We start from the raw sequence: 55,833 nt of genomic DNA, 5'->3' as shown, positions 1-55,833 counted from the left end.
CCTGCGAACAGCGGGAACAGCCAGGTCTGCGTCGGGTCAAGCGCCAGCGTCACGCCGATCGCCACCGTCGCCAGCGCCACCGCGCCATTGACGATGCGCTGGCCGGGGAAGGACACCGGACGGCTGCCCATCAGTTCCTGCAGCTTGGCAAAGGCGACGATCGAGGCGGTGCAGGTCAGGAAACCCAGCAGCATCTCGAACATCAGCGCCCACAGGATGAAGCCGCCCGCATATTCGGCATGGGCGTGCTTGTAATATTCAGCCGCGCCGATCAGGCCGACGGCGAGCGCGCCAAAGGCGTGGGAGATGGCGGTTCGCTGCGGGATCGCCGTCATCGGCATCAAGAGCGCCATCGGAATGCCCGCCGCCGCGCCCGCGATCATCGCGATGATGATCAGGTTGTAATCCACCACCTCATGCTGGACGAGCGCGCCGATGATGGCGATCACCATGCCGATCTCGCCCGCGCGCACGCCGCGACGGGCTGTCGAGGGATGGCTCATCCACATCAGCGACAGGATGAACAAAGCAGACGCGACAATCGCCGCGAAGGGTACGAAAGCGTCCATCTGTTACTTCCCCCGCGGCTTGAACATCTTGAGCATGCGATCGGTGATCATGAACCCGCTGACCAGGTTCACGGTCGCGCAGAACACCGCGATGAAACCCAACGTCTTCGCCAGAGGCGTCGCCCCTGCCTCACCCGTGATCGTGATCGCCCCCACAATCACAACCGCCGCAATCGCATTGGTCAGCGACATCAAAGGCGAGTGCAAAAGCGGCGACACCTTCTTGATCAGCTGAAAACCCAAAAAGGCCGCCAATATGAAGACGAACAGATAATCTGCATTGAAAGCGTTCACTGACTTATCCCCTGTCCAGAAACCGCGATCCTATCAAGAAAACCTGGCGATCTTCCAATTTCGCCCAGGTTCGGAGCTTATTGCCCCTGCCATGATCGCTGGCTCCTATAAAATCCCTCCACGCACTATTAAGCGTGCCATATTGATCCAATACATCGCAGGCAAGCCGGTCAGAGCAATTTATCACATAGTCGATTCGCGCAACGAATTTATTCAACCTCTACGACAAGTAGGGCTGCGGGCATCAGCGATTTTCAAAATCGCTTGCAGCCGCGCTCTTCTTCATCCGCCTTGCTTGAGCGTCAGGGGCAGGCCAGCGGCGACAAATACCACACTGTCGCAAGCGGCCGCCACATGCTGACTAAGCAGGCCCGCTTCGTCTCTGAAACGGCGGGCAAGTGCATTTTCCGGGACGATGGAGAGGCCGACCTCATTGGCGACCAGCACGATGGGAAGGGTGCAGCCGGTAATGGCAGCGATCAGTTCTTCGCTCCACCGGGCGATGTCTTCGCCAGCCAGCAGCAGGTTGGACAGCCACAGGGTAAGGCAATCGACAAGGATCGGGCCAGATGGCGTACGCGCGTGGGCATTCCGGATCGCGGCGGGCAGATCGATTGGGGCTTCGACCGTTCGCCAGCGCGCGTTGCGACGGGCGCGATGCATGCCGATCCGTTCGTGCATTTCAGCGTCATACGCCTCGGCCGTGGCGATGTAGGTCATGATGCCCGGCAGGGCTTCGCACTGCGCTTCGGCATGGCGGCTCTTGCCCGAACGGGCGCCGCCTAGCACGAGCAGCTTCTGGAAAGCGGTCATCGCCCGATCCCTCCGATCAGCGCCGTCGCGAGCCAGAGCAGGGCACAGGCCCGGACGTAGAGCGCCAACGCGGCGCGGGCGAAAGCGGGCGTGGCTTCGCCCCCTTCCCCGCCGATCCATGGCTTGGCATGATATTGGCCTTCATAGGCGACCGGCCCGGCAAGGCGGATGGCCAGTGCGCCTGCCATCGCCGCCTCCGGCCAGCCTGCATTGGGCGATGCGTGACGGCCATGGTCGCGCCAGAGGATGCGCCAGCCGCCCAAGCCCGCGACGCAGATCAAGAAGCCGGACAAGCGCGCGGGGATCAGGTTCAGCAAGTCATCGAAGCGAGCGGCGGCCCAGCCGAAAGCCGCGAACGGCTCCTCCCGGTGGCCGATCAGGCTGTCGGCGGTGTTGACCGCCTTATAGGCCCAGATTCCGGGCAGGCCGCCGACGAGCAGCCAGAAGAGCGGCGCGACGACGCCATCGCAAAAGCTTTCAGCAAGGCTTTCTATGGCGGCTCGTGCAACGCCTGCTTCATCAAGAGTGGCGGTATCGCGTCCGACGATCTGGCTGACCGCGCGGCGGGCAGCGAAGAGATTGCCTGCTTCGAGAGCCTGAACGACGGGCAGGACATGGTCGTACAGACTGCGCTGCGCAAGTGCTGGCCAAGCGGCAAGCGCAAGCCCTGCCCAAGCCCAGGAGCCGAGGAAGTGGCGGATGATGAATTCTGCGGCCCAACCTGCTGCGATGGTGGTCGCGAGGAGGAGAAGGAGTGTAATGATACCGCCGAAACGGCGGCGCGCTGTGCCGAAGTGGCGCTGGTTCAAACGGCGCGCGCAAGCGGTGATGATCCCGGCGAAGGCTCCGACCGGGTGGCCGATACGGGTGTGCAACCGGGCTGGCCAGCCTAGTGCCGCATCGATGATCAGCGCGGCCAGCTCAACCAAGCGCTTCGTCCAGCCGGGACATGGCGGCATCATCGGCGGGCAGACCGAAGCGGAGCCAATGAGGGTAATCTTCGAAAGGGCGGGTGAGAATGGCGTGGCGCGCGAGGCGGTCGAACAGGGCGGCGGCGTTCGGCGTGTCGATCAGGCGGAATAGCGGGCAATCGCCGCGCGGGATGAAGCCGTGGCGGATAAGTAGCGCATCGAGGCTGGCGGCGCGGGCGGGGAGGGTCGCGATCGTCTCGTCAATCCAGCGCTGGTCTCGACAGGCGGCGCGGCCAAAGTCGATCGCGGCTGCGGAAAGGGGCCAGTCTCCCAGCAGCCTGCGGCAGGCGGCAATGATGGAGGCCGGGCCGAGGAGGAAGCCGAGGCGGACACCAGCGAGCCCGAAGAATTTGCCGAAGGAACGGAAGATGAGCAGGCGGCGGGAATCCGCGACTTCGACCGCCATGCTGGCGCCGGGCAGGCAGTCAGCAAAGGCCTCATCGACGACCAGCCAGCCACCTTCCCTTTCCTGTTGGGCGAGAAGCTGCTGCATCTGCGCCCGCGTGTAGAGGCGGCCATCGGGATTGTTAGGATTGGCGAGCAGGAGGGCGGTGCCCGGTGGCGCGTCTTCGGGTCGCTGCAACGGGCGCGAGTTCGGGAAAACCTGCGCATGGGTGCGGTAAGACGGCAGGATATGGCAGGCGGGTGCATCAATCAAATGATGAAGCAGGCGCAGGCCGGTTTCGCTACCCGGCAGTGCGCAGATGTGATCGGGGGAGACGCCGAAATATGTGGCGGCAGCCTGTTCGAGATCGGCAAGTGCCGCGGGATCGGGGAGGGATTGCCAGTCCGGGTTGATCGTGGCGGTGCCGGGCCAGACGAGCGGATTTATGCCGGTGGAAAGATCAATCCAGGGAAGGCGCGTCTCATAATGCTGACGCGCCGCAGCCAGACGACCACCATGCCAATGGAAGATACCACTCATCGTGCCAGCACCAGTGCGGCTAGCAGGCCGCTTTCGATGAGTTCGATCCCGGCACCATGACCATCGCCAGAAATGCCGCCGATCCGGCTGCGCAGCCACCATCCCCAAAGCGGGACGAGGATAGCGGCGGACAGGAGGGCGGGAATGATCAGGCAGAAAGCTAGGGCCAGCATCGTCCAGCCGAGCAGATGCGCCGGGCTGATGCTTTCGCGGAAGCGGCTGGCCAGGCCCTCATGGAGCGGCGGGAGCCAGAGGGTCCATGCCAGGGGGCCGATCCGCGCGACGAAGGGCACGGCGATGAGGGCGATCGGCGCGACATGCTCCGCGCAGAGGCGCAGCAGGACGAGCTTCGCCAGCAGTTGCAGGACGATGGTGACGACGCCGAAGCTCCCGATATGCGGGTCGGCAAGAACGGCGGACAGCTTTGCCGGGTCGCCATGGGCTGCCCCTACCCCGTCAGCGATGTCGCCAAGACCGTCGAGATGAAGCGCCCCGGTGATGGCGACCCAGGCGATCAGGCCGAGCAAGGCGGCCATCCAGGGTTCGACGATCAGGCCGATCGTCATGGCGGCGGCGACGGCGAGGCCGACGATGATGCCGGTCGCGGGAAACCAGCGGATCGCAGCGGCAAAGTCCTCCTCCTCCGCGCGCACTTGCGGGAGCGGCAGGCGGGTCATGAGTTGCAGCGCGAGGACGAGGCGGATCATGTCACGAGGCCGGTGATCTGCGCGTTTGGATTGTCTCCCGTCCAGATACGCAGGCTGAGCAAGGCACCATAGGGAAGGTCGATTGCCCAGGCCTGCTGGTAAGTGAAGCCGCACAGGGTAGTCAGCGCGCCACGTATCGCACCGGCATGGGTGAGAACCAGCGATGGCCGGTCGATTTCGCCAAGTGCCGCCTTTACGCGCAGGCAAAGGCTGGACCAGCTTTCCCCTCCCGGCGGAGGATGGTCATCGGGGGACGACCAGAAGGGACCAATTTCCTCGGCGGGCAGAGTGGCGGGGTCGGTGCCCTCCCATTCGCCGAAGTGCAGTTCGCGCCAGCGCGCGTCGATGTCGTGCGGCACCTGCCGGGCGGCGGCGATCAGGGCGGCGGGAGCGCGGGCGCGTGTCAGGTCGGAGCTGATCAGGCGGTCGAACGCAAGCGCGCGGGATCGTTCGACACATAGCTGCATGGCGGCCGGGTCGGGCGGCATATCCATGTGACCGAGCAGGAGGCCGGGCGTTTGTGGCGCGGCGTGGCGCATCAGGTGGAGCGTGAGGGGGCTCATAGCGCGTTAGCCACGGCGGCTTCGGCGAAGGTTGCCATCTGGTCGTGCGCGGCGACGGCCGAGCGGATGAGTTGCGCCGCGACCGCTGCGCCGCTGCCTTCGCCGAGGCGCATGTTGAGGTGAAGCAAGGGGTGCAGGCCGAGCTTTTCGAGCAGCCGGACATGGCCTGCTTCGGCGGAGCAGTGGGCGGCGAGGCAGTGGGCCGTGATGGCGGGATTGTCTCGCGCCAGAGGGGCGATGGCCGCGCCGCAGATAAAGCCGTCGAGCAGCACCGGCACACGCATCATGCGCGCGGCAAGGACGGCGCCTGCCATCGCCGCGATCTCTCGCCCGCCGAGACGGCGGAGGGTTTCGAAGGCGTCGGTGCAATGGGGACCGTGCAGCGTATGCGCGATCTGGACGGCCTGCGTCTTGCGAGTGAGGGCTGCTGCGTCGATGCCGGTGCCCCTCCCCGTCCAGTCCTGCGCCTCGCCGCCGAAGGATTGAAGGCACAGCCCGGCGGCGGGGGTGGTGTTGGCGATGCCCATTTCACCTGCGAAGAACAGGTCGCAATCTTGCACGACGGCGGCGGCGCCCGCGTTCAGGGCGTCGAGGCATTCGGCCTCCGTCATGGCGGGGGCTTCGCATATGTCGGCGGTGGGTTTGTCGAGGGCGAGCGGGACAATGACCAGCTCGGCTCCGCAGGCGGTGGCGAGTACGTTGATCGCCGCGCCTCCTGCCTGGAAATTCGCGACCATCTGCGCGGTGACGGAAGCCGGGAAGGCGCTGACCCCGCGCGCGGCGACGCCATGATTCCCCGCGAAGATGGCGGCGCGAATGCGGTCGGCGCGTGGACGTTCGCGGCCCTGCCAGCCTGCCATGAAGAGGGCGATGTCCTCCAAACGACCGAGCGATCCGGCGGGCTTCGTCAAGGAGGCCTGACGGGCGGCTGCGGCTTCGACTGTTGCCGCATCAGGTTCCGGGAGCGTGGCAAGCGCGGATTGGAAGGCGGCGCGATCCTGAAAGTGGATCATGTGCAGACGAAACCTTCGGGCGGCGTGCGGACGATGAAATGGCCCTTCACCCCCTGCGGCCACTCGGCGTAGCGAACGACGCCTTCTTCGCTGGCGGCGTGGCGCAGGGCATAGTCAAGGATGGCGCGCGCGGCGTCCGCGTCCGGGGTGAAGTCGCCCAGCACATAGCCGACTTTGCCGGGACCACGCACATGAACGGTGCAATGACGCTGGCAGGCGAAGAGGCAGGGCATGTCCTGCACGGCAACCGCTTCATAGGCAGGCTCGGCCGCCTGAAGGTCGCGCATGGCCGCAACCAACAGCGCGCCGCCGCGTCGCCCTGCCCCATCTTCCCGCTGATCGGCGGACAGGCGGCAGGTCGAGCAGACCACCACCGACGCCCCGTTTTCGACCGCGCACAGCATCAGCGGCGCGCTTCCATAACCATGTGAACATGAAAGACCGTCATCATGGCCCTCCTCGCAAAATCGAACCGCAAACAGCCCAGCCCGGCCGAATGGCGAGCAAGGCGGTGGCTGTCGTCCGCGAGGGGAACCCCGTTCGTCCGGCACACCCTGTCCGGTCGAAGAACGACTGCGGCAGGCAGGTCTCCTGGCTCACGGGTCGCTGCGCACCGGCCGCCTTCTCGGGGGAAAAGCTCCCCCAATGGCTGCGTGGCCGGTCCACTCACCGCTTACAGTTGCAGGGGCAGCGCGGGCATTACACCCGACTTCCCTTTTGATCCCCGAGGGGAACCTGTCGCGGGGCTGCTGATAAAGAGGCGGTGGCGCGTCCGCAAGCGGTAGATGGAGCGGCGCTTCGTCAGTCGGGCAGTTCGCCCACCGCGAGCACGGCATCGGGCCGGGCAAGCACGACGATCGGCAATCCGGCGCTGGCCGCGCGCTCGGCGGCCAGACGGGTCGGGGCGGAGATGGTGACGAGCAGGGGGCAATTGGCGAGCGCTGCCTTTTCCACCAGCTCAAAGGAACATCGGGAGGACAACAGCGCGAAACCGCCATCCCAGGACATTTGCCCCCGCCGCATGGCCCCGATCAGCTTGTCGAAAGCATTGTGACGTCCCACATCCTCATAGGCGAGGCGAATAGCGCCATCCGGCCCCGCCAAGGCAGCGGCATGGACCGCGCCGGTTTGCCGGTTGAGCGGCTGATGTGCGGCAAGATCGCGCAGGGCGCCGAAGATAGCTTCCCGGCTCGCTTCCGATCGGGCGGTCACGGCAGGCAAGGGCCGCATCGCCTGTTCCAGATTTTCCACGCCGCACAGACCACAAGAGGAATCGGAGACGCGATGACGGACCCGGCCGAGCAGCCCCTCGACGCGGTCTTCCGGCAGCGTAGCCCGTGCGACCAAGCCCTGCTCAGTAGCATGGACCTCGACGTCGAGCGGCGCGTCGGATGGGATGACCAGCCGCTCGGCCAGCGCGAACCCCTGCACCAGTTCCGCAACGTCGGCGGGCGTCGCCATCAACACGGCATAGCCAACGCCGTTGAACTCGATCGCGACGGGCACTTCCTCCGCCAACTCGCGCGTCACGGGCGATGCTTCGCCATCGGGGGTGATGCGGGTGAAGGAGAAGGGCGAAGACATAGGGCCGGTCTAGGCGGGCAATGTGCCTCCGGCAAGCAAATGGACGCGGCCATGCAACTGCCGCTTCCCTTTGGTGGCTAAGCCATCTATGCACGGCCACGATCGCGCCGGTGCCCGGAAGGGCTTTAAAGGGAATGCGGTGCGGGTTGCTGAAAAGGCACCCAAATCCGCGGCTGTCCCTGCAACTGTAAGCGGTGAGCGAGACGCATATCGACCTTCCGTCACTTGTCGGGGGTCAGCCACTGGGCCGGACGCTAAATCATGCGAGGCCTGGGAAGGCCATGTGTCGAGCGATGACCCGCAAGCCAGGAGACCTGTCGGCGTCTGGTCGCTCTTGCTTTGGCCCAGGGGATGGCCGGGGCACGGTATTCCGTCTGAGCGACGCGTGCGGCGGGGCCGCACCGGCTTCATGTGCCGGACGCTTCATCGCGTCCGTCCGGCGCGTGATGTCGGCCGCGTAGCGGAGGCCCCGTCCAGTCTCGCTGACGCTGACGGGAGCCATGCTTTTATGGCCATGCAATTTCCGGCGCTTCGTCGCCGTGCCACTTTCATCTTCGCGGGGCTGATCGCCGCCAACATCGCGTTATGGCTATGCGCCTCGCTGATCTTTGCGGGCGACACGATGATGCTGGGCACCGCCCTGCTCGCCTGGAGCCTGGGGCTGCGCCATGCAGTCGATGCCGACCATATCGCCGCGATCGACAATGTGACGCGCAAGCTGATGCAGGAAGGTCAGCGGCCGCTGACCGTCGGCCTTTGGTTCGCCATCGGGCATAGCGCAATCGTGCTGATCGCGGCGGTCCTCATCGCCTTCGCCGCCAGCGCGCTTAGCCGCGTTGAGGCGGCGGGCGAGATTGGCGGGACGATCGCGACGGTCATCTCCGCCACTTTCCTCTTCACCATTGCCGCGATGAACCTGATGATCCTGCGATCGGTGTTGAAGACGTTTAACCATGTCCGCAGCGGCGGCGCCTATGTCGATGAAGACATGGACATATTGCTGGGCAATCGGGGCATGCTGGCCCGCCTGTTCCGGCCGCTGTTCCGTCTGGTCACGCGCAGTTGGCACATGGCGCCGCTGGGCTTTCTGTTCGGCCTGGGATTCGACACGGCGACCGAAGTCGCGATCCTCGGCCTGTCGGCAGGGCAAGCGGCGAGCGGGCTTTCGATCGCGACCGTGCTCATATTCCCCTTGCTGTTCGCGGCGGGCATGGCGCTGATCGACACGGCGGACGGCGCGCTGATGATGGGCGCCTATCAATGGGCGTTCGTGAAGCCGATCCGCAAGCTCTACTACAACATCACCATCACATCGGTGTCCGCGCTGGTCGCAATCGTCATCGGCGGGATCGAGGCGGCGGCGCTGCTGGGCGACAAGTTGGGCCTGACCGGCGGCGTCTGGTCGGTGGCCGCCGATCTGGGTGAGCATTTCAACAGCCTCGGCTTCTTCATCATCGGCCTGTTCGCCGCCTGCTGGCTGGTGAGCTGGATCATCTACCGCTGGAAGCGCTTCGACGAGATCGAGGTGCTCCTCCCCAATCAAGGACAGACAATATGAGCAAGGTTCCTGCCACCGTCATCACCGGATTTCTGGGTGCTGGAAAGACGACGCTGATCCGCCATTTGATCGAGAATGCGGGTGGGCGGCGGCTAGCGCTGATCATCAACGAATTTGGCGATGTCGGCGTCGATGGATCGCTGGTGAAGGGCTGCGGCGATGAGGCCTGCCCGGATGAGGATATTATCGAACTGGCCAATGGCTGCATCTGCTGCACCGTGGCGGACGATTTCCTGCCCACGATGCAGCGGCTGCTCGACCGGGATGTGCCGCCCGATCATATCATCATCGAGACATCGGGCCTTGCCCTGCCAAAGCCGCTGGTGAAGGCGTTTCAGTGGCCCGATATCCGGACACGGGCGACGGTGGACGGGGTGATTGCACTCATCGATGCCGATGCACTGGCGGCGGGCCGCTTCGCCCATGACGAGGAAGCGCTGGCTGCCGCTCGGGCGGCTGATCCGACGCTGGACCATGACAGCCCGATCGAGGAGCTCTTCGAGGATCAGCTGGCCTGTGCCGACCTTGTGCTGCTGAACAAGACCGACTTGGTCGAGGGCGGCAGGCTTGCGGAACTGGAGCGGGATCTGGCGGCAGAAATCCGGCCGGGCGTGCGTATCGTGCGCACCGCGCGGGGGGAGATCGACCCGGCGGTCCTGCTCGGCCTTGATGCCGGGGTCGAGGACCAGATCGACGCCCGCCCCTCCCACCATGACGAGGAGGAGGATCATGATCATGAGGATTTCGACAGCTTCGTCATGGAGTTGGGGGAATTGGGCAATCCTGCGCCGCTGCTGGATGCTCTGAAGCAGGTCATAGGCGATCACGACATATTGCGGGTGAAGGGCTTCGTCGCCATTGCAGGCCGTCCGGCAAGGCTGGTCATTCAGGCGGTCGGGCCACGCATCCAGCATCATTATGACCGGCATTGGCAGGCGCAGGAGATGCGCGCTTCGCGGCTGGTGGTGATCGGCCAAGCGGGGCTGGACCGGGCGGCGATCGAAGCCGCGCTTTCAAAACAGCTGGCCGCCGCCTGATGCATTTGCTGACCGCCACGCCCGGCACCGTCTCCAACGGGGACGAAGCGATCGACCTTGGCCAATCGCCGGGCGACATCGTGCTGCTGACCGTGGCGGACAGCGATCTTGCCTGTTTTGCCAGCGCCGCCGCCATGCTGGGGGACGGCGCGCCGTCGATCCGGCTAGCCAATCTCCTTCAGCTCAAGCACCCCTATTCGGTCGACCTTTATGTCGAGAATGTGATTTCCCACGCAAAATTCGTGTGCGTGGTGCTGTTGGGGGGCAAGAGCTATTGGCCCTATGGCATTGAGGAAATTGCCAATGTCGCGCGCGACAGGGGCATTGCCTTCGCCGCCATCGCGGATGGGCGGGAGGATGATCCCGAACTGCGGATGGCGTCCACCCTGCCCCCGGAAATATGCGACCGGCTGCGCGATTATCTGCGGCAGGGTGGTGTCGCCAATGCCACGGCTTTTCTAAGGACCGCCGCGCGGATTGCAGGGTTGGACGCGGGCGCGCCTGACGCGCCGGTTCCGGTCGCCGACGCGGGCCTGTATCTTCCCGGTGTCGAACGCCCAACGATGGAACAGGTGAAGGCCGGTTGGACATCCGGCCAGCCGACGGCGCTGTTCCTTTTCTACCGCGCCTTGTTGATCGCCGGAACGCTGGAGGCGGTGGACGCGATGATTGCGGGATTGCGGGCTGCGGGGCTTAATGTCCTGCCGGTCCATGTCCGGGCGTTGCGGGAACCCTTTGCGCGCGACTTTCTGGAAGGGGTGATCGGCGCGGCTCGGCCGGACGTGATTTTGAACGCCACCGCCTTTGCTGCATCGGCGCCGGGCGAACCGCGCACGCCATCCATATTGGAGCGGGCCGATTGCCCGATTCTTCAGACCTTGTTCGCCAGCGCCGAACAGGCGGCGTGGCAGGATAGCGCGCGGGGGCTGGGTCCGCGCGACTTGGCGATGCATATTGCCTTGCCCGAAGTGGATGGGCGCATCTTCACCCGCGCGGTCGCTTTCAAGGCCGCCGCCCGCTTCGACGCGCGGACGGAATGCAGCATCGTGGTGCCGCAGCTTCTGGCTGATCGTGTGCACTTTGTTTCCCAACTGGCTGCAAACTGGGCCAGATTGGGACTGACGCCGGTTGAAGACCGCCATGTGGCGCTGGTCCTTGCCAATTATCCGAACCGGGATGGGCGGATCGGCAATGGCGTGGGTCTGGACACGCCGGAAAGCGCGGCGGCGATCCTGCGCGCGCTGACGGAGGCTGGCTATCGGACGGGCGACGCACCCACTGATGGCGCGGCGCTGATGGCGCATATGACCGGAGGTGACGCGCCCTGCTCGCTCGCGCTGGCCGACTATGGAGCGGCATTTGATGACTTTCCCGAGAGCGTTCGCACAGCCGTTATCGAGCGATGGGGCGAGCCGGAGGACGATCCCTTCTGTCAGGGTGATGCCTTCTTCCTTCGGGTCCATCGCTTCGGTCAGGTCGCGGTCGCGGTGCAGCCGTCACGCGGCTATGATGTCGATCCGAAGAGCAGCTACCATGACCCGGCGCTGCCGCCGCCGCATGCCTATCTCGCCTTCCACATCTGGCTGGCGCGCACATTTGCCGCCCACGCGGTCGTGCATGTCGGCAAGCATGGCAATCTGGAGTGGCTGCCGGGCAAGGCGATCGCGCTGTCGGAAAGTTGCTTTCCCGAAATCTGCGCGGGGCCGATCCCGCAAATCTATCCGTTCATTGTCAACGATCCGGGCGAAGGGACGCAGGCGAAACGCCGGATCGGGGCATGCATCATCGACCATCTGACGCCCCCCCTCACCCGAGCCGAGACCTATGGGCCGCTCAAGGAACTGGAGGCGCTGGTCGACGAATATTATCTGGCGGCGGGGATGGACCCGCGCAGGCTGGAAACGTTGCGCCGGGATATATTGGCGCTCGCGGCATCTCAGGGACTGGACAAGGATGCGGGCGCGGAGGGAAGCGGAGACGATGCCTTAGCCGCGATCGACAACTATCTCTGTGAACTGAAAGAAATGCAGATTCGTGACGGACTGCATATCTTTACCCGGTCGCCAGAAGGGACGTTGCGGCGAGACCTGCTGATCTCCCTTGCCCGGTGCCCGAGAGGTTTGGAGGAGGATCAGCAATCGCTGCTGCGGGCTCTGGCGAACGATCTGGATTTGGGTTTCGATCCGCTCGACTGCGGCATGGGCAAGCCTTGGGATGGGCCGCGCCCGGACGTGCTGGCAGGCGTGGCGCAGGATGCATGGCGCAGCACCGGCGATACGGTGGAGCGGCTGGAGCTCTATGCCATGCAGCTGCTCGACACGGGCGAGGCCGCGCCGGGGCCGTCGAGCGGGCGCGTTCTGGAGGTGATACGCAGCGACCTTGGTCCTCGCGTGGATGCTTGCGGAGAGGCAGAGAAGGCTGCGCTGCTCCACGCGCTTGATGGGAAGTTCGTGCTGCCCGGCCCCTCCGGCGCGCCGACGCGGGGACGGCCCGATGTGCTGCCGACCGGGCGTAATTTCTATTCGGTCGATACGCGCGCGGTGCCGACCGTGGCCGCCTGGAATTTGGGCCAGCGATCCGCCGACCTCATCGTGCAGGATTATCTTCAGCGGGAGGGCGATTATCCGCGCGCCATCGCTCTGTCAGCCTGGGGCACGGCGAACATGCGGACGGGCGGCGACGACATCGCGCAGGCGCTGGCGTTGATGGGCGTGCGGCCGCGATGGGAGTGGGCTTCGGGGCGGGTCGTGGGCTTTGAGGTGATGACGATCGCCGAACTGAACCGGCCGCGCGTGGATGTGACGCTACGCGTGTCGGGCTTCTTCCGCGACGCCTTCCCGGAACAGATCGACCTGATCGATAGCGCCGCGCGCGCCGTGATGGCGCTGGATGAGCCCGATGAGGACAATCCGGCTGCGGCTCGTCACCGGGCGCTGATTGCCGAGGGGACGCCTGAGAAGGCGGCGCTGCGGCGCGCGGGGGCGCGCGTTTTTGGATCGAAGCCCGGCGCTTATGGCGCGGGGTTGCAGGCGATGATCGACGAGCGGTTGTGGCATGATCGATCGGACCTTGCGAACATCTATCTGGATTGGGGCGGCTATGCCTATGGCGGCGGGGTAGAGGGCGATGCGGAACGAGGATTGTTCGCACAGCGGCTGACCGAAGCCGACGCGCTGATCCAGAATCAGGATAATCGCGAGCATGACCTGCTCGACAGCGACGATTATTATCAGTTCGAGGGCGGGATCGCGGCGGCGGTCGAGCATTTGTCGGGACGCAAGCCGCTCAGCTATCATAATGATCACAGCCGGCCCGAACGCCCTGTCGTCCGGACGCTGGAGGATGAGATCGGCCGCGTCGTGCGGGCGCGCGTCACCAATCCCAAATGGATCGCGGGCATGATGCGCCACGGCTATAAGGGCGCGTTCGAGATTGCCGCTTCGGTCGATTATCTCTTTGCCTTTGCCGCCACGACCCATGGCGTGAAGGACCATCATTTCGACGCCGTCCACGCCGCCTTTATCGAGGATGAGGCGGTGCGGGCCTTCATGGCCGACGTCAATCCCGCCGCGCTGCGCGAAACCGCCGCGCGCCTCCACGAAGCGCTGGAACGGGGGCTGTGGCGGCCACGGTCCAACAGCGCCGCAATGCTCCTCGCCCAACTGAAGGACCCATCATGATCGAACGCACGCCCGAACAACATGCCGAAAAGATGAAGAAGAAGCAGGCCGCCCATGACAAGATCATGGCGACCAAGACGCAGGAAAAGGGCCTGCTGATCGTTCATACCGGCAAGGGCAAGGGCAAGACCACCGCTGCACTAGGTATGGTCGTGCGCGCCATCGGTCATGGCAAGAAGGTTGGCGTCGTCCAGTTCGTGAAGGGCGCGATGACCACCGGAGAAAAAGTGGTGTTCGATGCGTTCCCGGATAATGTCATATTCAAGCCGATGGGCGAAGGCTTTACCTGGAACACGCAGGACAAGACCCGCGACATTGCGCTCGCCCGTGAAGCGTGGGACGAGGTAAAGCGGATGATCGCTGATCCCGCCTATGATATGGTGCTGGCAGATGAGCTTAATATCGTCCTGCGCTACGACTATCTGCCCGTTGATGAGGTGCTTGAGGCCGTGGCGAGCAGGGACGAGATGAAGCATGTCATCATCACTGGCCGCAACGCGCCCGAGGCTCTGGTCGAGGCGGCCGATCTCGTGACGGAAATGACGCTGGTCAAACACCCCTTCCGCAGCGGCGTGAAGGCGCAGGCAGGGATCGAATTTTGATGAGCGGACCCGCTATCACCCCGATCGACAGCGCGCAGTTCGAGGCGCTGGTGCGAGCGCGGCGGGACATTCGCCATTTCAGGACCGACCCGATCGACGAAGCGGATGTCGAATGGCTGTTGAGCATGGCGCATCGCGCGCCGTCCGTCGGCCTGTCTCAGCCTTGGCGCTTTGTGCGGATCGAGACGGCGGAGTTGCGCGAGGGGCTGGCGTGCCATGTCGACCGCCAAGTCAGGGAAGCGGGCAAGGAATATGATGGGGATCAGGACCGGCTCTATCGCAGCCTGAAACTTCATGGGCTGCGTGAGGCGCCGGTGCTGTTCGCCGTCTATTGCGACGATGGGACGGAAACCGGCCATCATCTGGGCGCTGTCACCATGCCCGAGGCGCGGCGCTATAGCTGTGTGATGGCGGTCCATACGCTCTGGCTGGCGGCGCAGACACGGCGGATCGGGATGGGGTGGGTGTCGATCATGCAGCCCGAAGGCGTGGACGCGATGCTGGACATTCCGACGGGCTGGGAATGCCTAGGGTTGCTGTGTCTTGGACGGCCGGTGAGCGAGGAAGATGTGCCGGAACTGGAGCGCCGGGGCTGGGAAGAGCGCACGGATTGGCATTCGGTGGTGGTGCGGCGGTAACGAGTCCGGCACTCCTCCGTTCGCCCTGAGCTTGTCGAAGGGCTCCACTTCTTCGAGATAAAGTGAAGGGCTTCGACAGGCTCAGCCCGAACGGGGAAAAGGTAACTCTCTCACCCCCGCAAGAAATCCAGAGCCAGCGCTTCAAATCGGTCCTTATGCTCGATCATCGTCCAGTGGCCGCAGCGCGGAAATACATGCAACTCCGCATTGGGGATGATGCGCATGGGCAACAGCGCGCCGTCGAGCGGGCTGACCTTGTCATCGCGGCCCCACATGATCAGCGTGGGCGCCTGAATCCTGCCCAGATAATCGATACGCTGAGATACGCCCGGCCCGCTCATCGACTGGGCGATGAAACCGAGCGCGGCGCGCGTGTACATTTTGCGGCTGCTTTCCATCGTCACCGGCTCCAGTGCCGCCTTGTAACGCATGTCGATCAGTTCGTCGGTGATGATCGATTTGTCGTAGACCATGGATTCGAGCCACGCGATGATGTTTTCCCGCTTCGGGTCCTCGATGAAATCGACGAGGCGGGTCAGCCCTTCATTGGGGAAGGTCGAGGTGATGTTGAAGCCGATCCCGCCAATCGTGATGTAGCGCAGCACGCGATCGGGATGCGAAGCGGCGAGGTGACCGCCCACGATGCCGCCATAGCTGTTGCCGACCACATGGGCGCGGTCGATGCCAAGGCCGTCCATCAGGGCGACAACAGCGTCGCGAGCCACGCCGACGGGATCGCCATCCACAGGATCGCTCTTCCCATAGCCGGGCGCGTCCAGGATGATGGCGCGGAAATGCTGGGAGAAGAAGGGCAGGTTACCCTGAAAATTCGCCCAGCCGGTCACGCCGGGGCCGGACCCGTGGAGCAGCAGCAGCGCGGGACCTGATCCGGCTTCATGATAATGGAGCCGTCCCTTGTCCGTTTCCAGGAAGCGGCTGGTCGCTTCGAAGTTGAAATCGCTCATTTTTTCCTCTCCATTCTACAATCGTTGATGAAGGCGTAGCGGTGACATTGGGTTGACGCAAGGAAGCGGTCCTTGGCTACTTCCCTTTCGCCTGCATCCCCCTTATGAAGCGGATCGAGCCGGGTTCGTCCCGGTTCATCGATCGCGCCGGTGCCCCGCAAGGGGCTTAAATGGGAACGCGGTGCGGGAGGGTTCCTCCCTAATCCGTGGCTGTCCCTGCAACTGTGAGCGGCGAGCGAGGCATGGACCGGCCGACCCTGGTAATGGGGCGGCCAGCCACTGGAGCGATCCGGGAAGGCCCCATGCCAAGCTGTGACCCGCAAGCCAGGAGACCTGCCGGAGCAAAGGTCGCTCTTGCCATGATCCAGGGGATGGTCACGGCTCGGTTCTCCGTTTGAGCGACGAATTTCGTGCGGCTACGGCCGTGCAGGCGTGCGGCCTGTCCGCCTGCCTGTGCGTGCCGTCCGTGTGTTGTGGCGCTGGTGCGGGGAGTGCAGGAGCAATGCAGGAGCTGATGCGGTGTGACGCAGCGCGAGCTGGCGTGCGCGGCTGGTGCCCGACAGCATGGCGGCCGATGATGGCGGGCGACGGGCTGTTGGTCCGGGTGCGCCCGGCGCTGGGCCGGATGACCCGCGCACAGACTGTGGGGTTGTGCGAAGCCGCCCTCGCGCTGGGCAATGGGCATATCGACCTCACTAATCGCGCCGCCTTGCAAATCAGGGGCGTGCCGCAAGCGAGCCATGGCGCGCTGATGGAGAGGCTCGTCGCGCTGGGGTTGGCAGATGCCGATGGGCAGCGGGACGGGCAGGTGCCGGTGCTGATCAATCCGGACTGGCGACCGGGTGATGACAGCTCTGTCATAGCCGGCGCCTTGATCGCGCGCATGGACGAGCTGCCCGAGCTGCCCGCGAAGGTCGGCTTTGCGATCGATGCGGGACCAGCACCGGTGTTGAGCGATGTTCCGGCTGATTTTCGGATCGAAAGAGGGACGAGCGGCACGCTGATCCTGCGCGCTGACGGCCGCGCGCATGGCATGAGCGTGAGTGCAGAGGACGCGGCCGAGGGGTTGATCCGCCTTGCCCGTTGGTTCGTGGCCAGCGGTGGCGCACAGGCAGGACGAATGGCGCGGCATTCAGCACCGCTGCCTGATGTAACAACTAAAGCTCCTGCCCCCACCCGGCCTTGCGCCGCCGCCCTGACCGCTGCGCCCGGCCCTTTCCATGCGGCGCCCTTTGGCAGGATCGAGGCGCCTGCGCTGCTTGCCGTGATGGCGGACGGCGTGGAGGCGGTGCGGCTCACCCCTTGGCGGGGGCTGGTGCTGGAAGGCAGCGACGCGCCGTCCGATGACCCAGCCGATCCGCGCCTTTCGACCGATTGCTGCCCCGGTGCGCCAGCCTGCCCGCAGGCGAGCGTCGCCACGCGTGATCTGGCCGCCCGGCTCGCGCCGCATATTCGGGGGCTTCATGTCTCGGGCTGCGCAAAGGGCTGCGCCCGACCGGCGCAGGCGGCGGTGGTCCTCACCGGGCGTGACGGGCGCTTCGACCTTGGCCGCAATGCGCGCGCGGGTGCGCCGCCGCTGCAAACGGGCCTGTCACCCGATCAGATACTTGTCCTTTTCGGAGCCCATTGATGCCGCATCTCTATGAAACCGACGGCGCGGAAATCTATCGCCAATCCTTCCGCATGATCCGGGCGGAGGCGACGCTCGACCGCTTTGCGGCAGAGGAAGAGCGGGTTGCCGTGCGCATGATCCATGCCGCTGGAATGGTCGGACTCGCGCCGCATATCCGCTTTTCGCCGGGCTTTGCGACAGGCACGATCGCGGCGCTGGAGGCGGGCGCGCCGATCCTGTGTGATGCGCGGATGGTGTCGGAAGGGATTACGCGCGCGCGATTGCCTGCTGGCAATTCGATCCTCTGCACCCTGAACAAGCCGCAAGTGCCCGATCTTGCCCGGTCGATGGCGAACACGCGGTCGGCAGCGGCGCTGGAGCTGTGGCGGCCTCATCTGGCGGGAGCGGTGGTGGCGATCGGCAATGCCCCGACGGCGCTTTTCCACCTGCTCAACATGCTGGAAGACCCGGCATGCCCGCGCCCGGCGGCAATTATCGGCTGCCCGGTCGGTTTCGTCGGCGCGGCGGAGTCCAAGGCGGCGCTGTGGGAGGCGCAGCCGGTGCCCTGCTGCATCGTCGAAGGGCGGCTGGGCGGCAGCGCGATCACGGTCGCGGCGGTCAACGCACTGGCGAGTGCGGCGGAATGAGCGGGACCATTCATGGCGTGGGGCTAGGCCCCGGCGCGCAAGACCTGATGAGCGTGCGCGCCCATCGGCTGATCCGCGAGGCGCGCCATATCGCCTATTTCCGCAAGCCCGGCCGCGCGGGTCATGCGCGGAAGATCGTCGATGGGCTGCTGCGTCCCGATGCTGTCGAATATGCGATGGAATATCCGGTGACGACCGAAATCCCGGTTAGCGACCCGCGCTATAATCAGCACCTTTCCGCCTTCTACGCCGAATGCACCGCGCATCTGCACGGGCTGGCGGCGGCGGGCGAGGATGTGGTCGTGCTGTGCGAAGGCGATCCCTTTTTCTACGGCAGCTTCATGCATCTGCACAGCCGCCTGTCGCCACTCGCGCCCGTGCGGATCGTGCCCGGCATCACCGGCATGTCGGGCGCGTGGACCGCGAGCGGCACCCCGATCAGCTGGGGCGACGATGTGCTGACCGTGTTGATGGCGACCCTGCCCGAAGAGGAACTGGCCCGGCGCATCCATGACAGCAATGCGCTGGTCGTCATGAAGATCGGCCGCAATCTGGCCAAGCTGCGCCGCGCGGTCGAAGCGGCGGGCAAGCAGGACTGCGCCTGGCTGGTCGAATATGCGACGATGGCAGATCAGAAGATCACTCCGCTAAACAAGGCAGAGGCGATCACCAGCTATTTTTCCATCCTGCTGATCCACGGTCAGGGACGGCGGCCATGAGCGGATGGGTGGCGGTTGCAGGGCTAGGCCCCGGCGCTGACGCGCTCGTGACGCCGGAGGTCACGCAGGCGCTTGGCGAGGCGACCGATCTGGTGGGCTATGCGCCCTATGTCGCGCGCGTGGCGGATCAGCCCGGCCTTGTGCGCCATGCGTCGGACAATCGGGTGGAGCTGGAGCGGGCCGCCCATGCGCTGGAAATGGCGGCGGCGGGGAGGCGCGTGGTGGTGGCATCCTCCGGCGATCCGGGCGTGTTCGCGATGGCGTCGGCGCTGTTCGAGGCGTTGGAGGCAGGGCCGGATGGCTGGCGCGCGATCGACATTCGCGTTCTGCCGGGTATCACCGCCATGCTGGCCGCCGCCGCGCGGGCGGGTGCGCCGCTGGGCCATGATTTTTGCGCGATAAACCTGTCAGACAATCTTAAGCCATGGGCGCTGATCGAACGGCGGCTGCGCCTTGCCGCGCAGGCCGATTTCGCGATGGCCTTCTACAATCCCCGGTCGCAGGCGCGGCCGGAGGGCTTTGCGCGGGCGCTCGACATATTGTGCGAGGAATGTGGGGATGACCGGCTGATCCTCTTCGCGCGCGCTGTATCCACGCCGGACGAGCAATTGCGGGTCGTCACGCTGGGTGAGGCTAGCGCCGATATGGCCGACATGCGCACGATGGTGATCGTGGGGTCAAGCCGGACACGCCTTATAGAACGCTGGGCCAGCCCGATCCTCTACACGCCGCGATGGGCCGAATGATCGATCCACGCCAGCACATCGGCGATGTCATGAACCGCCTGCGCCTGTGGCAGGGCTGGCCGGTCGATCATGAGGACGGGCAGGCCGAGCGTTCGCGCCGCGTCGATCTTAGCGCGGGCGCCCTGCCCTCCGGCATTTTTGGCGATGATGAGGTCGATGCCGTGCGCGCGCATCAGGGCGAGATCGCCGTCCAGCGTGAAGGGGCCGCGATCGACCAGCAGATGATGGTTGGGCAGCGAGGGCGGCGCTTCGGGGGCATCGACAAAGCGCAGCAGGTAATGATGCTGCGGCTGCGCGGCGAAGGATTCGACATGCATGCGGCCGAGCGCCAGCATGATGCGGCGGGGCGGCCCGTCGAGCGCGCGGACAGCGCCCGCAATGTCCGGGACATGGGTCCAGTGGTCGCCCTCCCCCGCTTGCCATTCCGGGCGGGTGAGCATCAGATGCGCGACGTCCGCTTCGCGCGCGGCGGCGGCGGCATTGGCGCTGATCGTCGCGGCGAAGCGGTGGGTCGCGTCGATGAGGTGGGTGAACTTTTCCGCTTTCAGGAACGCTGCCAGTCCGGCCGCGCCGCCAAAGCCGCCGACGCGTATCGGCACTGGCTGGGCACGGGGGTTTCCGGTGCGTCCAGCATAGCTCAGCATGGCGCTTCCGCCGCGCTGGGCAAGGGCGTTTGCGAGCGCGCTCGCTTCGGTCGTGCCGCCAAGGATCAGGATATGGCGCATGGCGGCTGAATCTCCCTGGCTGACGATCATCGGCATTGGCGAGGACGGGGCGGCGGGCCTGTCCGATGCCGCGCGCGTGGCGCTGGAACAAGCGCGGGTCGTGACCGGAGCGCCGCGCCAGCTCGCGCTGCTGCCACCCCTTAGGGCGGAACGGCGGGGCTGGCCAGTGCCCTTTGAGGATGGCGTGGAGGCGCTGCTTGCCCGGCGGGGGGAGCCGATAGTGATGCTGGCATCGGGCGATCCCTTCTGGTTCGGCGCGGGGACGAGTGTCACGCGGCATTTGCGGCCCGAGGAATGGGTGTCGCATCCTGCGCCGTCGAGCTTTGCGCTGGCGGCTTCGCGGCTCGGCTGGGCTTTGCAGGATGTGGCCTGTCATGGCCTGCACGCCGCGCCGTTGACGCGGTTGAGGCCCATGCTGGCGCGGGGGTGCCGCGCCATTGTGCTGCTGCGCGATGGGGCAGCGGTGCATGCGCTTGGTTCCTACCTGGCGGAGGCGGGCTTTGGGGCGTCCAGCCTGCACGTCATGGAAGCGCTGGGCGGGCCGCGCGAGCGGGTGCGGCAGGCGCGCGCCGATCAGATTAGCCTTGACGATATTGCGCACCCTGTGGCGGTGGGGATACAAGTAGCGGGCGACGGCGAGGTGATGCCCTGCGTCAGCGGACTGGTGGATGACTGGTTCGATCATGACGGGCAGATCAGCAAGCGGCCGGTGCGGGCGCTGACACTGTCGGCGCTGGCCCCGCGTCCCGGCGAGACTTTGTGGGACATCGGCGCGGGATCGGGATCGGTCGCGATCGAATGGCTGCTCAGCCATGCTTCCACGCAGGCGCTGGCTTTTGAGGCTGACCCGGTACGCGCCGCGCGGGCGAAAGCGAATGCGGAGAGGCTGGGCGTCGACCGGCTGACGCTGATCGAAGGGCGCGCGCCGGCGGTGCTGGCGGGACGGGTCCGCCCTGACGCCATCTTCATCGGCGGCGGGCTGAGCGATGCGTCAATGGAAGCGATCATCGCCCTGCCGGGGAAGCGGACACGGCTGGTTGCCAATGCGGTGACGCTGGAATCCGAAGCGCTGCTGGCGCGGTGGCATGAGCGGCTGGGCGGCGAATTGCTGCGGATCGAGATGGCGAGCGCCGCGCCGATCGGCACGCGGCGGGGGTGGAAAGCCGCCTATCCGTTGGTCCAGTGGAGCGTGACGCTATGATCGTGGCGGGTTTTGGCTGCCGTGGCGGGGCGGAGGAGAAGTCCTTGCGGGCGGCGTTGGGCGGGCATGGGGCTGGCGTCACTGCACTGGCGACCTTGGCGCATAAGGAAGCGCTGCTTGCCCCCCTCGCCCGCGCCTTGGACTTGCCGCTGATCCTGATCGAACCTTGCGCCATCGAGGGAGCGGACACGCCCACGCGCTCCGCCGCCAGTCTGGCGGCTTACGGCACGGGCAGCGTCGCCGAAGCGGTCGCGATGACGGCGGCGGGACCGGGCGCGCAACTGATCGTCGCCCGCATCATCTCACCGGATGGGCAAGCCACCTGCGCGCTGGCCCAAGGAGTATCGCCATGACCGTTCATTTCATCGGCGCCGGGCCGGGGGCGCCCGACCTGCTGACGCTGCGCGGCCGCGACCTGATCGCCGCCTCCCCCGTCTGCCTCTATGCCGGGTCGCTGGTACCGCGCGCGCTGCTCGATCATTGCCCGGCCGGTGCGCGGATCGTGAACAGCGCGCCGCTGACGCTCAACGAGATCATGGCCATCATCGCGGAGGCGGACGCGGCGGGGCAGGATGTCGCGCGGCTGCATTCGGGCGACCTGTCGATCTGGTCGGCGATGGGCGAGCAAATCCGCCGCCTGAAGGCGCTCGGCATCGGCTATACGGTGACGCCCGGCGTTCCGTCCTTCGCGGCAGCGGCAGCGGCGCTGGAAGCGGAGCTGACGTTGCCCGGACTTGGCCAGTCGCTTGTCCTCACCCGCACGCCGGGGCGAGCGAGCGCCATGCCCTCTGGCGAGACGCTGGCGGCCTTTGGCGCGACCGGCGCGACGCTGGCGATCCACCTGTCCGTCCACAATCTGGCGAAGGTGGTCGCGGACCTGGTGCCGCTCTATGGCGGGGACTGCCCGGCGGCGATCGTGTGGCGCGCAAGCTGGCCGGACCAGCGGATCGCACGTGGGACGCTCACCACCATAGAGGAGCAGGCGGCAGGCGGGCCGGAACGCACCGCCCTCATTCTCGTAGGACCAGTGCTGGGGGAGGGAGATTTCGCCGAGAGCCAGCTTTATGCGCCCGGCTATGACCGGCGATTTCGTCCGGCCACGGCGGAATCGCGTTTCGCCGGATCGGAAGAATGACGCCCGGCATCCTTATCGCCGCGCCGCGATCCGGATCGGGCAAGACGGTCATTACGCTCGGCCTGCTCAGGGCGTTGAAGCGGCAGGGCGTGTGCGTTCAGTCCTATAAATGCGGGCCGGACTATATCGACACGGGCTATCACCGGCTGGCGAGCGGACGCCCGGCTTTCAACCTCGACAGCTGGGCGATGGATGCGGCGCTGCTCCACAGTCTGGCGGGGGAGGCAGCCGACGTCGACCTGATCATCGCGGAGGGCGTGATGGGCCTGTTCGACGGTGCTCCGGCGCGCGGCGCGAGCGGAAATGGGAGCAGCGGCGACATAGCGGCTGCGCTTGGCTGGCCGGGGGTGCTGATCATCGATGTGTCGGGACAGAGCCAGTCAGCCGCCGCCATCGCGCATGGTTTCCGCATGCTCCGGCCGGACGTGCGGGTGGCAGGCGTCATCCTCAACCGCCTCGCCAGCCCGCGCCATGAAGCCATGATCCGGCAAGCGATGGAGGATGTCGCCATGTCCGTGCTGGGCGCGATCCCGCGATCCGATACTCTTTCCATCCCGGAACGGCACCTTGGCCTTGTGCAATCGGGCGAGCAGGCAGAGGTTGAGCAGACGATCGACGCGATCGCGGACCTGATCGAAGCGCATGTCGATCTTGCGGCTCTTCAAAAGGCGGCCGACGCGTTGCCGGGCACATCAGCGCCCCCCCATCGCTGCCCGCCGCCGGGGCAGCGGATTGCACTGGCGCAGGATGCCGCCTTTTCCTTCACCTACGCCCATTTGCTGAACGGCTGGCGCGCGGCTGGGGCGGAGATACTGCCCTTTTCCCCCTTGGCCGACGACGCGCCGGACCGGCAAGCCGACGCCATCTGGCTACCCGGTGGCTATCCTGAACTGCATGCGGCTCAGATCGCCAATGCCGCGCGGTTTCTGGAGGGCCTGCGCCGCCATGCGCAGGATCGCCCAATCCACGGCGAATGCGGCGGCTATATGGTGTTGGGGCAGGCGATCATCGATGCGCAGGGGCAAGCCCATGCGATGGCGGGACTGTTGGGGCTGGTTTCCAGCTTCGCGGAGCGGCGCTTGCAACTGGGCTATCGGCAGGCCCGGCTGCTGGCCCCGATGGGCGGTCATGAGGCGGGAGCGGTGCTACGCGGGCATGAGTTTCACTATTCGACGATCGTCGAGCAGCCCGACGAACCGCTTGCCCATGTCGTGGATGCGATGGGCGCTGCGGTCGCCGCGACTGGATCGCGCCGGGGGCGCGTGACGGGCAGCTTCTTCCATCTGATCGCGGGTGCCCCATGATCCGCTTGTCACTGATCGGTATCGGCACGGGCAATCCCGACCATCTGACGCTCGCCGCCATTCGGGCGATGAACGAGGCTGACCTGATCCTGCTGCCGCGCAAGGGAGAGGCCAAGTCCGACCTGATCGACCTGCGCCGGTCCATCTGTGCACAGCTACTGACCGGCCCCGCACGAGTGGTCGAGTTCGACATGCCCAAACGCGCGGATCAGGCCGCCTATGTCGAGGCGGTCATCGACTGGCATGATGCAATCGCCGCCATCTGGATGGAGCAAATCGCCCGTCACCTGCCCGATGGCGGCACGGTTGCGCTGCTCGTCTGGGGCGACCCTTCGCTCTACGACAGCAGCCTGCGGATCGCAGAACGGCTCGGGCCCTCGGTCGAGATCAGCGTCGTGCCCGGCATCACCAGCGTTCAGGCGCTGACGGCCGCGCATGGCATCTGCCTCAACCGCCTGGCCGACCCGGTGTTGATCACCACGGGCAGGCAGTTGCGCGAACGCGGCTGGCCCGCTGGCATGCGCGATGTGATCGTGATGCTGGACGGGCATTGCGCATTCCAGACGCTGGAGCCGGAGGGGCTGACAATCTGGTGGGGCGCCTATCTGGGCATGGAGCATCAGTCGCTGGCCCACGGGCCTTTGGCGGTGACGGGGCCAGCGATCATCGACCGCCGGGCACAGCTACGCCAGCGGCATGGATGGATCATGGACGTGTATCTGCTGCGCCGGGACGCCTGACGAAAGAAGCGGCTCAGGCGGCGTTGACGGTCAGCTCGATTACCGGTTTGCTGATCACCGGGCTAACTCCGTCGATCGTCCCCATCGCGGCACGACGACGAAATTCGGCGGCCATTGCCTGATGCATGGTCCGCGCGGACGCATCGGCGGTTGTCGCCGCAAGCTGTTCATGCATCCGGGCTCGTTCAAGACATTCTTGTGCATTGAGGGCATGAGTCATGAAAATGCTCTCCTGCTTCTTTTTGAGCGCTCCATGCATCGCAGGATGCGACCGATCGCTGGAGCCACTCGCGAAACGCGGCAGAATTTACGCTTTTCAGCCCTGCTTTGGAAATGGAATCTTAGCATCGCCGGGGGCTTGCCGCCACGGCGCACCGTTTCAGCCGATCCAGCCCTGCTGCGGCTGGCAACGATGGCTTTTCAACTCCTTACGACTTTCGGCATGAACTTCGCTCAACGCCACTTCATAACCCCATAGATTGGCGAGGCTTTGCAACACCATCGTCGCGTCGGACGCGTCCAGCACCACGCCATCGATGACCGCATGTTCCAGCATCAGCGTCCGGTCGCCCGCCAGATCGACATCCACCACCTGGATATCGGGCTCCTGCCGGGCAATGTCATGCTCGCGGGCGAGGGCGCGGCGGATACGGCGATAACCGCGCTCGTCATGAATGGCATCCACGCGCAGTTCCGACTCGCTTTCCTTGTCGATCAGCTTGAACAGGCGCCACTGGCGGATAAGGTGCGGGCTGAGGAACTGCGATATGAAGCTTTCGTCGCGATAATTGGCCCAGATATCCTTCAGCACCTCGACCGGGTCGCGCGAACCGGCAATGTCGCTGAACCATTCGCGATCCTCCGCCGTCGGGTCCATGCAGATCCGCTCGATGTCGGACATGATGCCAAAGCCCAGCGCATAGGGGTTGAAGCCACCGAAATGGCCGGAATCGAACGTCGGCTGATAGACGACACTGGTGTGCGACTGGATGAACTCCATGAAAGCGCCATCGGTGATCCAGCCGCGATCGTGCAGGATCGTCATGATGCGATAGTGGGTGTAGGTGGCGCAGCCCTCGTTCATCGCCTTGGTCTGGCGCTGGGGGTAGAAATATTGCGCGATCAGGCGGACGATGCGCAGAATCTCGCGCTGCCAGCTTTGGAGGAGCGGGCCGGTTTTCTCCAGGAAATAGAGGATATTTTCCTGCGGCAGGCCAAGCGCAGCGCGACGCTCGTCCGACGGGACGGCGGCCGCCTTCGCGCCCACCGGCACCGTGCGCCAGAGGTCGTCATAAATGCGATCACGATAGGCCTGGCGCTCCGCCTCCCGTTCGGCCTCCGCCTTCAAATCGCGGGGACGAATGCGCGGATAGCGATGCACGCCCTGATTCATCAGCGCATGAGCAGCGTCCAGCACCCGCTCGACGGCGAGCTGGCCAAAACGCTCCTCGCAACTGGCGATGTAGCCTTTGGCGAACTCCAGATAGTCGAGGATGCCTTCCGCATCGGTCCATTGGCGAAAGACATAATTATTCTTGAAGAAGTGGTTATGCCCGAACGCGGCATGGGCGATGACCAGCGTCTGCATGGTCGCGCTGTTTTCCTGCATTAGATAGTTGATGCAGGGATCGCTGTTGATCACCAGCTCATAGGCAAGGCCACGAAGTCCCTTGCGATAGAGCATCTCATTGGTCACGAACTGCTTGCCGAACGACCAATGTTTGTAAAATAGCGGCATGCCGATGGACGAATAGGCATCCAGCATCTGTTCGGCGCTGATAATCTCTATCTGGTTGGGATAGATGTTGAGCTTCATCTCCTGAAGCGCGATCGGCTCGATTACTTCATAAATGCGGTTGATCAGCGAAAAGTCCCAGTCGCTGCCGGTGAACAGCGGGGCGGATGCGCGCTCCCCCGTCAAGCGGGCGTCCCTTCGCCCACACCGCGCCGCTGGAACAGTTCACGGAACACCGGATATATTTCCCGCCGGTGCGACACCTTGCGCATCGTGAATTGCCGATTTGCCTGGCTGACGGGTGCATAGGCTTCCCAAAGCCCCGTTGCGGAGGTTGCCGCTTCGATGGAGGCGAACTCCTCCCGACCCACTTCCAAATAGGCGAAATATTGGCAGAAAGGCAGGATTTCATTCTGCATCAGGTTCGCTACGCGCGCATTGTCCGACGCCAGCGTGTCGCCGTCCGAAGCCTGCGCGACATAGATGTTCCAGTCGCTCGGGCTGTACCGATCCTTGACCACCTCGATCAGCTTGTCGAGCGCGCTCGATACCAGCGTGCCGCCCGTCACCGTGCTGTAGAAGAAGGTTTCCTCGTCCACTTCGGCCGCGCGGTCGGTATGGTGGATGAACACCACATCGACATGCTCATAACAGCGCGACAGGAACAGGTGCAGCAGCGCAAAGAAGCGTTTGGCGAGATCCTTCATATGCGCCGTCATGGAGCCTGATACGTCCATCAGGCAGAACATCACAGCCTGGGCCACGGGCCGGGGGACAGGCTCGAAACGGCGGAAGCGCAGATCGACGGGGTCGATATAGGCGATGAGGTTGCGACGGCGAATGATGTGCGCCCGTTCCTCCTTCAGCTTTTCCAGCGCTACGGCATCGTCGGGCAGGGGCACCGCACGCGCCTCGATCTCGGCGATGGCCTCGTCAATCCGGCTGAGATCACGGCCACTCGGGCGACGTAGTGCGATGCGGCGGGACATCGCCTTTTGCATCGTGCGGGGGACGGACAGGTTGGACGGGTTGCCGATCGTCGAATAACCCGCGCGGCGAATGCCCTCTATCTTGCCCGCGACCAGCTTCTTCTTGGCCATGTCGGGCAGTTCAAGATCGTCCAGGAACAGGTCGAGAAACTCCTCTCGGCTAAGCGCGAAGCGGAAATCATCCTCATCCTCGCCCTCCCCCGCCTGCGACCCGCCACCACCGCCGCCGTCAGGGCGCTTGATCCGGTCGCCTTCCAGAAACTCCTTATTGCCTGGAAGCACTCGCTCCCGGTCGCCACCCTTTGCCGCGCGGTGCAGCGTGGGTTCGTGAATGACGTCGCGGCGGATGGTGATTTCGCCTTCTCCGGCAAGGTCCTTGATGCTGCGGTCCTTCAGGCTGTCGCGCACCGCCTGGCTGACATAGGCTTTCGCCCTCCTCAGGAACCGTTGCCGGTTGACAAGGCTCTTGCCCCCTGGGTTCAGCCTTCTGTCGACTATGTGCATGGTGGCCTAAGCACCTCCATCCGTTTACCCGGCCTGCTTGACCCTTATATACCATTCCACCAGCCGACGGACCTGCCGTTCGGTGTAGCCTCGTTCGATCATCCGCGCGACGAACTCGTCATGCTTGCCCGCCGTGTCGCCGTCCTTCTTGGACCCGAAGCTGATGACCGGCAGAAGGTCCTCGACCTGGCTGAACATCCGCTTTTCGATGACTTCGCGGATTTTCTCATAGCTCGTCCAGCTGGGATTGCGTCCGTCGTTGCTGGCCCGCATGCGCAGCGCGAACTTCACCACCTCGTTCCGGAAGTCCTTGGGATTGGCGATCCCGGCGGGCTTTTCGGTCTTGGACAATTCCTGGTTGATGATTTCGCGATCGAGAAGCTGCCCCGTGTCCGGGTCCTTGAAGTCCAGATCCTCGATCCACGCGTCGGCATAGGCGACATAGCGGTCGAACAGGTTCTGGCCATAGTCATTGTAGGATTCGAGATAAGCCTTCTGGATTTCATTGCCGATAAATTCGGCATAGCGCGGCGCAAGCTCGCCCTTGATGAATTCCAGATATTTGGCTTCCACATCGGCGGGGAATTGTTCCTGCCGGACCATCCCTTCCAGCACATACATGAGGTGGACGGGATCGGCGGCTATTTCGCTGCTGTCATGGTTGAAGGTCGCCGACAGCGCCTTGAAGGCGAAGCGGGTCGATGTGCCCGACATGCCCTCGTCCACCCCGGCGGCATCGCGATATTCCTGCATGCTCTTGGCCCGCGGATCAATCTCCCGCAGCATTTCCCCGTCATAGACGCGCATCTTGGAATAGAGATTACTGTTCTCATGCTCCCGCAGCCGCGTGAGGACAGAAAAGCGCGCCAGCATGTCCAGTGTCCCCGGAGCGCAAGGCGCCTTGCTGAGGTCCGACTCCCTCAGCAGCTTTTCATAGACATGCCGTTCTTCGGTGGCCTGCAAGCTATAAGGCACCTTGATGACATAGATGCGGTCGATGAAAGCTTCATTATTCTTGTTGTTCTTGAAATTCGACCATTCCGATTCATTGGAATGCGCCATGATGATGCCGTTAAAGGGGATGGCCCCGATATTCTCGGTGCCGATATAATTGCCCTCCTGCGTCGCGGTCAGCAGCGGGTGGAGCATCTTGATCGGCGCCTTGAACATCTCGACGAACTCGAGCATCCCCTGGTTCGCGCGATTAAGGCCGCCCGAATAGCTGTAGGCATCGGGGTCGTTCTGGGACAGCATCTCCAGCTTGCGTATGTCGACCTTGCCGACCAGCGAGCTGATGTCCTGATTATTCTCATCGCCCGGCTCGGTCTTGGCGATGGCGATCTGCCGCATGCGCGAAGGCATCAGGCGGATGACCTTGAATTGCGAGATGTCGCCGGAAAACTCGTCCAGCCTCTTGCGCGCCCATGGGCTGATCATGCCGGTCAGGCGGCGGCGGGGAATGCTGTAATTTTCCTCGATGAACGCGCCGTGCGTTTCCGCATCGAACAGGGCCAGCGGGCTTTCGAAGATCGGGCTGATCTCATCCCCGGCCTTCAGCGCATAGATGGGGTGCGTTTCCATCAACGCCTTGAGCCGTTCAGCCAGCGAGGATTTGCCGCCGCCGACCGGGCCGAGCAGATAGAGGATCTGCTTGCGCTCCTCCAGACCCTGGCTGGCATGGCGCAGGAAGCTGACGATATGTTCGATCGTCGCTTCCATGCCGTAGAAATTGGCGAAGCTTTTGTATCGGCGGATGGTGCGGTTCATAAAAATCCGCCCGAGCCGCTGGTCGCGGGATGTGTCTATGATTTCCGGTTCGCCGATCGCCGCGAGCAGGCGCTCCGGTGCTGATGCATGCATCAAGGGATCATTGCGGCATCCCAGCAAATAATCCTCGATCGACATCTCGGCTTGACGCCGTTCGTCAAAATTCCGCGTGAAGCTCGAAAACAGTTCGCTTTTCGTCACTGACGACTCCCGCCGCAGTAGTCATGTTACGAATATAATACGCGCGAGCCCGCAAAAATAGTCCTACAAAATTGAATGACTGTAAAAATTATTCCTGACCATCCGGATATTTCAGGATAAACTGCCTGCGGGACGCGGGCACCTTGGCGATGCGCGCCTCACGCCGCGAACTCTGTCGAAGCGAGCGGAGCGAGCCTCCTCGCTCCGCTCCCGACGCCTTACTTTTTGCCGTTGCCCGAGCTTCCATTCCCGGAACTGCCGTTCCCCGAACTCCCGTTGCCGGAGCTGCCATTTCCGGAGCTTCCATTGCCCGAGCTGGTGCCGCCCGTCGTAGTCCCGCCAGTGCTCGTCGTCGTGGTGCCACCTCCGCCGGTGCTGCTACTTCCGCCGGTCGATGAACCGCCACCAGCACTCGATCCGCCGCTGGATGAGCTTGACGAACTGGTCGAGCTGCTCCCTGCGGATGATGCGAACAGGGCTACCTGCTGGTTCATCTGACTGCCGACCGCCTGCCCCAACAGCCAGGTCGCCCCGACCATCCCGCCGCCGATGATGGCCAGCAAAAGCGCATATTCGGCAGCCGTAGCGCCTCCACGATCGCGCCACAGTCTTGAAGCTGAAAAGATTCCAGGCATGATGCTTCCCCCATTCGCCGATGCGCATTCCCGGCGCACGGCGTCCACACCCGCCTTTGGATATATAGCATAAATGCTATTAACCGCGATGGGCAAAGAAGGGTATAAGAAGGCGACCATTTTCGCGGTCTTAAGAGCATGGAGAGGTGCGATGACATCCATTCTGCTCCACATTCACGACGATAGCGCCATGGAGAGCCGACTCCAGGCCGCCAGTGACATTGCCCGCGCGCTCGACGCGCATATCCACTGCGTACAGGTCACCTCCATGCCTAACCTTGTCGCCGGGGATCTTTATGGCGGGGCGTCCATCGCCCCCGCGATCATGGCCGAACTGCACCAGATCGATGCGCGCATGCGTGCGAAGGTAGAGCAACGGCTGCAACGCGAAGACGTGAATTGGGATTGGCGGCAGGCCGATGGTGACATTGTTCACGGCCTGCTTTCAGCGTCCGCTTTATGTGACTTCATGATCGTGACGCTGCCCGCTGGCCCTCGGCGGGAAATGAGCGATCCGTTGCATCTCGCCGCCGATCTGGCGATGGGCGGTCGCACGCCGGTCCTCGCCGTGCCGGAGGACGCGCGGGGCATGATGATCAAGGGCCGGGCGCTCGTCGCCTGGGAAGGATCGCGCGAGGCATCGGCGGCGCTCCGGTTGGCCGTACCGCTGCTGAAGCATGCCGCAGAAGTGGATGTGGTGACCGTTGAGGAGGCGGGCAAATACCCCTTCCCCGCGACCGATGCGCCCGAATATCTCTCCCGTCATGGCGTCAGGACGCAATTCCATACATGGCCGCAGGATGGCCGCACTGTGGAGGCTACCCTGAAAGCCGCGATCAATGTGCTGAAGCCCGACTGGATGGTGATGGGCGCGTTCGGGCACAGCCGCTGGCGCGAACTCGTCTTCGGCGGCGTAACCCGCACGATGCTGCGCGAGGCGCATGTTCCGCTGTTGCTGGCGCACTGACGAGGCCGCAGCGAAGCTCCGATCCGGAGAGATTGCGCCAAATTGAACCTTTCGCGCGGTCGATCACGCGCAAAAAAAGCCCTTGCGCGCGCGGCGCCACGCAAATGCCGGGCGAAGAAGTTAACGCCGGGCAATCTTTACCCCTCTGGTCCCATCATATCGGCGGCATCTCCGGTCCCCTCGGCCGCCGATAACGCATAGATTCCTCGAAGCTACAGGGTCTTGCCTCGATGTGGGGCGATTTGCGTGGACGCAAGATCAAGGGGGGAATTGATGCAATTGGGGTGGAAAGCCAGGATCATGATGGTTGCAGGCATGGTTGCCGCCATGCTGTTCCTGCTGCTGGGCGTTCGCGAAATGCAACGATCGTCAGCCGCGACGGTCCCGCCGACCCGGTCGGCAGCGGACAGTAGACCCCCCCAGCCCGTCGTCCTTGCATCCGCCGCCCGCCCGATCCGGACAGGCGAGACGATCACCGCCGCCATGATCCGCAATGCGATAGCTGACCCCACTCGCCACCCGACCGCCGCCACGCCAGCCGAACTGATCGGCAAGGTCGCCACTCGCGCCATCGCCGCAGGCGCGCTCATCCCCCGGGACGCGGTCGGCGGCGAGGAAAAGCTCGCCATCCGCGTGCCGGTCGGCATGCGAGCGATCAGCATCGACACCACGGCCGAAATCGCGGTGGCGGGCCTCGTCCGCCCCGGCGACCGCGTGGACGTACAGGTCGTCTATCCCGGCGCCGACGCCATCAGCGGCGCGCGTGGCGCAGGCCGCAGCCGAGCCCAGACATTGCTTCAAATGGTTCAGGTGCTTGCCGTGGGCGACGCCGTCCTCGGCACCGCGCCAGCATCAGGGACGAAAGACCAGCTATCCTCCCCGCCACCGCCCGCCCGAACCGTGACGCTCGCGCTCGATCCGCGGCAGGTCTCCATCCTGTCGCTGGCAAAGAGCACGGGCGCGCTCACTCTTTCCCTTCGCAACCCTGTGGACAGCGAACAGGTCGCGGTCGCACCAACCAATTCCAACGGTCCCGATCCCGCCCCGCTCACCCAAGCCCTACCCGCACGCCCTGCGCCCATGGCCGCGCAGGCTCGTCCCGCCCCTGCTCCCCGCCAGCCGATCGAGCTAGTCATCGGCGACCGCCGCGAAACCATCTATTCGGGGAGCGCCCGGCGTTGAAACTCATCCTCGCCCTCGCCGTAGCGCTCGCCGCAGCACCTCCCGCCCAGGCGCAGGACCAAAGGTCGCTGTCGATCCAGCAGAAGCGGACGCTCACCTACCCCCGCCCCATCGGCCGGATAGAGGTGGATCGGGACGACGTTATTTCAGTCGCCGCACCCACCGCCCGGTCCTTGAGCGTCACCGGAATAGGCGCGGGCAGCACAACGATCAGCATATTCGGCCGCGACGGATCGCTGATGGCGGAAACGCGCTTTGCCGTGTCGTCCTCCGGCGCAACCGCACGGGAGCCGGGCGCGCTCATGAGCCCCCGCATCGTCACTGGCGAACAGGTCGTCGCCGTCGATGTGCAATTCGCCGCCGTATCCTCCTCCACGCTCAAGGCGTTGGGCTTCAACTTCTCCAAACTCAGCGGCGACATTCAGGGCGCGGTCGTCTCTCCCAGCAGTTTCAAGAGCGCCAGCTTCTCGCCCGGCGGCTCCTCGCTCGACGCCAGCGTGCCCATCCAGAATGCGTTCAACCTGTTCCTGTCCGCCCCCAATCGCGGCATCAACGCGGTGCTGAGCGCCCTTTCCTCCAACGGCCTGTCCGAATTGCTGGCCCAACCCACCCTGCTGGTCCGATCGGGCGAGCAGGCGAGCTTCCTCGCGGGCGGCGAGATCCCTGTGCCCGTGCCGCAGGCATCGGGCAACGGCAACGCTATCTCCATCCAATATAAGGAGTTCGGCGTCCGCCTGTCCGTCACGCCCTTCGTCCTGTCGCCCGACCAGATCGTGCTGAAAATCGCGCCGGAGGTCAGCGAACTCGACTATAATAGCGGCGTCCAGTTGCAGGGGTATGTCGTGCCCGGCCTGCGCCGCCGTTCGGCAGAGACCACGGTCGAACTGGGCAGCGGCCAGAGCTTCGTGATCGCGGGCCTCAGCTATTCCAGCCAATCGACCACACGAGAAAAGACACCCCTGCTCGGCGACATCCCCGTGATCGGCGCCTTCTTCCGCCGCCAGCAGACCCAGAAGGAACGGCAGGAACTGGTCATCGTCGCCACGCCTCGGCTGGTGGGGCCGGTGCAGGCAAAGGACGTGCCCGCACTGCCCGGATCGCTGCTCGACACCAAAGACCCAGTCGTGCCCTTCGGCGTGGTGAGGCCATGACAATGGCGCGCATCATCCTCCTGTCGGTCGATCACAGCCTCGCCGCGCGGATCGGCGAAGCCATGCAAGGCCGCGCGGCCGTCGAGCTGGCACAAGCAGTCACGCCGGATATGGTCGAGGGGCCTTGCGTAATCCTGGTGGATCGGGACGCAATCCCTCCAGAACGCTCGATAGCAACAGCCCTGTCGGCAGTGGCCGAAGGCGCGACCGGACGCCCGGTCGTGCTTGTCACCGGCGAAACAGGTGCCGACGAAATATTACACGCCATCCGTTCCGGCGCGGACGATGTCATCCCCCGCGCGGCGGAAGGTGACGAAATCGCCACCATTCTCGGACGCCTCCTCAACCGCTCAACCGCCGATCATGGCAAGGGCGGACGCCTGACTCTGGTCCTTGGCGCAGACGCCGAAGCCGCCGCGATGGTCGCGACCGACATGGCAGTCAGCTGCGCCCGCGCCGGTTCCTCGACACTATTGATCGACTTCACCATGCCGACCAGCGCGGCAGAGGCCTATCTCGACCTCCCGGTAAACTACGGCATCGCATCAGCCATCGCCGACATAGAGCGGCTGGACGCAAGCCTGCTATCCAGCGCCCTCGCCCGGCATGATCCAAGCGGCCTCATGCTCCTCACGCTGGACGGCGGTTCAGGCACGGAACCGGCCGGGATAGCCCCTGCCGACATAGCCGCGCTTGTCCGCCTGCTGCGCGCCTGCTGCGGCGACCTGATCCTCTGCGCGGGCAGCCTGCGCCATCCGGGCCTCCTGCGCACGCTCGCCTCGCTCGCCGATCGCATCGAACTGGTCTGCGCACAATCAATCCGCGAAATGGACGCCTGCCGCCGCTTGCTCGACCGCATCGGTGACGATGAGGCAAGCCTGTCACGCACACGCCTGCTCGTCTGGGATCATCAGCCCGCCATATTGCTTGACAGCCGCCGCATGAGCGACATCCTGCGTACCAGCAGCACCCTGCCGCTCCCCATCGACCAAGTCCGCATGCGCAACGCCCTGAACGCGGGCCGCCCGCTCGCGATGGAGGCCGCGCCAGACCCCTATATGCGCGCCATCCGCACCGCCTGCGGCATCGAACCACAGCGATCGTCCAAGAGCCTCGAACGCCTCCGCCGCCTGCTCCAGCGCCCGGTGGAACCAGCAGCATGAGCCTGCTCTTCGACACCAGCCTGCCGCGCAGCGCCGCCCGCCCCGCTCCAGTGGCGCAGCCAGCCGCCCAGCGGATGAGCGACAGCTATCAGGCGGTCATGGCCCAGACCTGCGCGCAAGTCATCGAACAGCTGGAAGCACGCGGCAGCACCGCCGAAACGCTCGGCGCACGGGCACTCCGCGCCGAAATAGAACAGGTCATCACCAGCCTCAGCAGGCGCGGGCAACTCGCGCTCAACACGGCAGAACGGCTGCTGCTGATCGAGGATGTGGAGGATGAGGTCGCCGGGCTCGGCCCGCTAGCCCCACTGCTCCGCGACGGCAGCATCGATGACATCATCGTCAACGGCCCCGGCACCATCTATGTCGAACGCAGCGGCCTGCTGGAGAAGGTCGACCGGCGCTTCCGCGACGACGCGCACCTCATGAACATCATTCAGCGCATAGTCGGCCCCATCGGCCGCCGCGTGGATGAGGCCAGCCCCTATGTCGATGCGCGCCTCGCCGATGGCTCCCGCGTCAATATCGTCATCCCGCCGGTCGCGCTCGACGGCCCGATGCTGTCGATCCGCAAATTCCGCATGCAGGCGCTCGGCATAGAAGATTTCATCAACCGTCAGGTGATGAGCGCTGAAATGGCGGCCTATCTCGCCGCCGCCGTGCGGTCGCGGCTCAACATCCTCATCTGCGGCGGCACCGGCGCGGGCAAATCCACCCTGCTCAACATGCTGTCCCACTTCATCAGCGACCGCGAGCGGCTGATCACCATAGAGGACGCCGCCGAGTTGCAGTTGCGGCAGGACCATGTCGTCCGGCTGGAAACCCGCCCGCCCAATGTCGATGGCAATCGCGAGATCAGTGCCCGCGAACTCGTCCGCAACGCGCTGCGCATGCGCCCCGACCGCATCATCCTGGGCGAGGTCCGCGGGGTCGAGGTGGTGGAGATGCTGCAAGCCATGTCCACAGGCCATGACGGATCGATGGCGACGCTGCACGGCAATAGCCCGCGTGATGCCTTCGCCCGTCTCGAAATGCTGATGGGCTTTGCCGGGGTCCAGAATGACATCCGCGCGATCCGGCGGTTCATCGCCAGCAGCGTCCATGTCGTGGTGCATATCCAGCGCCTGTCGAACGGCAGCCGCCGCGTGACCGGCGTGACCGAAGTCACCGGCATCGAGGGCGAAGCCTATTCCTTCAACGAGCTGTTCAGCTTTCACGAACAGCCCGCCATGTCCGGCATGGGCGAATTTCGCAGCCACTCGCCCCGCCCCTATTTCGCCCCACGCCTGCGCGACTATGCGCCGGGCGCCGTCCGGCAGGGCATAGTGTGAAGGCGGCGGCGTTCCTCCTGCTCGCGCTGTTGACGCTAGCGGCGACGGCCTCCCCGCTGCTCGCCCTGCGCGCGCGGGAACAGGCGCGGCTGTCGCGGCGGCTGGCGGCAATCGCGCCCGGCGATGCTCCCACCTCGCGCCAAAGCGTCCGCCTGACCGTCCCCAGCCTCGCCGCGCCACTGCTCGCCCGCGCGCAACTGGAAATAACCACGCGCGCTATCGGCATTTTCGGCGGTTGCATGGCATTGTTCACCCTCGCCACATTGCTGGCAACCGGCCCGGTAGTGACAGTCATCCTATTACCGCTCCCGCCCGCCGTCCTTTTCCTGTGGATCAGGGCGCGCGCTCAGCGCCGCGTGAATGCCCTCATCGAGGCCCTCCCCTTCTACATCGATGCCGTGCGCCAGATGCAGGCGGTCGGCAGCTCCCTGCCCCAGGCGCTGGAACGATCGCTCACCGACGCACTCGGCATCGTCCGCAGCTATCTCGCGCCAGCCGCACGCCGCCTCGAACTCGGCGCCCCGGTCAGCGAGGCAATGCAGCAACTCGCCGACCGACTCCGCGTTCCTGAAATGTCGATGCTGACCGCCGCGATCCGCACCAACATGCGCTATGGCGGCCCCGTCAGCGCGGTCCTGTCGAACCTCTCCGCCATCCTGCGCGAACGCATCCGCATCGCGCGCGAACTGAAAGCCGCAACGTCCGAAGCCAAGGTCAGCTCCCGCGTGCTGATCGCCATGCCGATCGTCGCGATGGCGCTGCTGATGGCGTCCAACCCGGCCTATATCGACTTCTTCCTAGACGACGCGCGCGGGCACCGCATGGCATTCATCGCCATCGGACTTCAGATCGCAGGCATGCTGGTCATGCGCCGGGTGATGAGGCTCGCCTTCTGATGCCCTCGGCCTTTCTCCTCGCCTGCCTCCTCATGGCGCTCATTGGGCTCGGCGTAGCCTTGCTCGGCGGCCGGATGCTGATCGCCGATCGACGGCTGGAGGCACGGCTCGCCCGGTTTACGCCAATCGGACAAGCCAAGCCCTCGCTGCGCCTACCCACCATACTCGGAGCCGAAGGCCGCAACCGGTCGAGCCTCGAACGCCAGTTACAGCTCGCAGGCTATCAAGACCCACGCGCCATCAACCACTTCCTCTGGCTGCGCCTAGCCGCAACCCTGCTAGCCGCGCTGCTGGCCGCGTTCCTGTGCCGCATCCTCTGGCACGGCTGGCTATCACGCCCGATGCTGATCGTCATTGCCGCAGGGCTAGCCTTCGTGGGCGCGCGCCAAGCGCTGAACCTGCTCGCCTCCAGCCGGGCAAGGAAGATCACCGCCGAATTTCCCTTCCTGCTCGACCTCATGCTGATGATGCTGGAAAGCGGCGTCTCGCTCGACCAATGCTTCCGTTCGATCGCCCGCGACGAACAGGTCGCGGTGCCGCACCACGGCCAACTAATCGCCTTGCTCGTCACCGACCTAGACCGGGGCATGCGCTACGAACTGGCGCTAGATCGCTGGGCCGCGCGCGTGGCGGTCAGCGGGGCGAAAGAACTCGCCGCCCTGTTCCGCCAGGCCATGTTCCAGGGGATCGAGCTTGCCCCAGCCCTGCGCGAATTCGCCCGTGAATTCACCCAGCGCCGCGTCGCCCGCGCGCGCGAAGCGATGGGCGGCATCACCGTCCGCATGGTCGTGCTGATGATCCTCTTCTTCATGCCCGCCCTGTTCATCGTTCTGGGCGGGCCGCCGGTCGTCGCCATCCTCGACACCTTGCGGGCGAGTGCGCGATGATGTGGCTCCTCCCCCTGCTCCTCGCAGCCGCCGACACATCCGGTTCGACCCGCAGCCTCTATCTGCAACTCATCCATCAGGCGCGCGCCGATGGCAGGCCCCGCGCCGCCCTCGCCTATCTGGACGATTTCGACCGCCGCTATCCCGGCGACCGCGACGCACGCATCCTGCGCGTCAACAGCCTGCTAGATCTCAATGATCTCAATGGAGCCGAAGCAGCAGCCGCAGCGCTCCCCGATGGCGGCGGCAGCGCAGTGCGCGGCCACCTGCTCGCTGCGCGCGGACGCTGGTCCGAAGCCATCGCGCCCTACAGCCAAGCGGTTCAGGCAAGCCCCGCCGACCCCATGCTCCGCAACGCCCTCGGCTTCGCCCAGCTACGCGCGGGGCTAGCAGCGGAAGCGGCGGAAAGCCTGCGCGGCGCGCTGGACCTGTCGCCGGGCACCCCAGTGATCCGCAACAACCTCCTGCTCGCATTGAAGGCAGCCGGTCAAAATGCCGAGGCGGAAACCCTCCTCTCCACCATCCGCGATGAGCCTCAGCGTGACGCCCTCCGCCGCCAGATCGCCGCGCAAGCCGCTCGTCTCCCCGCACCAAAGGACCGCTGATGCTCTGCCTTTGCCTTCTATTGGCTTCCGCCCACACGCTCCCTGAGGCCGATCAGGCACGCCGCGTGATCGAATGGCAGCTACGCTCGCCACCCCGCGCCCCGGAAAGCACCGGCCTCAGCGCGGAAGAAGCTGAGGCCATCCGCAACCGCTACCTGCAATCTATCGGCCAACGCCTGCCCCGCTCCGCCGATCAGGACGCCCCCACCTTCCCATGATGCTGCTCCGCCGCCTCCATCCCCTGTGGCACGACCGGCGCGCGGCCGTGGTGCCGATGGTCGCGGCATTTGGCGCGGTGCTGGTCGGGGCGATGGGCTTTGCCCTCGACGCGGGCCTCTATTATGCCGGGAGCCGCGACCTGCGCGCCGCCACGGAAAGTGCCGCCCTCGCCGCCGCCATGTATCCCGCGCAGGCCGAAGCGCGCGCCCGCGACAGCCTCAGCCGCAACGGCTATGACCCCGCAATCCTGCGTTCGGTGGAACTTGGCCGCTATTGCGCCGACGCGGCCCTTTCCGCGCCCCAGCGGTTCGACGCCAGCTTCACCCGCTGCCCCGGCAATGGCCAGCCCAATGCCATCCGCATCCGCACCGGCAAGCCCAGCCGCCAGTTCTTCACCCGCGTCCTCGGTGGCGCCAATCCCATCCCCGAAATCGCCGCCACCGCCACCGCCGCGCGCATCGACGAAGCGGGTGTCGGCGTCAGCTCCGGCATCCTCACCGTCACCAGTTCGCTGGTGAACAGCGTCAACGACCTGCTCGGCGGGCTGCTTGGTATCCAGTTGCAGTTGGGAGCCAGCGACGTCCAGACGCTTATGGGCGGCTATGTCGATGCTGGCCGCTTCTTCGACGCACTGGCGCAGCGCGTCGGCGAAACGGGCAGCTATGGCGCCCTGACCAGCCGCAGCGTGGGATTGCGCGACCTGATGCTGGCGGCGGCAAGCGCGGCCGACCAACCAGCCACCGCCGCCACCCTGACCCTCGTCGCAGGCCGGGTGAGCAATAGCTACTCCGTGCCTTTGCAGGGCCTGTTCGGCCTTGGCGTATGGAAGAATATGCCCGTCGGCGAGGCGGACGAGCAACCCGGCCTGCGCGCGGGACTGAACGCCTATCAGCTTTTCGCCTTCGCCGTTCAGGCGGGCAATGGCAGCATCGACCTGTCCGACGCCATCAGCCGCGTCGCATCGGGCAGCACGATCCGCCTCGCCGCCGTCGCGACCGGCCCGATCGACAGGCCGCGCTTCTCCTTCGGACCAGCGGGTGAGACCAGCGCCAGCACATCGGCGCTGCGGTTGCAGCTGAACCTTGGCCTCAACCTCAACATATTGGGGATCGGCGTCGAATCCGTCCCCTTGCTTATCGACGTCGCCGCAGCCCGAGCGGACGTCAGCGCCATAGATTGCGCCAACACGGCGGAGCAGGCGCGCGACAGCCGGGTGAGCATTCTCGCCACCTCCGGCCTCGTCAACGCCTATATCGGTCAGGCGCCCGCCAACGCCATGAGCCGCCCGATGCCGCCGCTTTCCGCCAGCGACATAGCGCCCGCGCGGATCCTGAGCGTCCTCAACCTCATCACCGCCGACGCCCGCGCGGTCGCGCAGCCGGTGATGGGCAATAGCGGAACGCTGCTTTTCGGGCCGGGCGGTCAGGGGACGATCGGCCGCCCCGGCACCCCCGGAACACCCGCCACCATCGGCAACGGGTCGCAAACGGGGCCACTGCTAACGTCCCTCACCAACAGCCTCAGCGGCCCGAACGGCCTTCAGGTGAAGCCGCTCAACCTCTGCATCTGGCCGGTCTGCGACACAGGCGCCACGCGGTCCCAGCTGCTCGGCGCAATCACCACCCCGCTGGCCGCGCTCATCGGCAACACCGCCGACCCGCTGCTCGACAATCTGCTCGCCGCGCTCGGCATCCAGCTTGGCCATGCGACCGTATGGGTCACGGGCGTCCGGTGCGGTGTGCCGGTGCTGATTTAAAGGAGACCGGCGGCGCGATCCCCTCCACGCACCACCGATCATGACCGGAGGGATTTGAGGAGAAAGACGATGATCATTGATGTCGCACGAAAGTTCATGAAGCGCCTGGCGCGCGACCAGAAGGGCCTCACCGCCGTGGAATATGCCGTCCTCGGCGGCGTGATCGTGGCCGCGATCACGGCGCTTCAGACCGACTTCACCAATGGGCTGAAGGGCGCCTTCACCGCCCTGTTCAACAGCGTCAGCTAAACCGCCGATGAAAGCCTATTGCAGGAGGAGCCGCGCGCCCGCGTCCCGGCTCCTCCACTGTCAGAAAGGCATCGCCGCGCTGGAGTTCGCGCTCGTCGCTCCAGCGCTGCTGATGCTGATCTTCGCGATCATCATCTATTCCTTCTGGTTCTCGGCCCTGCTCGGCGTCCGCCACGCCGCTGCGGAAGGCGCGCGCGCTGCGATGGCAGGCCTTTCCTCCAGCGAACGCGCCACACTGGCCCGCACCCGCGCACAGGCTGTCATCAACGGCTATGGCACGCTGCTTGGCTCGGGAGGGACGCCCGACATTCAGGCGCAGCCGGATGGCGTCGGGCAGTTCAAGGTGCAGGTCCGCTACGACATGAGCGGGTCGCCGCTCATGCGCTACGCCACCTTTATCCCCTTGCCTTCGACCACGCTCGGCGCAACGGTGATCGTCACCAATGGCAGCTATTGACCGGCCCGGCTGCCCGCCCTGCCGTAACAGCTACGAATATCAACAATCCCCCTTTCCTTTTCGCCGACGGCTGCGTAACTGTCCGCTCTCGCCATGACGCGCGCGCAACATTGATTGTCCGCGCGTCGCGCGATGTCCGGAACGGCGATGAGCGCTAGTTCGGATGTCCGCGAGGTAGTTTAGGGCACGCTTTTGCACCCGCAAGAGACGCCGCCATGCAGGAGTTAGCCATGCTTTCAAAGGTCACGCTCGCCAATACCGACCTCTCAGTCAGCCGTCTGTGCTACGGCACCAACATGCTCGGCTGGTCGATCGACCAGGACCGCAGCAACGCGATCCTCGACAAGTTTCTGGAACTGGGCGGCAATTTCGTCGACACCGCCCGTTCCTACGGCGACTGGATGCCCGACGCGCCCAAGGGCGCCAGCGAACGCGCCATCGGCGCCTGGCTGAAGGGCAAGAAGCGCGAAGACGTCATCGTCGCGACCAAGGGCGGCCATTTCGACATGCGCGCTGGCGACTATCGCAACCGCGTCAACGCCACCGACATCGGCAGCGACCTCAATGAGAGCCTTGAGCATCTGGGCGTCGACACCATCGACCTCTACTGGGTCCACATGGACAATCCGGAAACCCCGGTTGCCGAACTGATCGACTTCCTGAACGAAGCGAAGAATGCGGGCAAGATCCGCTATTTCGGCGCGTCCAACTGGTCCGACGCCCGCGTGCTGGAAGCCAACGAATACGCCAAGGCGAACGGCAAGGCTGGCTTCATCGCCGTCGAGCCTTTCTGGGGCCTCGCCAAGCCGAATGAAGAGGCTGCCACGGCCCAGGGCTACCAGATGTACTTCGAAGATCATGGCGGCAAGCTCAAGGATGCTGGCCTCGCCATCATCCCCTATTGCTCGCAGAGCCGCGGCTACTTTGCCTTCGCTGAAAAGGGTGAAGTTCCCGAGCATCTTCAGGGCTTCTACGACAACCCGGTCAACAAGGACCGTCTGGCCGCTGCCAAGGACGTCGCCGCCAAGCATGGCGTCAGCGTTTCGGACGTAGTGCTCGCCTATCTGCTGAACCAGCCGCAGCAGGTGATCCCCATCTTCGGCGCGTCCAGCCCGGCCCGTATCGAGGAAGCCGTCAAGGCCGCCTCGCTCACCCTGTCGGCTGACGAAGTCGCGGCGCTGAAGATCGGCTGATCTTCCTAAGCTCGAAAAGAATGAAAGGGGGCGATCGGGTGATCGTCCCCTTTTTTATTGTTCATCCCGATCAAATTTGCGCCAAGCGATCAATCGGGAATAGATCGCGCAAATTCTTACGCGATCACCATTATTTTTGCCTGACTAACGACAAAGAACGCGATAAAAGGATGACGACCATACGCATGTGGCAAATCTAGGAGATCATGATGACCGCTGCCCTTTCACAATCACGGTCGGGCGCAGCGCCTGCATCTCTCACCAGTCCGGGCCAGATCGGCGCGCTGGCCCTCCCCAACCGAATCATCGTCACCGCCATGGGCGTCAGCCTGGCCGAAGCAGACGGCACCGTCAGCCAGCGCCTGATCGATTATCATGTCGCGCAGGCAAAGGGCGGCGCGGGCCTGATCATCATGGGCGTCACCGGCGTCGCGTGGCCCGTGGGCGCGGTTCAGCCCAACCAGACTGCAATTTCCGACGATCGTTTCCTGCCGGGTCTCACAAAGCTGACCGAGGCCGTCCACGCAGCCGGCGGCCGAATCGCGGCACAGCTTCACCATGGCGGCCTCGTCGCCGGGCATAGCGCGCAGGACGGCCATCCCCTTTGGGCTCCGGCCTATCCGCCCCCCTTCGCGGGCGACTTCCCCGACTATTTCCTGCCAGAAGAAATGGCGGCATTCGCGGGCGGCGTGGTGCCGGAAATCAAGGTTCTGGAGAAGGCCGACATCGACCATGCCGTCCGCCAGTTCGCCGACGCAGCACTCCGTGCCAAGCGCGCCGGAATGGACGGCCTGGAAATCCATGGCGGCCACGGCTACCTCCTCTCCTCCTTCGTGTCGCCGTCCACCAACACGCGGCAGGATGAATATGGCGGCGACGTGCCGGGCCGCGCGCGCCTGCTGCTGGAAGTCGTGCGCGCCGTTCGCGCGGCGGTCGGCCCCGACTTCCCGATGTGGGTCAAGATGGACTCGCGCGAACTGGGCAAGAAGAACGGCATCACCATCGACCATGCCCTCGAACTGGCGCCATTGGTCGAAGCAGCGGGCGCCGACGCCCTCACCATCACCGCCTATCATGACGTTGGCCAGGGCAAGCTCCACTCCGGCTCCAACATCCCGCACGAACCCGCCTTCAATCTGGAAGCCGCCGCCGCCATCCGGAAGGTCGTTTCCATCCCCGTAATCGCATCGGGCCGGGTAGAAATCGACCGTGGCGAAAAGGGATTGGCGCAGGGCGAATTCGACTTCCTCGCCATGGGCCGCAAGCTGCTCGCGGACCCGGACCTGCCTCGCAAGCTGACGGAGGGCCGGGTCGCCGACATCCGCCCCTGCATCTACTGCTATACCTGCGTCAGCACCGCCTATCTGCGCGAACAGGTGCGCTGCGCCGTGCGATCGGAAACAGGTTACGAGGACCTCGATTGGTCCCCGGCCAAGGTCCCCGGCCATGTCGTGATCGTGGGCGGCGGCCCCGGTGGTATGGAGGCTGCGCGCAGGCTGGACCTTGCTGGCGCCAAGGTCACGCTCATTGAAAAATCCGATCGTCTGGGCGGCACGCTGCGCTTCGCGGGTCTCGCTTATGAACCCAATGAGCGGCTGCTCAACTGGCTGCGCGACCAGATCGGCCAGTCGAAGGTCGATGTGCGCCTGAAGACGGTAGCGACCCCGGAACTGATCGCCAGCCTGATGCCCGACAAGGTCATCGTCGCGACCGGCGCCGTGCGCGACATGCCGCCGATCCCCGGCAATGATCAGGATTTCGTGCTGTCGGGCGACGATCTGCGCGGCATGATGCTGGGCGAGGACTCCGCTGAAATCCGCCGCAAGACCAGCTGGACGACCCGCGTCGCGACGAAGCTCGGCGCCGCGACCGGCGCAACCGCCAATCTCGATCTGGTGCGCAAGGCGACCCACGCCTGGATGCCGCTCGGCAAGCGCGTCGTCATCATCGGCGGCGAACTGGTCGGCGTGGAACTCGCCGAATTCCTGATGGAGCGTGGCCGTGAAGTGACGGTCATCGGCGAAGCCGTGAAGTTCGGCGGCGGCCTGCTGCTGGTGCGCCGCATGCGCCTGCTGGCGGAACTGCGCGAACATGGCGTGGCGATGTTCCCCGGCGCGAGCGGGATCGCGATCGGCAAGAACAACGTCACCTTCACCAATGCAGACGGTGAGCAAAAGAGCGTCGCTGCCGATCATGTCGTGGTGGCCATGGGCGCCCACGGCGACTCCACCCTCGCCAACGCGCTCCGTGCACAAGGCCATGATGTGGTGGAGGTCGGCGACGGCACTGGCGTCACCTATATCGAAGGCGCGATCCGTGGCGCGGCTGAGGCTGTGGCGGCAATGGGCCGCTGATCGCACTATAGAGCGTCAGAAAAAAGGGGAGCGCCGCAACGCTCCCCTTTTTGCATTTGATCTGCCCCCTCCCCCGTTCGGGCTGAGCTTGTCGAAGCCCTCTACTTCTAAAAAGAAGTAAGGCCCTTCGACAGGCTCAGGGTGAACGGAATTGAGGGATCAAAAATTCCTAGCGCCCGACCAATTCCGCCCCAGCCTCAACCCGATAATCCGCCAACACCGGAGCCGCCATGGCATCGGCAAACGCCTCATAGCTCCAAGGCCAGCTAGCCGGGACGCCGGTCGCATCCAGATACCAGCTGCTGCAACCCGAACCGAAGATCGTGGTCCGCGCCGCCGCGATGCGCCTTTCCTCATAGTCGGCATGGGCGTCGGCACTCGGTTCGACCGTCCGCGCCTCTCCGGATCGGAGGAGGGCAAGCAGCTGATCGACATAGGCCCATTGCTTCTCCGCAATATCGATCAGCGAGAAGTTGCCGACAGGCCCGGTCGGCCCATTCAGCATGAAGAAGTTCGGAAAGCCCGGTATCGTCACCGCATAATAAGCGGTCGGCCGAACGGACCACACATCGTCCAGCGAAACGCCATCCCGCCCCAGCACCGTTGTCGGCCGGATGAAGCGATCAGCATGAAAGCCCGTCGCCAGCACCAGCGTATCAAGTTCATGGAGCCGTCCATCCTCCATCCGCACGCCCTTGGCTTCGACGCGCGCGATGCGGTCACGCTCCACCTCGACATTGGGGTGCTGCACGGCGTCATAATAGGACCAGCTGTAGATCAGCCGCTTGCACGCCGCCCGATAATTGGGGCGCAACTTTTCCTTCAGCTCAGGATCGCGAATGCTGTTTTCCAGATTGTCGAGGCAATATTGCTCGATCGCCGCGATCTCCGGACCATGCGTGTCCGTGATCGCGTGCGTAAAGCGGAAGATATTGTCCCAATATTCCTTGTTGTTGCGAATGTCGTCGATCAGCGCGGGATCGCGACGGAATGCTTCCTTTTCTTCCTCGCTATACTGGAAATAGGGAACAGGCATGATCCACTGCGGCGATCGCTGGAAATGCACCAGTTTCGACGCCCGCGTGCTCAGTGCCGTGATGATCTGCACGCCCGTCGAACCATTGCCGATCACGCCCACCCGCGCGCCATCGACCGGGGCATCATCCTGCCAGCGGGCACTGTGGAAAGCCTGCCCCTCGAAACTGTCCAGCCCTTCAATGTCGGGCAGCTTGGGATGGTGCAGCACACCCGAAGCGGCAATCACGACTTCGGCCTCAACCTCTTCGCCGGTGATCAAGCCCAGCCGCCAGAGGCCAGCGCCCTCGTCCCAAGCCGTTGATACGACTTCGCTGTTGAAACGGACGTGCGGCATAATGCCATATTTCTCGGCCGTCTTTTCGAAATAGGTCTGTATTTCACCGCCCTTGGCATAATAGGCGTCCCATTCCGCATAGGGCTCGAAACTATAGGTATAGGCGTGCGCTGGCACGTCGCAGGTCAGGCCCGGATAGCGGTTTTCCCGCCAGGTGCCGCCCAGCCGCCCGGCCTTTTCATAAACGGTGAAATCCTCGCCCGCCTGGCGCAGGCGGATGGCGGCAAGGATGCCCGCCATGCCCGCTCCAATAATTGCGAAACGCAGACCTTTGCGGCCCTGATCGATGGACAAGTCACTCTCCTGTCGGTTGTGTTTCTGACCATCATGATGATGCGACGGGCAGCGCCGCGCATCATGCAAATGGATCAGGTCTTGACCGACAGGCGAAGATCAGCCCCGCGCCGCCTTTCGCCCGGCCTGACGCCCGAAGAAGGTGCAGTCGGCAAGGCTGAGGCCGGAGCTATAACCATGCCCCCAGGCCGGAAGACCCGAAGTACAGCGCCCCGCCGCGAACAGGCCCGCGACCGGCGCGCCAGTCCGGTCCAGCACCTCGCCATCGGTCGAGGTCCGCAGTCCCCCCAGCGTGAAGAAGCTGAAATAGCTGGTCGCGAAATTCAGCTCCAGCGCCACGAACGGCCCCTGATCCAAAGGCGTCAGGATCGGCGCGCGCTTATGGAACAGCGGATCGCGCCCCTCCCGCGCATGTTCATTATAGAAGGCCATGGTGGCCGACAGCGTGCCCGGCGCCATTTCCAGTTCCGCCTCGACCTCTTCCCAGCTGTCGCCAGTGCCCGCGATCGTCATGCCAGCCATCGGGAGCGGCTCGTCAAAATGGGCGATGTCGAGCAACAGATAGACCCTGTCGCCCATCTGGTCGACCGCAACGCGGCTCACCCGGCCATGATAGCAATCTTCGTTGATGAAGCGCTGGCCCATCTGGTTGACGAACACGCCATAGGCCTGCGGTTCGGGCATGGTCCAGGGACAGGTGGTGAAGAACTGCTCCATATGGACGGCGTCACCGCCCGCGCTGACGCCCAGTTCGATCCCCACGCCATCATCCTGATCGCCGATCGGGCTGCTGATCTTGAACGTTTCCGGGCAATAACGGCGGCGCATATCTTCGTTGAAGGCAAAGCCGCCCGTGCAGAGGATAACGCCCTTCGCCGCCCGAACGAAGCGGTTGACATTGTCGATGCGCACGATGACCCCGACGACCCGCCGCGCTTCATCCTGCACCAGCGCCACGGCGCGGGCATCGGTCGTCACTTCAACGCCAAGCGCCTTCGCGCGAGCCTCCAGCAGATCGACCATCGGCCGCCCGCCGCCCCAACCCATATGGGCGATCACATGCCCACGCGGGGCAGGCTTCGCTATCTCGCAAAAGGGCCATGCCGCTTCGCTGCCCGACCAGATCAGGGTGGAATCGTCCGTCGGCTCGATATGCTTGCCGGGCAGATAATTGCCGCGATAGGGGATGCCCTGCTCCTTCAGCCAGGCATAGTGGTTGAGCGACTCCTGCGCATAAAGATCGCACTTCGCCTCGTCCGCGCACGGCCCGCCCGCCGCCTTCAGATAGGCGGCCATATCCTCCGTGCTGTCCTCGAACCCCGCCGCGCGCTGGGCATCCGTCCCACCGCTGCCGCCGATATAAATCTCGCCGCCCGACAAGGCCGACGCGCCGCCACTGCCCGAACCACGTTCGAACAGCATAACCCGCGCGCCTCCCGCCGCCGCTTCGATCGCGGCGCACGCACCCGTCGCGCCAAAGCCGATCACCGCGACGTCGGTTTCGAAATCCCACCGTTCGACCTTGCTGGCGGGATAGGGGCGATGAAGCGAAATGTCGGTCACGAAAAGCTGTCCTCTCCTTATGCGATCGAGATCAGAAGGCCTTTGTCTGCCCCCCATCCACCATCAGCGTTTGGCCGGTGATATAACCTGCCGCGTCGCTTGCCAAAAAAACGGCGGCCGCGCCAATATCTTTTTCGCAATCGCCAATGCGCTTCAGTGATACCTTGCTGATCTGCGTATCATAATCGGCGGGCGCCCATTCCTTCCACGCCATCACGCCCGGCGAATTGGCGAACGGGCAAATGATGTTCACCCGCACCGCCTCCGCGCCCCATTCGCTGGCGGCGATCTTGGAAATGGCGCGGATCGCTTCCTTCGCCGCGCAGTAAGACCCCTGCGTCGGGATCGCATCGAACGCAGCGCCGGTCGCGAAGTTGATGACCGACCCCTTGGCTCTAACCAGATGCGGATAGGCTTCACGCATCAACACGAAAGTCGGCCAGAAGCCGGTGTCGAAAGCAAGTTCCATGGCCTCGTCGGTCGTTTCGGCCATCGGCAACTGGCGCGAAGCCTGCGCCGCGTTCACCAGCACATCCAATCCGCCGAAATGCCCGACCGCCGCCTCGACGATTTTCGGCAACTCCGCCCGCTGCGCCAGATCGACGGCCATGAAATGCACATCCCCGCCCAGCGCCCGCAATTCCACCTCGGTCGCGCGGCCAAGCTCTTCCTCCCGATCGACGATCAGCACGCGGGCTCCCGCCTTGACGAAGGCCGTCGCCACACCTTTGGCCACCCCGCGCGCGCCGCCGGTTACGATCGCTGCCTTGCCTTCCAGTGCCTTCATGTCCTGCTCCGATCCGCTCTGATTTATGTGAAGTAAGCCCCGCCATTCACGGTCACGATGCTGCCCGTGGCAAAGCTGCCGTCATCGCCTGCCAGAAACGCCACGGCCCCCGCGATCTCGTCGGGCTGGGCCAGACGCTTCATCAGGCTGTCCGCCGCGATCATGTCCTTCATTTCGCTTGGCAAAGTGGCATAGATCGGCGTCTCGGTTGCACCGGGATTAACCGCATTGACCCGGATGCCGCGATCCGCCAGCTCCCGCGCCATCGCCCGCGTCATGCCCAGCACTGCCGCCTTGGCCGCGCAATAAGGGATAGGCCCATCGCCCTTCACGCCAGACGTCGAACCGATGTTGACGATGCTCCCGCCAGTCCCCTGTTCCGCCATCAACCGAACCGCCGCCCGGCTGCATTTGAACGTACCGTCCAACGTCACGGCCAGCACGCCGGACCAGCCCTCATCCCCGCAATGGATCGTCTGATCGACAAAGGTCGTCGGCGCCTCGCCCCGCGCGATTTGCTCAGCCCGCTCCCCCTGCGCCGCATAATAGCGGTCCATGCCGTCGCCTGCCGCGCTACCCCGCCCGGCATTATTGACCAGCACGTCGACGCCGCCCAGCGCCTCCTTCACCTGCGCAAAGGCCCTGTCCACCGAAGCTGTGTCCGCCACGTTGCAGGCAATCCCCACATGCGGCGCAGGCAACACCGCGCCAGCCGCCGCCGCATCCAGATCAAGTATCGCGACCGTCGCCCCTTCGGCAGCGAGCCGCCGCGCAATAGCCGCACCAATCCCCTGCGCGCCGCCGGTCACGACAGCGCGTTTTCCTTTCAGCCGTTCCATGGCGATCAATCCTCTACTTCAGGACGCCAGGCGACGCCGTTCACATGCGCGCCGCCATCGGCAAAGAGGGTGTTGCCACTCATATAGCCGCCGCCCTCGCTCGCCAGGAACACCGCGATCGGACCAATATCCGCTTCCGCGTCGCCGAAACGCCCGGCCGGAACCTGTTGCAGGATCGCCTGCGTCATCTCCGGATTGGCCGCGAAATAATCCTTAGCCTGCGGACTCGTCGCGGAAGGACAGATGGTGTTGCAGGTAATGCCGTGCGGCCCCCACTCCACCGCCGCCGTCCGGGTCAGCGCCCGCATCGCTTCCTTGCTGGCATTATAAGCGACGGTGAACATGTGCGCGTTGACGCCATTCAGCGATCCCAGGTTGATCACGCGGCCATAGCCTTGCGCCTTCATGATCGGGAAGGCCGCCTTCATGGCCCAGAACACGGCATAATAGTTGAGGGCGAAGGATCCCTCCATATCCTCGTCGCTATGCTTCTCGATCCGCTTGGGGAAGCTGGCGCCCGCATTGTTGACCAATATGTCGAGCCGCCCGAACCGCTGATGCACGGCCTCGACCATGGCTTCCACCTCGGCGCGCTGCGTCACGTCCGTACGGATGAAAAAGGCGTCAACCCCATGCGTATCGCGCAGATATTGCGCCTCTTCCTCGCCCTGATCAGCCTTGCGCTGCGCGATCGCGACATTCGCCCCGGCAGCGGCCAGCGCCCGCACGATGCCCTGACCAACACCCTGCCCACCCCCGGTGACGAGCGCCGTGCGCCCTTCCAGCAGCTTTGCCATATTACCTCTCCTTATAGTCTTGTGACCCTACCCGCCGCTCATGCGTCCAGCAGCGCATAATCCAGATAACCGACCCGATCGTCGCCACTGCCCGTGTAGAAGCTGGCCTTGTTGGCCTTGTTGAGCGCAGCCCCCGTCTGGAAACGCTCCACCAGATCGGGGTTAGCGATGTAGAGATAGCCGAAGGACACTGCCTCGGCCTTCCCCTCCGCGACCACCGCCGCAGCCTTCTCCAGGTTCAGGCCGCCATTCTCGATCACCGCGCCGCTCCAGTTGGCACGGACCAGCTCCAGCGCGTCCTGCCCTTCCAGCGGAATGTGGATCAGATGGCAGTAGGCCAGGCCCATGCCGTCGATAGCGTTCAACAACGCAGCATAGGTTTCATGCGGGTTCGCATCATCCATGCCGTTGAACTTGACGCCCGGACAGATACGGAAGCCGACCCGGCCCGCACCCACGGCGTCGGCCAGCGCCTCCAGCAACTCGACCACGAAACGAATGCGGTTCTCCACCGACCCGCCATAGCGGTCGGTCCGGTGATTGCTGTTCGATGACAGGAACTGCATCGGCAGGTAACCGCTGGCGCAATGCAGCTCGATCCCGTCCAGACCAGCGGCGATCGCGTTGCGCGCCGCCGTCACATATTCCGCAATGACGCCGGGAATCTCATCTGTCTCCAGCGCGCGGGGCACGACCGTTTCCACCGGAACGCCATCAGGGCCGGGGATCTTGTCCGGGCACTGAATGGCTGACGGCGAAACCGTCTCTGCGTCCGCATCCTTGTTCGCCTGCACGGCGGCGCGGCCGACATGCATCAGCTGCATGACGATCTTTCCGCTCCCGCCATGCACGGCGTCGGCGACCTTGCGCCATCCTTCGACCTGCGCCGCGCTATGGATGCCGGGCGTCCGCCAATATCCCTTGCCGACGGGCGAAGGCTGCGTCCCTTCCGTCACGATCAGCCCGGCACTCGCGCGCTGACGATAATATTCGACCATGATGTCGGTCGGCACATCGCCCGGTCCGGCCCGGTCGCGGGTCATCGGCGCCATGACGACCCGGTTGGACAGCGCAATGTCACCCAATGTCACGGGCGAGAAAATATCCGTCATAGCAAATCAGCTCCGTACGCGCGGCTTGGGCAGCGGAGCGCCGCGCCGCATCGTTTCAATGAATTTTTCCAGCGGCGCGGGCGCATCGACCGGGCCATCATGCGGCTGCCCATGCCGGTCCCAATAGCTTTTCCAGCTCGGGAACAGGTCGTGGAAACTGCCATGATAGGGCTGCACGCCCGGCCAGCGCATCTTGCGATCACCGATCGGCGGCTTGTTGAGGTCCGTCGCGTACCAGTAAAGCGGCAAGCGGCGGCGGAAATACCAGCGGCCGTCGATCCGCTCATATTTATCGAAATACATCATCTGCATGATGACCCATTCGGCGCCGGTCTCATGCTCATTTTTCGAATAGACGACGCCCTGCGCATGGTCGGGATCATCGAAATCGATAATGTGCCCGCCAATATGATGGGACGTGCCATCAAACTGCATCGAATGGGTTTCGTCGAACCAGTCGCGCAGTTCCTTGCGCCCCTGCTTGCCGCCACCGACCTTCACATCTTCGGGGAACAGGTTCACCCAGGCGTCGGAGTCGCGCATGTCCAGCGCCAGCGAATATTTCGCGGCCAGCTGACGGATCGCATCCAGCGATTCCAGTCGGTCTATGCGCGCAATCAGGCTCTCGTCCGCCACCCTCTCGATCCTTTCTATTTGAACCGTTTGTTTCCCCTTTCTCCCTGCCTCTGGAAATGCCAGAATAGCTCAAAGGTCATGACAAAACGGCTCAACACCAAACATCTGTCGCGTCCGGTGGCGACGCGTGTCCCCGTCGCCATCGCCCGCGATCTGCTGCGGCTGGTGGCGGAAATCGGCGTCGATCCCGCCGATCTGCTGCGGCAGGCGCGCCTGTCCCACCTCATAGGGCCGCCGATCGGCGGAACCGCCGCGCAGCGCGGGCTTTCGCAGGATGATTTCACCCGCCTCTACGCCCATTGCACCTGGGCTCTCGATGCGCAGGCCGCCCGTCAGGAAGGACGCGAGCCCCTGACCAAGGCGGGGGTGGACATGCTCTGCCACTGCATCATCACCTGCCGCACATTGGCGGATGTGATCGATCGCACGGATCGCTTTTCCGAGCTTATCGGGCCGCGCGCAGGGCGGCTGCGGCTGAAGGTCGATGACGGCGTCGCGCGGCTCGACATGGCAACCCCGCGCCATATCCGGAACGCCAGCGCCTATGTGTCCGACCTTGCGGGCCTTTCCACCTATTACCGGCTATTCGGCTGGCTGATCGGCGAGGATATTCCGCTGCTCGGCGCAGCGATGCGCTATCCACCGCTGCTGGACGAGCAGACCATTTCCTACCTCATGCCCGTGCCCATGCAGCATGGCGCACCGGAAAACAGCCTGCGTTTCCCCGCCAGCTATCTCGACCGCCCGGTCCTACGCAGCCATCATGAACTGGAGCATCTGCTCGAACGCTTCCCCTTCGACGTCGAACAGTCGCAATCGCTCGACGCGCCATTGTCGGAGCGCATCCAGCACCTCTTCAGCGCCATGCTGGGAAGTGGCGAAGCGCCCGCCACCGCGTCCCAACTTGCCCGCCAGTTCAGCATCAGCGTCGCCACGCTGAAACGCCGCCTTGCCGATGAAGGCACATCGCTCGTGCAGCTGAAAACCGAAGCGCGCCGCGCCCTCGCGACCCGGCTGCTGGACGACCCCCGGCTCACCATCACCGAAGTGGGCCGCCGCACGCAGTTCAGCGACACCGGCGCCTTCCGCCGCGCTTTCCAGCAATGGACAGGATCATCGCCTAGCCGCTGGCGCGAACTGCGCCAGGGCGGCCGGGAAACGCCGATCAGTATCGACTGATGATCTTCTCGGCAAAGCGGTTGAGATCGTCGATCTTCTCCTGCAACGGCTGACTATCTTCTTCCACCGCATAGAGATTGCGGAAAGAGGCGACGACATCAGTCACGCCCGCATCTTCCTGCCGACGGATCATATCCAGATCGACCTCCCCCATGGCCGAACCGAAGATGCGGAATGGCGCGTCCTTGCGCCCAAGTTCCTCCCGATACGCCGCCAGCTTCTCCAACATCGGCAGCATCATATCCATGCCACCCCCCGCAAACATCCAGCCATCGTTGCGCGCCGCGCGCTTCAGCGCAGGGTCGGAATGACCGCCGATCAGGATCGGCACCGGCTTTGTCGGGACAGGATTGAGCTTCACGGGGGGCAAGTCGAAAAACTCGCCATGATATTCGAAATAGCCGCCATTGGTGAGGCCCCGGACGATATCGATGCACTCATCGAACCGCTTGCCCCGCCCTTCCCACGGCACGCCCATGACCGCATAATCTTCCGGCCACACGCTCAGGCCCACGCCAAAGTTGAAACGGTTGTCGAACAGCGCCTCGATCGATGCCACCATCTTCGCGACATAGAGCGGCGGGCGCACTGGCAGCTTCACGACATTGGTCGTCACCTCCAGCGTCTGCGTCGCGGCGAGCATCGCGGTCACATGGATGAACGACTCGAGGAACGGCTTGTTCTCCAGGAATTCGCGCCCGCCATCGTCGGTATAGCTATATTTGGTGCCAGAACTTTTCGGATAGATCAGGCTGTCGGGCACCGTGAACCCTGCATAGCCCGCCGCTTCGGCCGCCTTTGCCAGCGGCGCGTAATATTGGATCGCGGTCATCGACTCGCCCAGATGAAAGCGCATCGTCCTCTCCTTCCACATATTATTCTCAGGCCCGGCGGGCTACGCCGATCAGACCCGATGCTTTCGACCTTATCCCTTCAGCGGGAAATTCAGTCAACTCCGCCTATGATCCGGTTCGTGCGCATTCGCGCTCTCTGCTACGCATATGTCGGCGTAAATGGCATACAGCGTCGCAAAAAGCGCATTGATCAATTGTTTTTTTCACCTATCCTATGCGCCAAAGCTGCACCCCGCATGAGGGGCAGGCGGCAAAAGGATCAGGAAAGGAAAGAGGATGCTTCTCAAGGACAAGGTCGTGATCGTCAGTGGCGTTGGCCCCGGCATGGGTCAGGCGCTGGCCCGGATAGCCGCCGCCGAAGGCGCGAGCGTCGTGCTCGCCGCCCGTAACCAGGCCTTCCTCGATGAAGTGTGCAGCGACATCAAGGCAAAGGGCGGCAAAGCCATCGCCGTCCCCTGCGACGTCAGCGATGAAGCTCAGTGCAAGACGCTGGCCGAACGCGCCGCCGCCGAATTTGGCGGACGCGTCCACGGCCTCGTCAACAGCGCCTATTTCCACGGCGACTGGTGCTTTGTCGATAATGCCGACTTGGGTGACTTCGCCAAGGCGTTCGACGTCAACTGCCTCGGCGCCCTCCGCCTCACGCGCGCCTGCGTCCCCTATCTGCGCGACGGCGGCGCGGTCGTGAACGTGTCCACCATGGCGACGGTCAATCCCTATGGCACCGAAGGCGGCATGGAAATGCCCTATGCGGTGGCAAAGGGCGCGCTCAACACGCTGGGCAAATATATGGCGTCCGACCTTGGCCGCCACGGCATCCGCGTCAACACCTGCCGCATGGGCTGGATTCATGGCGAGCCGGTCGAAGGCTTCATCGCCTCGCAGGTGGACGCCGGTTTCAAGCGTGATGATGTGATCGCGGGCGTCACCAAGAATATCCCCATCGGCATCATCCCACCAGAAGATGACTGCGCCCGCGCCGTGTTGATGATGATCTCCGACTATTCGCGCGTTGTCAGCGGGGCATCGCTGGACGTCAACGGCGGCCAGTGGATGGCGCCCTAATCGTCAAGGAGGTGCGCCCATGTTCAAATGCATCGCACTACTGAAACGCAGGCCGGATCTCTCGCGCGAAGACTTTATCGCTTATTATGAAACCCAGCACGCGCCCCTGATACGGCGCCTGCTGCCGGGCATAGTCGATTATCGGCGCAACTATGTGGAGCTGGAGGGCGCCTTCCTGTTTCCGGGCGCGGCGCCGATCGACTTCGACGTGATCACCGAAATCTGGCTCGCCGACCGCGCAGCCTATGACCGCTTCACCGCCGCCGCCGCGCAAGAGGACATCGCCAACCAGATCGCGCAGGATGAGGAAAACTTCCTCGACCGCACGGCAACGCGTATGCTGGTG

General features: G+C 64.6%; 56 protein-coding genes and 3 riboswitches (2 of these 59 only partly in view). Of the genes, 32 read left to right on the top strand and 24 right to left on the bottom strand.

The window, feature by feature from the left end; translation table 11 throughout:
• The 10 genes from ACZ51H_RS15980 to fdhD form a co-directional block, all read right to left on the bottom strand.
• A protein-coding gene (locus tag ACZ51H_RS15980; RefSeq protein WP_464803053.1) for an NAD(P)(+) transhydrogenase (Re/Si-specific) subunit beta crosses the window boundary here: on the bottom strand, positions 1-569 show its beginning. It extends 826 nt beyond the left edge of the window; only the first 569 of its 1,395 coding nucleotides appear in the window; it begins with the start codon at positions 567-569; its stop codon lies beyond the left edge, outside the window.
• A 3-nt stretch (positions 570-572) separates the two neighbouring features.
• Positions 573-863, bottom strand: a complete 291-nt coding sequence (locus ACZ51H_RS15975) for an NAD(P) transhydrogenase subunit alpha part 2 (protein WP_196227069.1) — start codon at positions 861-863, stop codon at positions 573-575.
• Positions 864-1,145: 282 nt separating this feature from the next.
• Positions 1,146-1,676 (bottom strand): bifunctional adenosylcobinamide kinase/adenosylcobinamide-phosphate guanylyltransferase, encoded by a 531-nt coding sequence (gene cobU, locus ACZ51H_RS15970; RefSeq protein WP_464803052.1) that lies wholly within the window; start codon positions 1,674-1,676, stop codon positions 1,146-1,148.
• Entirely contained in the window at positions 1,673-2,638 is a 966-nt protein-coding gene (gene cbiB, locus ACZ51H_RS15965; RefSeq protein WP_464803051.1) for an adenosylcobinamide-phosphate synthase CbiB, read from the bottom strand. The genes cobU and cbiB overlap by 4 nt, the downstream gene beginning before the upstream one ends.
• Positions 2,598-3,572: a threonine-phosphate decarboxylase gene (locus ACZ51H_RS15960; protein ID WP_464803050.1), complete on the bottom strand. Its 975-nt coding sequence runs from the start codon at positions 3,570-3,572 to the stop codon at positions 2,598-2,600. The genes cbiB and ACZ51H_RS15960 overlap by 41 nt, the downstream gene beginning before the upstream one ends.
• The gene (locus ACZ51H_RS15955; RefSeq protein ID WP_464803049.1) at positions 3,569-4,279 is read right to left on the bottom strand and encodes an adenosylcobinamide-GDP ribazoletransferase; all 711 of its coding nucleotides are present in this window, start codon (positions 4,277-4,279) and stop codon (positions 3,569-3,571) included. Before ACZ51H_RS15955 ends, ACZ51H_RS15960 begins: the two co-directional genes overlap by 4 nt.
• Positions 4,276-4,842, bottom strand: a complete 567-nt coding sequence (locus ACZ51H_RS15950) for a histidine phosphatase family protein (protein WP_464803048.1) — start codon at positions 4,840-4,842, stop codon at positions 4,276-4,278. Before ACZ51H_RS15950 ends, ACZ51H_RS15955 begins: the two co-directional genes overlap by 4 nt.
• Entirely contained in the window at positions 4,839-5,855 is a 1,017-nt protein-coding gene (cobT, locus tag ACZ51H_RS15945; RefSeq protein ID WP_464803047.1) for a nicotinate-nucleotide--dimethylbenzimidazole phosphoribosyltransferase, read from the bottom strand. Before cobT ends, ACZ51H_RS15950 begins: the two co-directional genes overlap by 4 nt.
• A complete protein-coding gene (locus ACZ51H_RS15940) occupies positions 5,852-6,259 on the bottom strand; it encodes a DUF1636 domain-containing protein (RefSeq protein WP_464803046.1) in 408 nt (135 codons plus the stop codon). The genes cobT and ACZ51H_RS15940 overlap by 4 nt, the downstream gene beginning before the upstream one ends.
• 160 nt (positions 6,260-6,419) lie before the next feature.
• Positions 6,420-6,609, bottom strand: a riboswitch (cobalamin riboswitch).
• 47 nt (positions 6,610-6,656) lie between these two features.
• Positions 6,657-7,439 carry a formate dehydrogenase accessory sulfurtransferase FdhD gene (gene fdhD / locus ACZ51H_RS15935; RefSeq protein WP_464803045.1) on the bottom strand — a complete coding sequence of 261 codons (783 nt, stop codon included), beginning with the start codon at positions 7,437-7,439 and terminating at the stop codon, positions 6,657-6,659.
• A gap of 91 nt (positions 7,440-7,530) precedes the next feature.
• A riboswitch (cobalamin riboswitch) is annotated at positions 7,531-7,775 on the top strand.
• 172 nt (positions 7,776-7,947) lie between these two features.
• Between fdhD and ACZ51H_RS15930 the strand changes: the two genes are divergently transcribed.
• The 5 genes from ACZ51H_RS15930 to bluB are packed head-to-tail and all read left to right on the top strand — an operon-like array spanning position 7,948 to position 14,954.
• Positions 7,948-8,997, top strand: a complete 1,050-nt coding sequence (locus ACZ51H_RS15930) for a HoxN/HupN/NixA family nickel/cobalt transporter (RefSeq protein WP_464803044.1) — start codon at positions 7,948-7,950, stop codon at positions 8,995-8,997.
• Positions 8,994-10,034 (top strand): cobalamin biosynthesis protein CobW, encoded by a 1,041-nt coding sequence (cobW, locus tag ACZ51H_RS15925; protein WP_464803043.1) that lies wholly within the window; start codon positions 8,994-8,996, stop codon positions 10,032-10,034. The genes ACZ51H_RS15930 and cobW overlap by 4 nt, the downstream gene beginning before the upstream one ends.
• Positions 10,034-13,714: a cobaltochelatase subunit CobN gene (cobN, locus tag ACZ51H_RS15920; RefSeq protein WP_464803042.1), complete on the top strand. Its 3,681-nt coding sequence runs from the start codon at positions 10,034-10,036 to the stop codon at positions 13,712-13,714. Before cobW ends, cobN begins: the two co-directional genes overlap by 1 nt.
• Complete coding sequence (gene cobO / locus ACZ51H_RS15915) at positions 13,711-14,316, top strand: cob(I)yrinic acid a,c-diamide adenosyltransferase (protein ID WP_464803041.1); 606 nt, start codon at positions 13,711-13,713, stop codon at positions 14,314-14,316. Before cobN ends, cobO begins: the two co-directional genes overlap by 4 nt.
• Positions 14,316-14,954: a 5,6-dimethylbenzimidazole synthase gene (bluB, locus tag ACZ51H_RS15910; RefSeq protein ID WP_464803040.1), complete on the top strand. Its 639-nt coding sequence runs from the start codon at positions 14,316-14,318 to the stop codon at positions 14,952-14,954. Before cobO ends, bluB begins: the two co-directional genes overlap by 1 nt.
• Positions 14,955-15,064: 110 nt before the next feature.
• Here bluB and ACZ51H_RS15905 read toward each other — a convergent pair whose 3' ends face one another.
• Entirely contained in the window at positions 15,065-15,919 is an 855-nt protein-coding gene (locus ACZ51H_RS15905; protein WP_464803039.1) for an alpha/beta fold hydrolase, read from the bottom strand.
• 131 nt (positions 15,920-16,050) lie between these two features.
• Positions 16,051-16,274: riboswitch (cobalamin riboswitch) on the top strand.
• A gap of 219 nt (positions 16,275-16,493) precedes the next feature.
• On the opposite strand from ACZ51H_RS15905, the gene ACZ51H_RS15900 reads away from it, so the two are divergent.
• From ACZ51H_RS15900 to cobJ, 4 genes are read left to right on the top strand one after another with little or no spacing between them, the layout of a single operon-like run.
• Positions 16,494-17,549, top strand: a complete 1,056-nt coding sequence (locus ACZ51H_RS15900) for a cobalamin biosynthesis protein CobG (protein WP_464803467.1) — start codon at positions 16,494-16,496, stop codon at positions 17,547-17,549.
• A complete protein-coding gene (locus ACZ51H_RS15895; RefSeq protein ID WP_464803038.1) occupies positions 17,549-18,178 on the top strand; it encodes a precorrin-8X methylmutase in 630 nt (209 codons plus the stop codon). The genes ACZ51H_RS15900 and ACZ51H_RS15895 overlap by 1 nt, the downstream gene beginning before the upstream one ends.
• Positions 18,175-18,897 carry a precorrin-2 C(20)-methyltransferase gene (cobI, locus tag ACZ51H_RS15890; protein WP_464803037.1) on the top strand — a complete coding sequence of 241 codons (723 nt, stop codon included), beginning with the start codon at positions 18,175-18,177 and terminating at the stop codon, positions 18,895-18,897. The genes ACZ51H_RS15895 and cobI overlap by 4 nt, the downstream gene beginning before the upstream one ends.
• Positions 18,894-19,643 (top strand): precorrin-3B C(17)-methyltransferase, encoded by a 750-nt coding sequence (gene cobJ, locus ACZ51H_RS15885; RefSeq protein ID WP_460988805.1) that lies wholly within the window; start codon positions 18,894-18,896, stop codon positions 19,641-19,643. Before cobI ends, cobJ begins: the two co-directional genes overlap by 4 nt.
• Here the strand turns inward: cobJ and ACZ51H_RS15880 are convergent.
• Positions 19,619-20,368 (bottom strand): cobalt-precorrin-6A reductase, encoded by a 750-nt coding sequence (locus tag ACZ51H_RS15880; protein ID WP_460988803.1) that lies wholly within the window; start codon positions 20,366-20,368, stop codon positions 19,619-19,621. The genes cobJ and ACZ51H_RS15880 overlap by 25 nt on opposite strands.
• Between ACZ51H_RS15880 and cbiE the strand changes: the two genes are divergently transcribed.
• Genes cbiE through cobF form a run of 5 tightly spaced genes read left to right on the top strand, consistent with a single transcriptional unit; the run spans position 20,367 to position 24,748 of the window.
• Entirely contained in the window at positions 20,367-21,569 is a 1,203-nt protein-coding gene (gene cbiE / locus ACZ51H_RS15875; RefSeq protein WP_464803036.1) for a precorrin-6y C5,15-methyltransferase (decarboxylating) subunit CbiE, read from the top strand. The genes ACZ51H_RS15880 and cbiE overlap by 2 nt on opposite strands.
• Entirely contained in the window at positions 21,566-21,922 is a 357-nt protein-coding gene (locus ACZ51H_RS15870; protein WP_464803035.1) for a cobalamin biosynthesis protein, read from the top strand. The genes cbiE and ACZ51H_RS15870 overlap by 4 nt, the downstream gene beginning before the upstream one ends.
• Positions 21,919-22,704, top strand: a complete 786-nt coding sequence (gene cobM, locus ACZ51H_RS15865; RefSeq protein WP_464803034.1) for a precorrin-4 C(11)-methyltransferase — start codon at positions 21,919-21,921, stop codon at positions 22,702-22,704. Before ACZ51H_RS15870 ends, cobM begins: the two co-directional genes overlap by 4 nt.
• Positions 22,701-24,008, top strand: coding sequence for a cobyrinate a,c-diamide synthase (locus ACZ51H_RS15860; protein WP_464803033.1), 1,308 nt, complete (start codon positions 22,701-22,703; stop codon positions 24,006-24,008). The genes cobM and ACZ51H_RS15860 overlap by 4 nt, the downstream gene beginning before the upstream one ends.
• The gene (gene cobF / locus ACZ51H_RS15855; RefSeq protein WP_464803032.1) at positions 24,005-24,748 is read left to right on the top strand and encodes a precorrin-6A synthase (deacetylating); all 744 of its coding nucleotides are present in this window, start codon (positions 24,005-24,007) and stop codon (positions 24,746-24,748) included. Before ACZ51H_RS15860 ends, cobF begins: the two co-directional genes overlap by 4 nt.
• A 13-nt stretch (positions 24,749-24,761) precedes the next feature.
• Here the strand turns inward: cobF and ACZ51H_RS15850 are convergent, their stop codons facing one another.
• The 4 genes from ACZ51H_RS15850 to ACZ51H_RS15835 form a co-directional block, all read right to left on the bottom strand.
• Positions 24,762-24,968, bottom strand: a complete 207-nt coding sequence (locus ACZ51H_RS15850) for a hypothetical protein (protein ID WP_196227046.1) — start codon at positions 24,966-24,968, stop codon at positions 24,762-24,764.
• A gap of 159 nt (positions 24,969-25,127) precedes the next feature.
• Positions 25,128-26,669, bottom strand: a complete 1,542-nt coding sequence (locus ACZ51H_RS15845) for a SpoVR family protein (protein ID WP_464803031.1) — start codon at positions 26,667-26,669, stop codon at positions 25,128-25,130.
• On the bottom strand, positions 26,666-27,976 hold the full coding sequence (locus ACZ51H_RS15840; protein WP_464803030.1) for a YeaH/YhbH family protein: 1,311 nt from the start codon (positions 27,974-27,976) through the stop codon (positions 26,666-26,668). Before ACZ51H_RS15840 ends, ACZ51H_RS15845 begins: the two co-directional genes overlap by 4 nt.
• A gap of 24 nt (positions 27,977-28,000) precedes the next feature.
• Positions 28,001-29,944, bottom strand: coding sequence for a PrkA family serine protein kinase (locus tag ACZ51H_RS15835; RefSeq protein ID WP_449468819.1), 1,944 nt, complete (start codon positions 29,942-29,944; stop codon positions 28,001-28,003).
• Positions 29,945-30,250: 306 nt separating this feature from the next.
• Between ACZ51H_RS15835 and ACZ51H_RS15830 the strand changes: the two genes are divergently transcribed.
• The 15 genes from ACZ51H_RS15830 (at position 30,251) to ACZ51H_RS15760 (ending at position 44,989) form a co-directional block, all read left to right on the top strand.
• A complete protein-coding gene (locus ACZ51H_RS15830) occupies positions 30,251-30,442 on the top strand; it encodes a hypothetical protein (RefSeq protein ID WP_460988783.1) in 192 nt (63 codons plus the stop codon).
• Between the two features lie 288 nt (positions 30,443-30,730).
• Positions 30,731-31,546, top strand: coding sequence for a universal stress protein (locus tag ACZ51H_RS15825; protein ID WP_464803029.1), 816 nt, complete (start codon positions 30,731-30,733; stop codon positions 31,544-31,546).
• A 273-nt stretch (positions 31,547-31,819) separates the two neighbouring features.
• On the top strand, positions 31,820-32,728 hold the full coding sequence (gene cpaB / locus ACZ51H_RS15820; protein ID WP_464803028.1) for a Flp pilus assembly protein CpaB: 909 nt from the start codon (positions 31,820-31,822) through the stop codon (positions 32,726-32,728).
• Positions 32,725-33,879, top strand: coding sequence for a type II and III secretion system protein family protein (locus tag ACZ51H_RS15815; protein WP_464803027.1), 1,155 nt, complete (start codon positions 32,725-32,727; stop codon positions 33,877-33,879). Before cpaB ends, ACZ51H_RS15815 begins: the two co-directional genes overlap by 4 nt.
• Positions 33,880-33,881: 2 nt before the next feature.
• The gene (locus ACZ51H_RS15810; protein WP_464803026.1) at positions 33,882-35,042 is read left to right on the top strand and encodes an AAA family ATPase; all 1,161 of its coding nucleotides are present in this window, start codon (positions 33,882-33,884) and stop codon (positions 35,040-35,042) included.
• On the top strand, positions 35,039-36,373 hold the full coding sequence (locus ACZ51H_RS15805) for a CpaF family protein (RefSeq protein WP_464803025.1): 1,335 nt from the start codon (positions 35,039-35,041) through the stop codon (positions 36,371-36,373). Before ACZ51H_RS15810 ends, ACZ51H_RS15805 begins: the two co-directional genes overlap by 4 nt.
• Positions 36,370-37,269 carry a type II secretion system F family protein gene (locus ACZ51H_RS15800; protein WP_464803024.1) on the top strand — a complete coding sequence of 300 codons (900 nt, stop codon included), beginning with the start codon at positions 36,370-36,372 and terminating at the stop codon, positions 37,267-37,269. Before ACZ51H_RS15805 ends, ACZ51H_RS15800 begins: the two co-directional genes overlap by 4 nt.
• Complete coding sequence (locus ACZ51H_RS15795; protein WP_464772732.1) at positions 37,269-38,156, top strand: type II secretion system F family protein; 888 nt, start codon at positions 37,269-37,271, stop codon at positions 38,154-38,156. The genes ACZ51H_RS15800 and ACZ51H_RS15795 overlap by 1 nt, the downstream gene beginning before the upstream one ends.
• The gene (locus ACZ51H_RS15790) at positions 38,153-38,761 is read left to right on the top strand and encodes a tetratricopeptide repeat protein (RefSeq protein ID WP_464772731.1); all 609 of its coding nucleotides are present in this window, start codon (positions 38,153-38,155) and stop codon (positions 38,759-38,761) included. Before ACZ51H_RS15795 ends, ACZ51H_RS15790 begins: the two co-directional genes overlap by 4 nt.
• A gap of 65 nt (positions 38,762-38,826) precedes the next feature.
• Entirely contained in the window at positions 38,827-38,979 is a 153-nt protein-coding gene (locus tag ACZ51H_RS15785; protein ID WP_464803023.1) for a hypothetical protein, read from the top strand.
• Entirely contained in the window at positions 38,976-40,736 is a 1,761-nt protein-coding gene (locus ACZ51H_RS15780; RefSeq protein ID WP_464803022.1) for a TadG family pilus assembly protein, read from the top strand. Before ACZ51H_RS15785 ends, ACZ51H_RS15780 begins: the two co-directional genes overlap by 4 nt.
• 69 nt (positions 40,737-40,805) lie before the next feature.
• Positions 40,806-40,985 carry a Flp family type IVb pilin gene (locus ACZ51H_RS15775; RefSeq protein WP_464803021.1) on the top strand — a complete coding sequence of 60 codons (180 nt, stop codon included), beginning with the start codon at positions 40,806-40,808 and terminating at the stop codon, positions 40,983-40,985.
• 7 nt (positions 40,986-40,992) lie between these two features.
• Complete coding sequence (locus tag ACZ51H_RS15770; RefSeq protein ID WP_464803020.1) at positions 40,993-41,442, top strand: TadE/TadG family type IV pilus assembly protein; 450 nt, start codon at positions 40,993-40,995, stop codon at positions 41,440-41,442.
• A gap of 230 nt (positions 41,443-41,672) precedes the next feature.
• Positions 41,673-42,635 (top strand): aldo/keto reductase, encoded by a 963-nt coding sequence (locus ACZ51H_RS15765; RefSeq protein ID WP_449468801.1) that lies wholly within the window; start codon positions 41,673-41,675, stop codon positions 42,633-42,635.
• Between the two features lie 206 nt (positions 42,636-42,841).
• On the top strand, positions 42,842-44,989 hold the full coding sequence (locus ACZ51H_RS15760; RefSeq protein ID WP_464803019.1) for an oxidoreductase: 2,148 nt from the start codon (positions 42,842-42,844) through the stop codon (positions 44,987-44,989).
• Between the two features lie 169 nt (positions 44,990-45,158).
• On the opposite strand, the gene ACZ51H_RS15755 is transcribed toward ACZ51H_RS15760, so the two are convergent.
• From ACZ51H_RS15755 to ACZ51H_RS15725, 7 genes are all read right to left on the bottom strand, one after another.
• Positions 45,159-46,655 (bottom strand): flavin-containing monooxygenase, encoded by a 1,497-nt coding sequence (locus tag ACZ51H_RS15755; protein ID WP_464803018.1) that lies wholly within the window; start codon positions 46,653-46,655, stop codon positions 45,159-45,161.
• A gap of 99 nt (positions 46,656-46,754) precedes the next feature.
• The gene (locus ACZ51H_RS15750; RefSeq protein ID WP_464803017.1) at positions 46,755-48,218 is read right to left on the bottom strand and encodes an FAD-dependent oxidoreductase; all 1,464 of its coding nucleotides are present in this window, start codon (positions 48,216-48,218) and stop codon (positions 46,755-46,757) included.
• A 31-nt stretch (positions 48,219-48,249) separates the two neighbouring features.
• Positions 48,250-49,005: an SDR family NAD(P)-dependent oxidoreductase gene (locus ACZ51H_RS15745; protein WP_464803016.1), complete on the bottom strand. Its 756-nt coding sequence runs from the start codon at positions 49,003-49,005 to the stop codon at positions 48,250-48,252.
• A 23-nt stretch (positions 49,006-49,028) separates the two neighbouring features.
• Positions 49,029-49,844, bottom strand: a complete 816-nt coding sequence (locus ACZ51H_RS15740; RefSeq protein ID WP_464803015.1) for an SDR family NAD(P)-dependent oxidoreductase — start codon at positions 49,842-49,844, stop codon at positions 49,029-49,031.
• A 5-nt stretch (positions 49,845-49,849) separates the two neighbouring features.
• Entirely contained in the window at positions 49,850-50,641 is a 792-nt protein-coding gene (locus tag ACZ51H_RS15735) for an SDR family NAD(P)-dependent oxidoreductase (RefSeq protein WP_464772722.1), read from the bottom strand.
• Positions 50,642-50,679: 38 nt separating this feature from the next.
• Complete coding sequence (locus tag ACZ51H_RS15730) at positions 50,680-51,753, bottom strand: alkene reductase (RefSeq protein ID WP_464803014.1); 1,074 nt, start codon at positions 51,751-51,753, stop codon at positions 50,680-50,682.
• A gap of 6 nt (positions 51,754-51,759) precedes the next feature.
• The gene (locus tag ACZ51H_RS15725; RefSeq protein WP_460988744.1) at positions 51,760-52,389 is read right to left on the bottom strand and encodes a nuclear transport factor 2 family protein; all 630 of its coding nucleotides are present in this window, start codon (positions 52,387-52,389) and stop codon (positions 51,760-51,762) included.
• A 78-nt stretch (positions 52,390-52,467) separates the two neighbouring features.
• Between ACZ51H_RS15725 and ACZ51H_RS15720 the strand changes: the two genes are divergently transcribed.
• Entirely contained in the window at positions 52,468-53,568 is a 1,101-nt protein-coding gene (locus tag ACZ51H_RS15720; RefSeq protein ID WP_464803013.1) for a helix-turn-helix transcriptional regulator, read from the top strand.
• On the opposite strand, the gene ACZ51H_RS15715 is transcribed toward ACZ51H_RS15720, so the two are convergent.
• A complete protein-coding gene (locus tag ACZ51H_RS15715; protein ID WP_464803012.1) occupies positions 53,555-54,424 on the bottom strand; it encodes an LLM class flavin-dependent oxidoreductase in 870 nt (289 codons plus the stop codon). The genes ACZ51H_RS15720 and ACZ51H_RS15715 overlap by 14 nt on opposite strands.
• A gap of 274 nt (positions 54,425-54,698) precedes the next feature.
• Here ACZ51H_RS15715 and ACZ51H_RS15710 point away from each other — a divergent pair, with 274 nt between their 5' ends.
• Positions 54,699-55,487, top strand: a complete 789-nt coding sequence (locus ACZ51H_RS15710; RefSeq protein ID WP_460988738.1) for an SDR family oxidoreductase — start codon at positions 54,699-54,701, stop codon at positions 55,485-55,487.
• 19 nt (positions 55,488-55,506) lie between these two features.
• Positions 55,507-55,833: the start of an EthD family reductase gene (locus ACZ51H_RS15705; RefSeq protein ID WP_464803011.1), read on the top strand. It continues 486 nt past the right edge of the window; only the first 327 of its 813 coding nucleotides appear in the window; the start codon lies at positions 55,507-55,509; its stop codon lies beyond the right edge, outside the window.

This window comes from Sphingobium sp. TomMM15, from assembly GCF_055397045.1.
This window is presented reverse-complemented; position numbering and strand designations above follow the sequence as displayed.

Excerpts from the sequence above, each read along its gene's own strand:
- cobU (WP_464803052.1), bottom strand. The coding sequence starts at position 1,676 with ATGACCGCTTTCCAGAAGCTGCTCGTGCTAGGCGGCGCCCGTTCGGGC.
- cbiB (WP_464803051.1), bottom strand. The coding sequence starts at position 2,638 with ATGATGCCGCCATGTCCCGGCTGGACGAAGCGCTTGGTTGAGCTGGCC.
- ACZ51H_RS15960 (WP_464803050.1), bottom strand. The coding sequence starts at position 3,572 with ATGAGTGGTATCTTCCATTGGCATGGTGGTCGTCTGGCTGCGGCGCGT.
- ACZ51H_RS15955 (WP_464803049.1), bottom strand. The coding sequence starts at position 4,279 with ATGATCCGCCTCGTCCTCGCGCTGCAACTCATGACCCGCCTGCCGCTC.
- ACZ51H_RS15950 (WP_464803048.1), bottom strand. The coding sequence starts at position 4,842 with ATGAGCCCCCTCACGCTCCACCTGATGCGCCACGCCGCGCCACAAACG.
- cobT (WP_464803047.1), bottom strand. The coding sequence starts at position 5,855 with ATGATCCACTTTCAGGATCGCGCCGCCTTCCAATCCGCGCTTGCCACG.
- ACZ51H_RS15940 (WP_464803046.1), bottom strand. The coding sequence starts at position 6,259 with ATGCTGTGCGCGGTCGAAAACGGGGCGTCGGTGGTGGTCTGCTCGACC.
- fdhD (WP_464803045.1), bottom strand. The coding sequence starts at position 7,439 with ATGTCTTCGCCCTTCTCCTTCACCCGCATCACCCCCGATGGCGAAGCA.
- ACZ51H_RS15930 (WP_464803044.1), top strand. The coding sequence starts at position 7,948 with ATGGCCATGCAATTTCCGGCGCTTCGTCGCCGTGCCACTTTCATCTTC.
- cobW (WP_464803043.1), top strand. The coding sequence starts at position 8,994 with ATGAGCAAGGTTCCTGCCACCGTCATCACCGGATTTCTGGGTGCTGGA.
- cobN (WP_464803042.1), top strand. The coding sequence starts at position 10,034 with ATGCATTTGCTGACCGCCACGCCCGGCACCGTCTCCAACGGGGACGAA.
- cobO (WP_464803041.1), top strand. The coding sequence starts at position 13,711 with ATGATCGAACGCACGCCCGAACAACATGCCGAAAAGATGAAGAAGAAG.
- bluB (WP_464803040.1), top strand. The coding sequence starts at position 14,316 with ATGAGCGGACCCGCTATCACCCCGATCGACAGCGCGCAGTTCGAGGCG.
- ACZ51H_RS15905 (WP_464803039.1), bottom strand. The coding sequence starts at position 15,919 with ATGAGCGATTTCAACTTCGAAGCGACCAGCCGCTTCCTGGAAACGGAC.
- ACZ51H_RS15900 (WP_464803467.1), top strand. The coding sequence starts at position 16,494 with ATGATGGCGGGCGACGGGCTGTTGGTCCGGGTGCGCCCGGCGCTGGGC.
- ACZ51H_RS15895 (WP_464803038.1), top strand. The coding sequence starts at position 17,549 with ATGCCGCATCTCTATGAAACCGACGGCGCGGAAATCTATCGCCAATCC.
- cobI (WP_464803037.1), top strand. The coding sequence starts at position 18,175 with ATGAGCGGGACCATTCATGGCGTGGGGCTAGGCCCCGGCGCGCAAGAC.
- cobJ (WP_460988805.1), top strand. The coding sequence starts at position 18,894 with ATGAGCGGATGGGTGGCGGTTGCAGGGCTAGGCCCCGGCGCTGACGCG.
- cbiE (WP_464803036.1), top strand. The coding sequence starts at position 20,367 with ATGGCGGCTGAATCTCCCTGGCTGACGATCATCGGCATTGGCGAGGAC.
- ACZ51H_RS15880 (WP_460988803.1), bottom strand. The coding sequence starts at position 20,368 with ATGCGCCATATCCTGATCCTTGGCGGCACGACCGAAGCGAGCGCGCTC.
- ACZ51H_RS15870 (WP_464803035.1), top strand. The coding sequence starts at position 21,566 with ATGATCGTGGCGGGTTTTGGCTGCCGTGGCGGGGCGGAGGAGAAGTCC.
- cobM (WP_464803034.1), top strand. The coding sequence starts at position 21,919 with ATGACCGTTCATTTCATCGGCGCCGGGCCGGGGGCGCCCGACCTGCTG.
- ACZ51H_RS15860 (WP_464803033.1), top strand. The coding sequence starts at position 22,701 with ATGACGCCCGGCATCCTTATCGCCGCGCCGCGATCCGGATCGGGCAAG.
- cobF (WP_464803032.1), top strand. The coding sequence starts at position 24,005 with ATGATCCGCTTGTCACTGATCGGTATCGGCACGGGCAATCCCGACCAT.
- ACZ51H_RS15850 (WP_196227046.1), bottom strand. The coding sequence starts at position 24,968 with ATGACTCATGCCCTCAATGCACAAGAATGTCTTGAACGAGCCCGGATG.
- ACZ51H_RS15840 (WP_464803030.1), bottom strand. The coding sequence starts at position 27,976 with ATGCACATAGTCGACAGAAGGCTGAACCCAGGGGGCAAGAGCCTTGTC.
- ACZ51H_RS15825 (WP_464803029.1), top strand. The coding sequence starts at position 30,731 with ATGACATCCATTCTGCTCCACATTCACGACGATAGCGCCATGGAGAGC.
- cpaB (WP_464803028.1), top strand. The coding sequence starts at position 31,820 with ATGCAATTGGGGTGGAAAGCCAGGATCATGATGGTTGCAGGCATGGTT.
- ACZ51H_RS15810 (WP_464803026.1), top strand. The coding sequence starts at position 33,882 with ATGGCGCGCATCATCCTCCTGTCGGTCGATCACAGCCTCGCCGCGCGG.
- ACZ51H_RS15805 (WP_464803025.1), top strand. The coding sequence starts at position 35,039 with ATGAGCCTGCTCTTCGACACCAGCCTGCCGCGCAGCGCCGCCCGCCCC.
- ACZ51H_RS15795 (WP_464772732.1), top strand. The coding sequence starts at position 37,269 with ATGCCCTCGGCCTTTCTCCTCGCCTGCCTCCTCATGGCGCTCATTGGG.
- ACZ51H_RS15790 (WP_464772731.1), top strand. The coding sequence starts at position 38,153 with ATGATGTGGCTCCTCCCCCTGCTCCTCGCAGCCGCCGACACATCCGGT.
- ACZ51H_RS15780 (WP_464803022.1), top strand. The coding sequence starts at position 38,976 with ATGATGCTGCTCCGCCGCCTCCATCCCCTGTGGCACGACCGGCGCGCG.
- ACZ51H_RS15775 (WP_464803021.1), top strand. The coding sequence starts at position 40,806 with ATGATCATTGATGTCGCACGAAAGTTCATGAAGCGCCTGGCGCGCGAC.
- ACZ51H_RS15770 (WP_464803020.1), top strand. The coding sequence starts at position 40,993 with ATGAAAGCCTATTGCAGGAGGAGCCGCGCGCCCGCGTCCCGGCTCCTC.
- ACZ51H_RS15765 (WP_449468801.1), top strand. The coding sequence starts at position 41,673 with ATGCTTTCAAAGGTCACGCTCGCCAATACCGACCTCTCAGTCAGCCGT.
- ACZ51H_RS15760 (WP_464803019.1), top strand. The coding sequence starts at position 42,842 with ATGATGACCGCTGCCCTTTCACAATCACGGTCGGGCGCAGCGCCTGCA.
- ACZ51H_RS15745 (WP_464803016.1), bottom strand. The coding sequence starts at position 49,005 with ATGAAGGCACTGGAAGGCAAGGCAGCGATCGTAACCGGCGGCGCGCGC.
- ACZ51H_RS15740 (WP_464803015.1), bottom strand. The coding sequence starts at position 49,844 with ATGGAACGGCTGAAAGGAAAACGCGCTGTCGTGACCGGCGGCGCGCAG.
- ACZ51H_RS15735 (WP_464772722.1), bottom strand. The coding sequence starts at position 50,641 with ATGGCAAAGCTGCTGGAAGGGCGCACGGCGCTCGTCACCGGGGGTGGG.
- ACZ51H_RS15730 (WP_464803014.1), bottom strand. The coding sequence starts at position 51,753 with ATGACGGATATTTTCTCGCCCGTGACATTGGGTGACATTGCGCTGTCC.
- ACZ51H_RS15720 (WP_464803013.1), top strand. The coding sequence starts at position 52,468 with ATGACAAAACGGCTCAACACCAAACATCTGTCGCGTCCGGTGGCGACG.
- ACZ51H_RS15715 (WP_464803012.1), bottom strand. The coding sequence starts at position 54,424 with ATGCGCTTTCATCTGGGCGAGTCGATGACCGCGATCCAATATTACGCG.
- ACZ51H_RS15710 (WP_460988738.1), top strand. The coding sequence starts at position 54,699 with ATGCTTCTCAAGGACAAGGTCGTGATCGTCAGTGGCGTTGGCCCCGGC.